The organism is Salibacterium qingdaonense (assembly GCF_900114715.1).
Taxonomy (GTDB): Bacteria; Bacillota; Bacilli; order Bacillales; family Marinococcaceae; genus Salibacterium; species Salibacterium qingdaonense.
Genome location: NZ_FOTY01000023.1, coordinates 1 through 46025, shown reverse-complemented (window position 1 = coordinate 46025; position 46025 = coordinate 1). Strand labels below are relative to the sequence as shown.

Below are 46025 nucleotides of genomic sequence, written 5' to 3'. Positions count from 1 at the left end.
TGCGCCTTTGATGGAGCGAAGCTCCTCAGAGATCGAAGACGATCTCAAGCTCAAGCAGCCTAATGTTCACGTCTGATACGACCTTGTTTCTCGTTCTTCTGTGCCTATAGAACAAACACCAATAGTGCCGAGGCGGCGTTCATTTTATCCATTCGGGCATAGACCCAGCAAAGGAGCTTAGCCGCCCCCCCACCACATGGATACGCCGGACGAAGGAATGTATGGACCTTCAGCCAGTGATATATGGGAGGGTTAGCGACCATGTGCGATGTGGGTGATTTCCAAGAGCACGGTCATATACTAATTTACCAACAAATTCCTGTTCGGACAGGTGGAAGGATTCTGTACTGGTTCAAATTGTTATACATAACAATATATGTTTCCGTGAGGTGGGAACGCATCTAGCTGGTGATCATTGATAGGTTAGAAATTCTGAGAAAACAAGAGCATGTGGAAGAATAATTAATTACAAAGAGGGAGGGGTAATATGAACAAAAGTTATTTGTTTCTGCTGCTACTGGGGGGTGTAATGCTTTTATCTGCTTGTGCTGAACATAACATGGAGTTGGAAATACATAATGATGACAGTGGAGAATTCACCATGGATGTTGAAGTAGATTTAAGTGATGTACCTTTTGGCAAAAGTCAAATACGACAGCAATTGGTAAATGGACAGGAAGAACTGCAGAAGGAGGGGTTTCAAACAACGTTGGAGGATGAAGAAGATCGACTTTATATGGAAGCCTCCCGGTCGTTTGATTCCTTAACGGAAGCTGATACTAATGAGTTGTTGAACGAAGGCACAGACAGTATCCTACTGGAAGAAGTGTCAGAAACGAAAAGAGTTCTCGATGTTCCTTTTGAAGGGGAAGGCGATGAGATGGCCGGTTCTATGATAGAATCTACGTTAACAGTCAATTTTCCAACAACACCGGAGGAACATAATGCTCATAAAGCTGATGGCAGTGAGCTGACCTGGTATATTGATTTGGCAGAGGGAACGGATGTTTATGCGGAATATGAAGTACAACAGGGAAGCACTGTAGGAATCATTGTCGTTACAGGCCTGGTTGTTATTCTGGCAGGGGTTGCAGCTTATTTCGTGTTTCGAAGGAAACGTAACGTCACAAAAACGCCGGATTCACCATCAGGAGAATGAAAATGTTGGATACAAGTTGCAGTATAAAACAAACGTTTGATTAAAAATGAGACTGAGACAATACTAGATAAGTAATGAAGAGTCTGGGACAAAAGTAAAATAGGTGGAGGACAACACGAATGTCTTGCGGCGTTGTTCAACGGTCGAATGGTAGCGGAGCTAAAATGCTTCGACTCCTGCGGGAACAGCACGAGTCTCAAGACCCCGCAGGAAGCGATTTTCTTCCGAGGAGGCTTGAGCCGTGCCCGCGGAAAGCGAAGCATTTTGGCGCAGCGGTTTATCTCAGCAACGAAAAATGCCGAACGATTTTAAAAAATCGTTCGGCATTTTTCTATCTTATAGAGGTTTTGTCCCAGACTCTTTTGTATGGCAAATGATGAAGGCGTTTCAAGCTGCGGTGTCTTGCGCTTTTCTTATGGGTAGCGGGATTGTGAACACTAATTATGCTGCTGAGCGATTTAGTGCCCACAAAGAGCACCTTAGGGGATACTAGGACATTCACGCGGGTGATTAGTGGACACGGGCATCCGCCGGCGTCCATTATCTCCTCGTCTTCGTGCCGTAGTGTCCACCAAACATCAATTGGTGGACACTACTCCTTCATTTCAGGCTGATAGTGGACGCAGCCCCAGCCCCAGCCTCAGGGACCTCAGCGCACAAAAAAGGAGACCAGCTGCCGGACTCCGGCGCGCAGGTCTCCACTGAAAGGAGGCTCTTTCTGTTTTTACGAAAACAAACTTGTGCTGTGCTGCGGCTGTACTTTGGCTTTCGGGTCGATGAGGTGCTTGGCGTTGTTTACCGCAATCGGAGCCTCTCCGAATCCGGTGGCGATCAGTTTCACCTTGCCGTCGTACGTGCAGATGTCACCGGCCGCGTACAGCCCCTCGATGTTGGTTTCCATCCGTGAGTTAACGACGATGGAGTTTTTCTGAAGATCGAGGCCCCATTCTTTGATTGGTCCGATGGAAGAGATGAAGCCGTGGTTGACGATGACAGAATCGACATCGAGGTTTTCCTCTTCTTCACTTTGAATGTCTTTCAGCACGGCTTTTTTGATTTTGCCGTCCTGGCTTTCGAACTTCGAGATTTCCGTCGGTGTTTTTACACTCATGCCGGACTGGAAAAGCTGTTCCACGCTGTGTTCATGGGCGCGGAATTTCTCGCGCCGGTGGGCGACTGTCACATTTTTGGCAATCGGCTCCAGCATCAGGGCCCAGTCCAGCGCGGAATCACCGCCGCCGGAGATCAGGACATTATGTCCGGAGAAGGCCTGCAGGTCATCGATGAAGTAATGCAGGTTTTTCCCTTCGAATTCCCGCGCTTCCTCCATCTTCAGACGGCGCGGTTCGAATGCACCGATGCCGCCTGTGACAACGACTGTCTTGGCATAATGTGTTTTCTCGTTTGTGGAAAGTTCGAAGCGTCCGTCGGCATCTTTATCAATTTCCTGAACGGTTTCTTCGAGAACCACTGTAGGATCAAAGGCATAAGCCTGTTCAGCCAGGTCATCCACGAGTTTCTGCGCTTTCACCCCCGGAAACCCGGCTACATCGTATATATATTTTTCCGGGTAGAGGGTGGACAATTGTCCACCCACCTGCGGCAGACTGTCGATCAACTTGACACTCATTCCGCGCATGCCTGCATAAAACGCAGCAAACAGACCGGTCGGACCAGCGCCGATGATCGCTATATCGTAAAGCTCTTCTTCATTGATCATATAACATCACCCACACTCAATTGTAAACAATTACGTCGTTATTTTCGACTGATACGCTGAAATTTTTCACTTTATATTTTTCATTCACAAGCATCCGGCCTTCATTTTTCACATCGAATTCCCTGCCGTGCCAGGGACAGCGCAGAATGTCGCCGTCTTTTTCGAAATTATATTCCCCGACATTATCGGTAGGGGCGGGGGCGCCGCACAATTTTCCTTTTGACAGGGGAGCGCCCTGGTGAATGCAGCGATTCAAAAAAGCGTAATAATGCCCGTCGGAAGCACGGCAGACAACGATGGAATGTTTGCCGAGGGTGCTTTCCATCATTTCTCCGGGCTGCAGGTCTTCTTTATGGCAGACTTTTTGTTCCATGAACGACACCTCCAAGTAGACTAAAATTTAGGGTAAAAGTTACGTGCGTTTTCGGTGTAGAGTTTTTCTTTGAGATCATCATCCAGGTTTGGCGGAAGCGCGGCATCCGGGGAATCGTAATCCCAGTGCGGATAATCGGTAGAAAACGAAATAATCTCATCCGACCCGAGCTGGTCGATAATCTGCATGAGTTCTTTCTTCTTCATGCTCTCCAGCGGCTGCGTGGTAAACAGCATATTTTCCCGCACAATATCACTTGGCATCCGCTTCACCCACGGCACCTCATGACGGAGATCGGTATACTGCTGATCCATTTTATTCATGAGAAAAGGAACGTACGTAAAGCCGCCTTCGATCATGATCAGCTTCAGATCCGGAAATTTATCGAAAACACCGTTGAATATCATGTTGGTTACGACGTTCATGTGGGACGTCGGGATCAGGGTGTGCCACTCGATAAAGTATTTCGGCCACTGTCCGTAATAAACAGGCGGCTCGTTATGGTGCATGCCGATTGCGAGGTTGTGCCGCTGGGCTGCTTCAAAAATCGGATGATAGTACGGATCGCCCCACAGTTTATCATCGATCGGGAGCAAAACCTGCACCATTTTCGGATGGGAGCCGATGCGTTCAATTTCTTTCACCGCGTTCCATGGTTCCTGGGCTGCGATATGAATGGACCCGTAAAGGCGTTCGTCCTGGTCCAGCCACTTGTCAATCTGCCAGTTATTATATGCTGTGGCCAGAGCCGTCGCCATTTCGTACCAACCGTGCATGGAAGACGGGGAAGGGTCGAGAGCGCCGGTGAGTACCGCTTTTTCGTGGTTATTGGCATCGAGCAGCTGCTGCTGCATAAACGAAAGATCCGTCCCCGCCGGGCGGCCGTCCGGAATACGGGCGTCGGCGCGGTCGACACCGGCCACAGCCGGCTGGGTGTAAGGCATATGCTTTTCCTGGATCCAGTGGCAGTCTTCGATATATCGTTTCCATGGCTGCTCCAGGTAAGGAAGCAGTTCTTCGTACATGACGCGTTCGTGAACATCGGTATCAATTAACATTGTGAATTTCCTCCTCCAGAGTTCCCGCCGCGGGAAGTGCTTTTTTTCTGATCAACTGGGAAACATCGTATCACACCGGTTATTTTCCTCCAACGTTGATGACAGGCCGTCATTGCATATGAGAATACTCAGTGAGCTTCAGTGACATTCAGTGATAAGCAGTGATAAATTTTGAAAAAATATTTTTTACAAAACAAACAGATAAATCGAAAAAAGCTCCCGTTTATCTGCTGGGATAAACGGGAGCGGATGATGCTGTGCCGGTGATATCCAGCGTGTTAGAGCCGGAACTTGTTCGTTAAGCCGTTCAGTTCTTCCGCCATATGGGACAGGGATTCAGCGTTTCCGGCGACTTCCTGCATCGCTGCGTTCTGCTGCTCGGTTGTGCCGGATACCTGCTCAATGCCGGCGGATGTTTCTTCCGAGGTGGAGGCAATCTCCTCACCGGATTCCCTGACTTTGGCGCTGTGAGCAGCGATGCTGGTTAAATTGGAAGCTACCGTCTGGATGCGGTACTGCATGGAGTCGATGGATTCATTGATCACGTCAAAGTAATCCCGGCTCACTTCAATCTGCCGGCTTCCATCTTCCACAGTCTGCTGTCCTTCATCGAGAGATTGCACGACGGCATTTGTTTCGTCCTGTACGCCGTGAATAATACCGGTGATGTCAGAAACAGAGTTTGATACCTGCTCTGCCAGTTTGCGGACTTCTTCGGCCACCACGGCAAACCCTTTCCCGGTTTCTCCCGCTCTGGCGGCTTCAATCGCTGCGTTGAGCGCCAGCAGGTTGGTCTGCTCGGCTATATCTTCGATGACTTCAATCAGTTTGGAAATCTCCCGGGAGCGGCTTTCAAGCCCTTTTACTTTTTCAGACGTATCCTGTACGAGAGACGTGATATTGTGCATCTGATTTACCGACTCAGCCATCTGGGTGCGCCCGTCTCTGGATTTTTGACTCACAACCTGAGAGGACTCCTCCAGCTCGCGGCTTTCTTCATTGGATTCGCGTATTTGTTCATCCAGTTCGGACATGATGCTCGATATCTCACTCGAGGTGCCTGCCTGCTCTTCCGCCCCTGACGACAGTTCTTCCATGGTGGAAGAAATCTGTTGTGCGCCGGAACTTACTTCGCGTGAAGACCGGGTCAGTTCCCCGCTCCGGCTGCTGACCTGCTCGGAAATATCCTGAATTTGGTGAACGGTGCTGCGAAGACTTTCTACCATGGTATTAAAACCTGCCGCAATCTGACCGATTTCATCTTTGCTGTTGTACGATATCGTATCTACATCGAGATTACCGTCTGCGACTTCGTTACTGATCGTGACAACTTTCTTCAGATTCCGGTTAACGAAACGGCTCACCAGCAGTACAATCAAACCGCCCAGCAGCGTTGATGCGATTATGGATATAATTAAAGTCCAAAACGCCACGGAAGCCTGGTGGTGCGCCTCCTGAATCGAAGCCTGTCTTTCTTCATCGATCAGCTGCCGCAGCTGGCCCAACAGGTCGCTTGTGTTACTCCGGTAGTCGATCGTCTGCTCGCGGAACGTATAAAGCCCCTGTGTATCCCCGTCCTGAACCGCCGGCACGATACGCTCGGTAAAGACACGATCAGCTTCCGTGTCATTGCTCTTAATCTGGTTGAAAAGATTCCGCTGTTCTCCGGTGTTAAGCTGTGGCTCGATCGAATTCAGAAGGTCCTGGAATTCGGAACGCTGCGTTTCATATTCTTCGAGAAGCTGCTGATCTTCAGCAATCATATAGTCCGCGATCCGCGCATCTTTAGAGCGGAACAAGGATGCCATTTCTGTAATGTTAATGGAACGCTCTGCCTGTGTTTCCACGGAGCTCATATTACTCTGAACCTGCGTCAGCTGAAAGGAGACGATCACTGTAGAAATAATGAACAGTAGAATGGTCACTGTTAAAGCTGTTCCGAACTTTTTACCTATGTTTAGGTTGTTCCAGCGCCTTTGAAGCATAAAGCCTTTCTCCTCCTTAGTTATGCATTAGTTACTGTTTCCTATTGATTTGCCAAATACATGAAATTTTAATGCACGTACTATTGTGAAGGATTAATATTAAGGTAGTGTAAACAGGAAGTAAATTTTTAAAAAGATAATGGATGGGGTAGGCGCCAATACTATTATGCAAAAAACTTAGTTTATCCGATAGACAAAGAAAACAATACAGTGTACAATGCTGTGTAAGCGGTTTTTTAATAGTGAAGGAGGACTTGTTTTATGGAATATTTCAAAGACATCAGCCGGATTGCATATGAAGGACCGCAGTCCACGAACCCGTTCGCGTTTAAATACTATCATCCAGAGGAAAAAGTACAGGGAAAGACGATGGAGGAGCATCTGCGTTTTTCCGTGGCGTACTGGCATACATTTGTAGAGAATGGGTCGGATCCGTTTGGTGCCGGCACGATGGAGCGGCCGTGGGACGGATACACCGGTATGGACCTGGCCAAAGCGCGCGTGGAGGCGGCATTCGAATTTTTTGAGAAACTCGGTGTTCCGTATTTTTGTTTTCATGATGTTGATATCGCGCCGGAAGGGAATACATTAAGAGAAACAAACAGGAATCTCGATACAATTGTCGGCATGATCAAAGAGTACATGAAAGACAGTAACACGAAGCTGCTTTGGAACACGGCGAACAATTTCACGCATCCCCGCTTTATTCACGGGGCGGCGACGTCCAATAACGCGGATGTGTTCGCGTATACTGCGGCCAAAGTGAAGAAGGGTCTTGAAATCGGCAAAGAACTCGGCGGGGAAAATTATGTGTTCTGGGGCGGACGGGAAGGTTACGAAACGCTCTTGAACACAGATATGAAGCAGGAACTGGATAATCTCGCCCGGTTCTTTCATATGGTGGTGAATTACGCGGAAGAAATCGGCTACGAGGGGCAGTTTCTGATCGAACCGAAGCCGAAAGAACCGATGAAGCACCTGTATGACTTTGATGTAGCAACGGGCTATGCGTTTCTGCAGAATTACGGGCTGACCGATCATTTCAAGTTCAACATTGAAGCCAATCACGCCACACTCGCAGGTCATACGTTTGAGCATGAGCTGCATTACGCCCGGATTCATAACATTCTTGGATCCGTGGATGCCAACCAGGGAGATCTGCTTCTGGGATGGGACACCGACGAGTTTCCATCAGACCTTTATTCTTCCGTGCTGGCCATGTACGAAATTCTGAAAAACGGCGGTCTCGGTAAAGGAGGTCTGAACTTTGACGCGAAAGTACGCAGAGGTTCCTTTAAACCTGAAGATCTCTTCCACGCCCACATTTCCGGTATGGATACGTATGCTGCCGGATTGAAGGTCGCCTCCCGTCTGCTGGATGATGGTGTACTCGAAGACATTACCGCCGAGCGGTACAGCAGCTACGGCGAAGGCATCGGCGCGGATATTGTAAATAACCGTACCGATATTCACAAATTGGAGGAACATATATTGGATACAGGTTCGATTGAGCATCAATCCGGCCGTCTGGAAAAAATCAGATCGATCCTCAATCAATACCTGCTCACCGAATTTTCCCGGTAAAGGAGCATAAGATATGGACTATTTCATTGGAGTGGATCTTGGAACAAGTGCCGTCAAAGCAATGCTGGTAAGTGAACAGGGAGAGGTGTCGGACGAGGTGGCAAAACCACTGTCCCTCATGCAGCCGCAGAACGGGTTCAGTGAACAGAATCCGGAGGAATGGGCCGAGCAGACCACACGTGCCCTGAAGGAACTGATAGAGAGATTCCCCCATGACGCAGCGAGTATCAAGGGTCTCAGTTTTTCGGGGCAGATGCACAGTCTTGTTTTACTCGATAAACAAAATGATGTGCTGCGTAACGCCATTCTCTGGAATGACACGAGAACGACAGCACAGTGCCGGGAGATAGAAGACGTTCTGGGAAAAGAACGTCTTCTGGACATGACAAAAAACCCTGCGGTGGAAGGCGTCACTCTTTCCAAAATGCTTTGGGTGAAAGAGCACGAACCCGAGATATGGGAGCAGGCCGCAACGTTTCTGCTTCCAAAAGATTATGTGCGTTACAAACTAACCGGGCGTATTCATATGGATTACTCCGACGCTGCGGGCACGCTGCTGCTTGATATTGTGGAGCGTACCTGGAGCCGGGATATGTGCGAAGCCTTTGAAATCGATCCCTCGTTCTGCCCGCCGCTGCTCGAAGCCACTGACCCTATCGGCCCTGTGACAGAGGAAATATCCGAGCGTACGGGGGTTTCCCGGGAAACACAGGTCATCGCAGGCGGCGCCGATAACGCATGCGGTGGCGTCGGGTCAGGCATTTTACAGGAAGGTAGAACGTTATGCAGCGTCGGCACGTCAGGAGTGGTGTTGTCGTATGAAGAAGACGGCTCAAAAGATTTTGGAGGCAGCGTGCATTACTTTAATCATGCGGCACCGGATGCGTATTATGCCATGGGTGTAACACTATCTGCCGGCAACAGCCTGCGCTGGTTCCAGGACGTTTTTGCACCCGGAGAATCCATGGATGAAATGGTAGAAGGGGTGGAGGAGATCCCGCCAGGAGCCGGCGGACTGCTTTTCACCCCGTACCTGGACGGGGAGCGCACGCCGCATGCCGACGCCGATATACGCGCCAGTTTTATCGGCATGGACAGTTCGCATGGCAGAAAGGATTTTGTCCGGTCTGTGATGGAAGGCATCACGTTTTCCCTGAAAGAATCAGTGGACATCATCCGCAATCACGGCCGGGAGATATCATCTATCGTTTCCATTGGAGGAGGCGCCAAGAATGAAACCTGGCTGCAGATGCAGGCGGATATATTCGAAGCCGATGTGATCAAACTGAAAAGCGAGCAGGGGCCGGGTGTAGGTGCAGCCATGCTTGCGGCTTACGGAAGCGGAGCGTTTTCCAGTCTGCAGGAATGCTCCGAGGTTTTCCTTCAGGTAGACCGTGTGTTTTATCCAGACGCAGAAAGGCGCGAAACGTACAGAGCATTATACGGCTTGTACCAGAATGTGTACGAACAGACGAAAGAACTGAACAATAGACTGAAAGAATTTCGAACGTAAAAATGACAGGGAAAGACCCGGGAATGCTGGACTCCCGGGTCTTTTCTGTATCAGCAGGGGGTGCCCGGATGTTTTGTTTACCGGACACTAATTCCTATTGTTGATCTGATAGTGGGATCAGAAGAAACTATAAAAAAACTGGAAAAGAATGCTTTCGATTATATATGGGCTGGGTCAGCAGGGATTTTCAATGTTATGGATCTATCTAATGGCTCAGGAGTGAGAAGAACACCTTCTTCCACCTCATGAGAATGGGCATTTCTAACTTCTGAGACCGAATAGACATTGCGGAGAAGCGCGTGCCACGGCTTGGAGCCTGTAAGCATATCGTTGGAAATCGTGATGGTATTGCCGGTTCGTACTGCCTCAGCATGCAATATTCTTTCTCCGTGGACGTTATAAACATCCGTTTCGGCTTCCTGGTTATTACCGAGGGCAAATAAATGAAACGTAACATTCTCTGCATAATCATAATCCGGCTTCTGTTCGTTGACTCCGACAGCAAGAAGTGTATTTTCCCGAACAAAGAGAGGGAGGTGAAAATAATCGTAGGTATCCTTGATCCAGGATCCTCCATAGATTTCTTCATTGGTTATCAAGTTTGTCCATGTGCCTTCGGGCAGGTAAGTGGAAGCAATGCCGTCTTCATTGAAAACAGGAGCCGCCAGGATGGAATCCCCCAGCATATACTGTGTATCGACAAAGGTGCACGAAGGATCTTCCGGGAACTCCATCATCATAGGACGCATGAGTGGAATGCCGGATTTGGAAGTCATGCAGGCGGACGTGAAAATATAAGGCATTAAGCGATGTTTTAGTTTTATGAAAAATCTGGTAACATCGACAGCTTCCTCATCAAAAAGCCATGGAACACGGTAGGAAGAACTGCCGTGCAGACGACTGTGCGATGACAACAAACCAAAGGCGGTCCACCTTTTAAAAAGGTCAGGAGCTGCTGTATTTTCAAAGCCGCCGATATCATGACTCCAATATCCGAATCCGGATGAAGTAAGGGATAAGCCTCCCCGGAGACTTTCCCCCATGGATTCAAAACTGGCAGAACAGTCTCCTCCCCAGTGAACGGGGAATTGCTGTCCGCCGGCCGTTGCGGATCTAGCAAATAAGACTGCTTGATGTGTACCTAATTTCCCGCGTAGAAGATCGAAAACCAACCAGTTGTACATTTGGGTGTAATAATTATGCATTTTATATGGATCGGACCCATCATAGTAGACAACATCTGTTGGTATTCGTTCTCCAAAATCTGTTTTGAAGCTGTCCACTCCCATATCTATAAGTGCCTCGAGTTTTTCTCTGTACCATGCCCTGGCATCCGGATTTGTGAAATCTACAATTCCCTGTCCCGCCTGCCACAGATCCCACTGCCAGACATCACCATTCGGTCTTTTTAATAAATAACCATTATTCATTCCCTCTTCAAATAGTTCTGATTTCTGGGCAATGTATGGATTGATCCAAACGGAAATTTTCAGCCCTCTGTCTTTCAATCGTTTTAACATTTTTTCTGGTTCTGGAAATGTGCTGCGGTTCCATTTGAAATTACACCATTCATACTCCTTCATCCAAAAGCAGTCAAAGTGAAAAACGCTTAACGGGAGATCGCGTTTATGCATCTCGTCTATAAAATGATTCACGGTCCCCTCATCGTAATCCGTGGTAAAAGACGTTGTTAACCACAGGCCGAAAGACCAGGCCGGTGGCAGGGCAGGCTTTCCTGTTAAGTCTGTATAATGTTTCAGTACGTCTTTAGGCGTGGGTCCGTTTATAATATAGTAATCCAGCTTTTCACCTTCCACACTGAATTGGGATTTTGAAACAATCTCAGAACCAACTTCAAAAGAAACAAGTTCAGGATGATTCACAAAAACACCATATCCATTATTGGAGAGATAAAAAGGTATGTTTTTGTATGCCTGTTCGGTGCTGGTGCCTCCATCTTTATTCCATATATCTACGGTCTGTCCGTTTTTCACAAAAGGAGTGAAGCGTTCTCCCAATCCATAAATATTTTCACCTACCCCAAGATTCAATTGTTCTCTCATATAAGTGCTGCCATCTTCAGAGGTAATATAAGCCAGGCTGTTCGGAGAACTATTTGTAAGGTTTTTGTTACGATTCAAGAAGTCTACACTCCATGTATCTTTATGAATACGGGCTTTTAGGCTGCCGCTTTGAAGCAGGGCAAAGCTTTCATTGTCTTCAATGATTGCTTCGGATGCATTTTCTGATAAGTCAAACCAGGGCCCTCGTTCTTTCTGTCCCTTGAAATGCCAAGCCTGCACCCGGATGACATTATTTAAGGGAGATGACACCTTTACGGTCAATAATGGCCCGTCGAGGGTGTCGCCACGGTGATTGATATACTTGCAGGGGGCATAGAAGGTAATGCTGTTATCTCCGCGCTGTACGTCATATACAAGTTTCGGTGTATAAATTTTATAACCAGGCTGTGTCAGCCAATTGCCGTCTGAAAATTTCATTCTTTCCATTCACCTCTCTGTAAATTAATTGTTATTTCACCGCACCGCTTGCAAGACCTTTGACTAAGCGCTTTTGAAGTATTATGAAAATAATTAATACAGGAAGAGCGGAAATAGTAGCAAACGCCATTAATAAGTTCCATTCGATCCCGTATTGTCCAATAGCGTTATAAATGCCTGCAGTCAGGGGCCAGAGTTCCTGGCTTCGGTTAAATGTAATACTGAAGATCAAATCCCCCCATGTGAAGAAAAAGGAAACAGCCCCGCAGACAATAATACTGGGGGTGGCAAGAGGCATGATAATACGTATAAACGCACTCAAAGGATTACATCCGTCAATCCTGGCTGCGTCTTCCAATTCTCTTGGAATACCGAGGAAAAAGGTTCGTAAAATTAATACAGAGAATGGAATCCCTAACGTTGCGCAGGCAAGGATCGGTCCGATGTAAGAGTTTAAAATTCCCGACTGGTCAAACAGAATAAACAGCGGAGTCAAAATAACCGTAGCCGGCAGCATTTGTGTGACCAGGAATAAGAGAATAAATAATTCTTTCCCTTTTATCGAAAAGCGGGCAAGTCCGTACGCAGAAGGTACGGATAGTACCAGTACAATCAGAGTTGTAGAGCTCGCAATTAACAGACTGTTGGCGAAATTACGTATTATCCCCCGTTGAAATATTTCCTGATAACTATTGAACTGCCAATCTGCCGGTAAAAATGTAGGAGGAACTTGAAAGATCTCATTCTGCGTTTTAAGAGATGTTACGATCATCCAGAACACAGGAAATAAAAAGATAAAAACGATCAAAATACCGGCAATGTTCAGCAGCCATTCTTTCTTTCTGTTTTTCATGCTTACATCACCTCATCATTTTTGATCATTTTTAAGTAGACCAAACTTACAACAAATAGAATTAAAAAGAGAATATTCGCGGTTGCAGCTCCCATGCTGAATTCAAAATCGCTGAAAGAGTATTGGTAGGACAAGGTGGAAAGTACTTCTGTAGCATTTACAGGTCCTCCCCCTGTCATCACAAAAATTAAGTCAAATACCTTAAATGTATAAATGAAGCCAAGCATCATGACGACCAGTATAACCGGGCGCAGCAAAGGGACGGTAATGTGGAAAAACTTCTGAATAATACTGGCTCCATCAAGACTCGCACTTTCATAAATATCTTCAGGCAGGTTGCTTAATCCCGTAGAGAGCAGAAGCATATTGAATGGAATGCCCACCCATATATTTGCCAGAACTACACTCCATAGAGCCATCTGCGGACTGGTCAGCCATGGAATCGGATTTTCAATTATCCCTATAGATAATAAGAATTGATTAAATATTCCTCCATCAGCACCCATCATGAAACGAAATAAGAGAGCGGAGATAGTGAGAGGGATGAGCCAGCTCACCATCATAATCCCCCGCAAAAATGAAGCAAGACGAAATTTCATACTGAAAAACAAAGCCAATAGAAATCCGATGACGAACTGAAACACAACGCTTCCAACGGTGTAAAGCAGTGTATTTTTTACAGAAATCCAGAAAACACTGTCTTGAAATAGATTCATATAGTTATCGAAGCCAATGAGACTTGACTCGCCGGTGTTTAATCCCTGCAGGTCAACGTTTTGAAAACTTAAAATCAGGTTGTAGAGTAAAGGATAACCTATGAGAGCCAGCATATAGATAACTGCTGGAAATAAAAACAAATATCCATTCCAACGTCCGGGTAATTTTTTAAGCATGATAAATCTCCTTACACACCCATTTTGTGAACGAACGGTAATAAGGGAACGGGAGACAGATAGTTTTGAGCTATCCGTCTACTCCGAAATATTTGAAACTTCTTCTGCTGCATCTTTCATAGCTTGTTCCGGTGATTTTGAATCAGTTAAAGATTCCTGGAGTGCTAACTGTATAGCTTCCGAAACATTCGGCCATTCAGGAGATGGTCCTCTTGCTTGAGCATATTCCATTATTGGAAGGAAGCTGGAAAGGTGCTTATCTTCACTCCAATGATTGGATTCATTCAATATATCCTGCCGTGGAGGGAAGACTCCGGTTTCTGCTGTATAATCTGTAAGTTGTTCAGGTGATGTAAGCCATTTCATGAAATCCCAGGAAGCTTCGACATTTCCGCCTGCCACACTGGTTAAATTGGCTCCACCAAGGGTAGAAGCATGCTTTTCAGCTTTTGGAATTTCAGCAATATTGAAATGTAAATCAGGATTCTCTGATTTAATTCGTTCAATGTTCCACGTTCCATTAATCATCATCGCCAGATTACCTGTACTGAACTGACGGGCTAGATCATCCTGCGTGGCGTTAATGACACTGGAACTCATGGAACCGTTATCGACCAATTCATTTACCAAGGATAAAGCCTGCGTGGCTCCGTCAGATCCAAGGCTTTTATAGTCAGCTCCAGCGGATAAGAGAAAAGGATAGAATTGGAAGGTGGATTCTTCCGATTTTGCTGCTGACATGCCAAATCCCTGGACTGACCCTTGAGTCAGTTGAGAAGCAGTATCTTTCAAATCCGACCACGTTTCAGGAGGGTTGGAAATGCCGGCTTCTTCAAACATGTCTTCATTATAATAAAGTCCTAACGTGTTGCTTGTAACTGGAAGTCCATAATATTTACCGTCATACATCGTAGAATCTAAAGGGCCTTCAAGGAACTGTTCTGTTTGATCCCAATTTTCAATCTGTTCGGTTAGATCTGTGAGGATTCCTTGTTCAGCAAAAGCCGCATTATCGACGTTGTCCATAAAAACCATGTCGGGAAGATTACTCCCGGCAGATCCGACAGACAACTGTTTCTTAATTTCGTCAAACGGAACATATTCAGTTTTAACAATGACTTCATCTTGAGAATTGTTATATTCCTCTACCAGTTCATAAAACTTCTCCTGCTGCACACCGGTGAAGTAATCCCAAACTAAAATCTCGTCAGCAGAATCACCCTCATTGTTCTCTTCCTCAGAAGATGAGGTACTTCCGTCGTTACTGCCACATGCCCCCAAGACCATGAACGTGATAACCGCGCTGACCAGCCCCAGACTTTTAGCAAACAGCTTCATTTTTACACCCCTTACTTTAAGTTTAGATAGTTTAAATGATGAACAAAGTACAAAGTGATAATGGATGCGTTTTCTAACATAGGATGATGACTTTTAGGATAGAATAAGAGATAGATGTAGACTTATTATACGATTATTTTTATGCTATTATGTTTAATAAATAAACAAACGTTGGAGGATTACGATGAAAACCGGTGATCAGGAGTTAGTGAAAAAAATTAATAAATCCATTGTTCTGCAGACGATACAGGCATCGAGTCCAATATCCAGAGCACAGATCTCGAAGGAATCGGGGTTGAACAAGGCAACGGTATCGGGGCTCGTGAGCGAGTTGATGGAAGAAGACTTTGTGCTTGAAATCGGGACCGGGCTCTCAAGCGGCGGCCGGAAACCGGTTATGCTTTATTTTAACCAGACAGCCGGCTATGCCATTGGTATCGATCTCGGAGTCAACTACATACTGGCTGTGCTGACGGATCTGCAGGGTCAGGTGGTGGAAAAAATAGAGGAGCCGCTGGAGGAAACGTTTCCCGGAGTGGTTCTGCCTATGCTTAAGAATATTATCAACACATTGATGGAAACACAGCCGGCCAGTTCCTACGGAGTAGTCGGCATAGGCGTTGGTGTGCCGGGTATTACGGACAACAACGGGTCCATCCTGTTCGCGCCGAACCTGAACTGGGAACAGGTGAATGTGAAGCAGGATCTGGAGCAGTATTTCGAGCTCCCGGTGGTGATTGAAAACGAAGCAAAAGCCGGTGCCCACGGTGAAAATATTCACGGAGCGGGCAGAAAAAGTTCCGATTTTGTTTACATCAGTCTCGGCATCGGTATTGGAACCGGCATTATTATTGATGACAAATTATACAAAGGTGCCCGCGGAATGTCGGGGGAGATGGGACATATCTCCATCGATGCGAATGGGAAGAAATGCCGCTGCGGGAACAAAGGGTGCTGGGAATTGTACAGTTCGGAGAGTACATTGCTGGAGCAGGCGGCGAAACTGCCTTCGATGGAAGGGAAAGAGCTGAGCCTGAACCAGTTGATACAGGAAGCAGAAGCCGGGAACGGGGAGGTTCTTTCCTTGCTCAGCCGCATCGGGGAATATGTGGGCATCGGACTGACCAATGTCGTGAACACGTTCAACCCGGAACAGATTATTATCGGCAACCGTCTGTCCAAAATCCAGCGCTGGCTCGAGAATCCTATTCACCACGTGCTGGAGCAGCGTCTGCTTCCGCCCTTTTACGAAGGTCTGGAGGTTTCTTTCTCCCAGTTCGGCATTGAATCCTGCGCTCTTGGTTCCGCGGCGTTTTCGGTGGAAGCGTTCTTTTCGGAAAACAAAGTCACCGTTACCTGAAGGGCGGAAAATCCGGCGCGGCGCGGTGTTTTCAGCGGAATTTCTGCTGCTGAAGGCACCGCGCTTTTTTTATGGAACTCTGTAGTGGACACTAAATATTCAAATTGTACCTCCAGTGTCCATGGAGGCGGTTTTGATGGATACTATCTTTCTAAAGTAAGCAACTAGTGTCCATTGCCGTCAGCCCGTAACCACTAATCCATTATTTCAGCAGGGTAGTGTCCCCATAACGCTATTTCGCGGACACTAAGCTTTCGTTATAGATTGTTAGTGTATCTATAGGGGGGATTTTCACCCAGTATGAATTAATTAATTTAATTAATAATTGACTTTCAACGCGATCGCTATTAAACTACTTCTGAAAGCGTTTTCTATCAAACAACGGACATATACATAAAAGCATCTATTGTAGACTCGAAAAAAAAGAGAGGGTTTCACATGATAAACAAACAGCTTCCAAAGATTTGGTTTGGCGGGGATTACAATCCGGAGCAGTGGGACAGGGAGACGTGGGATGAAGACGTGCGGATGTTTAAGCTCGCCGGCATTGATGTGGCGACATTAAATGTGTTTTCCTGGGCGCAGAATCAGCCGGATGAAGACACGTGCCATTTTGAATGGCTCGATGAACAGATTGACCGCCTGTATGAACAGGGGATTTATACGTGCCTGGCTACGAGCACGGCTGCTCATCCGGCGTGGATGGCAAAGAAATATCCCGATGTGTTACGGGTGGATTTCCACGGGCAGCAGCGGAAGTTCGGAGGGAGGCATAATTCCTGCCCCAACAGCCCGACTTACCGGAAGTATTCCGAGAGAATTGCGGAAAAACTGGCAGCGCGTTACAAAGAGCATCCCGGAGTGCTGATCTGGCACGTATCCAATGAATACGGAGGATACTGTTACTGCGGGCACTGCGAAGCAGCGTTCCGGGAGTGGCTGAAAGAAAAATATAAGACACTCGATGAAGTGAACAGAGTATGGAATACCCGTTTCTGGGGCCATACGTTTTACGACTGGGATGAAATCGTCGCCCCGAGTGCTTTAAGTGAGGAGCGCAAAGGGAGTGAGACAGATTTTCAGGGGATCTCCATCGATTACCGCCGGTTTATGTCCGACAGCCTGCTGGAGTGTTTTCAGCTGGAATACAACGCACTCAAAAAACACACCCCCGATACGCCGGTGACGACGAATCTCATGGGCACCTTCCCGATGCTTGATTATTTCAAATGGGGAAAAGAGATGGATGTTGTGTCGTGGGACAACTACCCGGCCATGGATACCCCGGTCAGCTACACCGCCATGACGCATGATTTAATGCGCGGGCTGAAAAGCGGACAGCCCTTTATGCTGATGGAACAGACACCGAGCCAGCAGAACTGGCAGTCTTACAACTCTTTGAAACGGCCGGGCGTGATGAGGTTGTGGAGTTATCAGGCGGTGGCGCGGGGAGCCGATACGGTTCTGTATTTTCAGCTGCGACGTTCCGCCGGGGCCACGGAAAAATTTCACGGTGCCGTTATTGAACACGCGGGTCATGAACATACGAGGGTGTTCAGGGAAACCGCGGAGCTTGGCAGAGAGTTGGACGTGTTGTCGGATGAAGTGCTGGACAGCCGGGTGCAGGCCAGAGCCGCCATCGTTTTTGACTGGGAAAACCGGTGGGCGGTTGACTTGTCGAGCGGTCCGTCCGCGGCGCTTGATTATGTGACGGAAGTGCACAAATATTATGAGGCCTTGTACAAGCAGAATATCCAGGTGGACATGATCGGGGTGGAAGAGGACCTGAGCGGCTATGACCTTGTCATTGCGCCTGTATTATACATGGTGAAACGCGGATACGCGGATAAGCTGAAGACGTTTGTGAATAATGGCGGTACTTTTGTTACCACATTCTTCAGCGGTATCGTCGATGAGCATGATCTTGTCACCCTTGGAGGTTATCCGGGAGAGTTACGAAGTCTGCTCGGCATTTGGGCCGAAGAGATCGATGCGCTGCCGCCGGAGAAGAAAAATCAGATTGTCATGAAAGAACCATGGGAGCACGGGCAAAAAGAATATAACTGCCGGCTGCTGTTTGATCTTATCCACGCGGAAAGCGCTGAGGTGCTGGCGGAGTATGGTTCCGACTTTTACGCGGGCATGCCGGTTGTCACGAAGAACTCCTATGGCAGCGGAAATGCCTTCTATGTTGCGTCGAGTCCGGAAGGGGACTTTCTGAAAGATTTCCTCCGCGACCTTTGTGAAAAGCAGGGGATAGCCCCGCTTGTGACATACGCCGACGACGGGGTGGAAGCCTCGGAACGCCGCAGCAACAGTGGTTCCTATTTGTTTCTCATGAATCACAACGACCGCACGTCCTCGTTTGATATTGGAGAGAGACAGACAGAAGATCTGCTCACAGGAGAAACGGTTACCGGAGCGCATACGCTTGAGCCAAAAGGGGTAATGATTTTAAAGGACTCCCAGTAAGAAAATAAAGCATACCAAAAAAGCTTCCGCCCATCTGTATCGACAGGCGGAAGCTTTGTTATTCTTCTGTCATTTTTGTAATTCTCACTTTTTCAATCCGGTTTTTGTTCATCTTGATAATTTCAAAGTACAGTGAATCATATTCCAGTGTTTCTCCTTCTTTTGGTATCTTTTCCATTTCTTTATATAGAAATCCTGATATTATATCCTCATCCTCCGGAATACTCTCCCGGAACAGATCATTGAGACGGCGGAGACCGAGCTTGCCGTGGCAGACGATATGTTTCTCCGACAGTTCCTCAATCAACTTCTCCTCCCCGTCGTCGGTTTCATCAGCGATTTCCTGGCCGATCATCGCTTCAATAATGTCTTCGTGACTGATAATGCCGCTGGTGCCGCCGTATTCATCCAGCACGATGGCCAGGTGCTTTTTCTCTTTGAGCATCATTTTAAAGACTTTCTCAATATTGGTCGTTTCGACAATGTAGAGCGGATAATTATCGGTGAAATCCGCCAGACTCAGGCTCGGCTCTTGGGCCCATTTAAGGAGCAGCTTAGAGTGAAAAATACCGATGATATGGTCCATATCCCCGTCATACACGGGATAACGGGTATGATTATTCTCGAGCACGATGGCTTCGGCTTCGTCGTACGAGCTTCCGGCCGGGATGCCGGTGATATCGATGCGAGGCGTTTTCAGGGCGTCTTTCACATCTTTATTGTAAAAGTCGATGACCCCTTTGATCCGCTGGGTTTCATCGCTTTCAAACGTTCCTTCCGACGAACCGATGTCGACCATCGTTTTCAGTTCCTCTTTGGAGAAAGAGGACTGCTCTTTTTCCCCTTTTGAAATAACCCGTATAACCGCACCTGTGAAATGCGACAGCAGGTATGTCAGTGGTTTGAAAATAATCATCACGGCCCGTATCACCGGAGCGACCAAGTAGGCAATCCGGTCGGCAAAGGTAGCGGCTGTTGATTTTGGCAGCACTTCAGAGAAGACAATAATGGTAACAGTCAGAGCGGCTGAAGCGATGCCGACGTTAATACCGTAATCGAGCGCCACGATGGTGACCAGCGTAGGGAGGGTAATATTGGATATATTGTTGCCGATCAAGATCGCGGTAATCATCTCATCGGGACGTGAAATCATATGTAATAATTTTTGGGACGCTTTATCTCCGTTATCCGCGCGTGATTTTACTTTCATCTGATTGACGGCGGTGAGAGCCGTTTCGCTGCCTGATAAAAACAGGGATACACAGAGTAAAACGATAATAGCAGCTATCATGTAACCATCCTCCAACGTTTGAACGTGTTCCACACTCCTTACTATACCCTTTCCAAAACAGAAGAAACACGGAATTATTTTGCGAATTGTATGTAAAAAAGAAACGATGCATAGTAAAATCTGTCGTAGAATGTAATGTTTGAGGGGAGAGGTAGATGAAGAACGTGGATAAGCGATTTCGTATTGCACACCGGGAAGCCTGGATCGGGGTCGGCCTGGTGGTATTCAATTTTCTGTGGTGGTTTGGTTTTGCCTATGGACTGGGGTCGGCTGATCCTTCAGCGTACCATTATGTTCTTGGTATGCCGGCCTGGTTTTTCTACAGCTGCGCCCTGGGGTCTATTGTAATGATGGTGCTGGTCAGCGCCGTAGTAAAGCTTTTTTTCAAAGAAGTACCGCTTGACGATGAGGAGGGATCTTCATGAACTGGGGAGTTGTGATCCCTCTGATTGTATTTGTGACGGCGATTTTCGGCATCGGTTTCTGGGCATCGCGGCAGATGGCATCCAAGCGTGACTTCCTGCAGGAGTATTTTCTGGGAAGCCGGGAGCTTGGCGGGCTGATCCTTGCGATGACGATGATTGCAACGTACGGAAGTGCGAGCAGTTTTGTCGGCGGTCCGGGAGTGGCTTACACCCAGGGGCTCGGCTGGGTACTGCTTGCGATGTCCCAGACGGCAACCGGTTACTTCGTACTTATGATTCTTGGGAAAAAATTTGCGGTAAAGGCGCGGCAGTATAAGGCTGTAACGCTTGTTGATTACCTGAAAGGACGTTATCAAAGCAAGGCTGTTGTGCTGCTCAGCGCGGCGAGCATTATTATCTTCCTGTTTTCAGCGATGGCTGCGCAGTGGGTGGGAGGTGCCCGTTTGATTGAGTCACTGACGGGGCTTTCCTACACATCCGCTTTGTTTATCTTCGCCGCCGCGGTGATTGTATACGTGATTATCGGCGGGTTCCGTGCTGTTGTCGTCACGGACACGCTGCAGGGCATTGTGATGTTTTTCGGTACCCTTATTATACTTATTGGAACCATTATAGCAGGCGGCGGTATGGGTAATATTATGTCCGATCTTGCCGCAGAAAACCCGAATCTTGTGACACCGTTTGGTCACGACGGCAGCCTGACACCAAGGTACGTTTCTTCGTTCTGGATTCTCGTCGGTGTAGGTGTCATAGGTCTGCCGCAGGTGGCGGTGCGGGCGATGTCCTATAAAAGCTCCAAAGGGATGCACCGGGCGCTCATTATCGGCACGGTGGTCACGGCGTTTATGATGTTTGGGATGCACCTTGTCGGCGTCATGGCGCGTCCAATTCTGCCCGGCATTGAAACACCGGATTCCGTGATGCCGCGGATCGCGATGGAAGTGCTGCCGGCCTGGCTTGCCGGTATCGTGCTGGCCGCACCGATGGCAGCTATCATGTCCACGGTGGATTCGCTGCTTCTGCTTGTCAGCTCCACTGTGGTGAAAGATGTGTATGTGAACTACATGAAACCCGATGCGTCCCGGCAGCAGGTGAAGCGGGTCAGTTTCGGGGTGACGGCGGTTCTTGGGATCAGCGTGTTTGCGATGTCGCTCAGTCCGCCTGATCTGTTAATCTGGCTGAACCTGTTCGCTTTCGGAGGCCTTGAATCCGCCTTTATCTGGCCGGTCGTGCTCGGTCTGTACTGGTCGAAAGGAAACAAATACGGAGCGCTGGCATCGATTATTATCGGCGTCGCCGCGTACAGCCTGATTCATAATCTGTGGCCGGAACCGTTTGGCATGCATACGGTGACGCTTCCGGTACTGCTGTCATGCGCGGGGTATATTACAGCAACCCTTGTTTCCCGGAGCTTTATGGATACCAGGCTTTCCCGGCAGTAATGTTTACAGACGGATGTACAGAGGGAATTATTGCTTCCAACAAGATCGACAATACAATGGGCGAGGAGGTTAATAGATGAAATATTTATACCGCACCGGACTGCTTCTTTGTGCAGGAGCCGCAGTGATCGGAGGCTCTTTATTCTATGCCGGCGGCGCAGATGCAGCGGAGGCTTTTTCCGATGTTCGTAACAGTCACTGGGCGTCGGCCTCCATTCAGCGCCTCGCGGAAGAAAACATTGTGAACGGATATTCTGACGGCACGTACCACCCCGGGGAAGAGATTAACCGGGGGCAGGTCGCGGAACTGTTGACGACAGCGTTCAGTTTGAACACAGGGAGTACGGCTTCGTCTTTCAGCGACCTCGATCGCGGCAGCTATTATACCCCGTTTGCTGAAGCGGTGAATGAGGCAGGGTATATGACCGGAAACGCCAACAGGTTTGAAGCAGGAGCGGATTTAACCAGGCAGCAGATGGCCACGGTTCTTGTGCGTGCTTTCTCCCTGGAAGATGAGGGGGACGGGGCAGGAATCCGTGACTTAAGCAGCGCGGCTCCCACCCATCGTCCGAACATAGAGATTCTCGCCCAGCACGGCATTACACAGACAAGCAGCGGGATGTTCCGTCCGGATGAAACCGTGACGAGAGATCAATTCGCTGTCTTTTTGGATCGTGCCAGAGCGGCGGCACATACAAGAGATGCAGGAATTCTTGAAGCAGCCTCTTCCGGACGGAATACGATGGATGTCAGTTTTGACCGGCAGCTTTCAGCAATCAGTGTAGATGACTTCTCCTTTCAGCCTCCTGCCGTAGTCTTGAGTGTGGAGTTTGTGGATGCTGAAAATTCTCCGGCCGGAAGCGATGACGCTGTCACTGTAGTCCGCCTGACGACAGGGACACAGGAAGGAAGTCATAGGCTTTATTACAAAGGCGGGCGAACGGAAATTGAACTGTGATAGGTAACATACAGATACCCCGTCTAAGAAGAGAGAGGAGAGAGTATTGTTGTCCAATATTGTAAAATGGACCGCCGGCGCTGCGCTGTTGCTTGCTGCCTTTACGGCGGCATTTCATCTGCAGGCGCCAAAGGCAGAAGCGGCGGCAGCTTTTTCGGATGTGGAAGAGGAGTACTGGGCATCCGGATCGATTCAGCGTCTTTCAGAGAAAGGAATACTGGGCGGCTATTCCGACGGTACCTTCGCTCCCGGTGAAGAGATTAACCGGGGCCAGGCGGCGTCGATGCTCGTACGCGTGTTTGACCTGAATATGGAGGAGCAGCCGGAATCCACGTTTGAAGACCTGAACGCGGGCAGTTATTTCACCCCGGCGGCAGAAGCCGTCAAAGAAGCAGGATTGATGGGAGGAAGGGAAAATAACACACTTTTTTCTCCGGATATGAATTTAAGCCGGGAACAGATGGCTTCGATATTGGTACGGGCTTTTGGATTGCAGGCCCGGGGAGGCGGACAGACGGCGATTGCTGATATCGAGGACGCGTCCCAGACCCACCGGGCGAATATTGACATACTGGCGGGCCATGGTATTACCGCCACACCGGATCAGCGTTTTCATCCCCGGGAACCTGTCACCCGCGCCCAGTTTGCCGTCTTTCTCGAGAGGGCACAGGCTGATGAATATACGAAGGAACAGGGATTGACAGGTGTCAGCATTGTTGATGATGAAACCATTGATGTGCAATTTGAGCAGACGCCGGAGGACATGGAAGCCGGACAATTCTCGTTCGACCCGGCCGTGAACGTATCACAGGCTGAGACAGTGGGAAGGAACACGGTTCGTTTGACGGTCGAGCCCATGGAGCACGACCAGGCTTATTCTCTGTTGTATCAGGGAACGTGGACAGGGATGACTGTGGAAACGGCACCGGAACCGGTTGTCGAAGACGTGATGGCCTCTGATCTGAAGCAGGTCACGGTGCGGTTCAACACGAACGTGAGCGGCATGAACCTAACGGATCCTGAAGCTTACAGACTGGCTACTACGGGAGGCAGTACGATAGCGGTCGAGAGCGTTCAGGCCCAGGGAGATACTGTCACCCTGAACCTGAACGAAGCCCGTCCGCAGGGCGATACCGCTGTTCTGCAGCTGTCCGCCCCGGTTGTGCCGGAATCCGAAACGTACAACCTGGTGTTTTTTGATGAAACGTTGTAGAACGAGGAATGGGATGTAAAAGAGGCTCCCGGTTATCCTGAGCGATAGCCGGGGGCGTTTTTGTGTATATGAGAAAAACAAGTGGTGCTGTCTGCTATGCCCGTCGTGGACACTACGAGTTGAAAATAAGAGATTAGTGTACGCTCACCGCTGGTTGGTGGACACTATTTCGCCGCGCCGGCAGGTTAGTGTCTACGAACATAACTTCCGTGGACACTATGCATGCCGCCGAATGATTTAGTGTCCACACCCGTGAATGCCGTCAAATCATACCGCTTTTCATAGAAGAAAACCATATTGTAAACGCATACAAAATAACATTAATTAAGTTAATTTATATGATATAATGAAAGGGACGACAGGACGGAGGGCACAAGATGGTACAGACCGGAAGCTTTCAGTGGATGAAATCATTAAATAAATCCATCATATTAAATAAAATACGTACGAACGGACCGATTTCACGCGCCCAGATCGCCAAAGACACCAAGCTGACACCGCCGACCGTGAGCAGTATCGTGAAAGAGTGGCTGGACCAGGGTTTTGTGAAAGAAAGCAGTCTCGGAACGTCGCAGGGCGGACGGAAACCGACGATGCTTGAAATGAACAACAGTGAATTTTTTGTGATAGGTATTGATGCAGGACCGAATGAAATGGAAATGATTTTATCGGATTTATCCGGAGAAGTCGTTGATGGTGCCCGGACTCCGATCACCCTGCCGATTCAGGAACATGATTTTATGGAGATGCTGCAGGATGGCATCCGTCGTTTTTTACATAAATATAACCATCTTCGTGACAAAATAATCGGCATTGGTGTTGCCATGCACGGGGTGGTGGATGCCGCATCCGGGATATCACTGTATGCGCCGAACCTGAATCTGCGTGACATGCCGGTAAAAGAGAAACTGGAAGCTGCTTTTCCCTATTCGGTGAAAGTCGAGAATGACGCAAGAGCGATGGCGCTCGGAGAAGCCTGGTTCGGCGAAAGCGGAGAGGCCCACAGCATGATGGCCGTCAATATCGGCCGCGGCATCGGAGCCGGTATGGTGATAGACGGAAAGCTGTATCACGGGGAATTTGATACAGCAGGAGAAGTCGGGCACATGACGATTGATATTCACGGAGAAACGTGTCAGTGCGGCAATACCGGGTGTCTCCAGACGATGGCCTCCGGACCGGCACTTGCCGCCAAAGCAGAGAGACTGGCAGCATCCGGCGAAGCCGCCGCACTGTCTGAAAGAGCTTCCCGCAGCGGCGGCGTCATCACCGGAGAACTGGTGTATGAAACGGCGCTGGCAGGGGATGAGGTATGCCGGAAGCTGCTCGAAGACACCGGCCGTTACATCGGTATCGGCTTCACGAACCTGATTCACGTCATGAACCCCGGCAAAATCGTGATCGGAGGAGGCGTGTCCAACGCAGCATCTTATATCCTCCCCCCGATAAAAGAAGAAATCAAGAAGCGGGCCCTGACGACAAAAGCCAAGCATACCGACGTCGTCGTGTCCGGTCTCGGCGACCAGGCCACCGCACTCGGCGCCGTCTCGCTCGTACTGGTCGAACTGTTTGACCCTGAAGTGATCGTTTCGCAGTGAATACGCTTTGGATGGTATAACAGTCCATTAACGATTTTGACTAGTGAGGGACTGCTGAATGATAAAGCCACCGATATGTGAAAGAATAGGACAGAATGTCAACTGCTTTGTAAATCATGGTAAGATAAACAAAAGGAGCGTGATGAACGTGACGATGGAATCCTTTAAGGTAAACCTGCCCAAAGAATTTCTCCCAGTGATTCAAACGATGGAAGGATCAGATGTGGATGCTAAAGTAAGAGTATCTCTTGCCATCGGACTTTTTGCCGAAAAACAGGTAACTCTGGCCCGTGCGGCAACGTTAGCGGAAATGCCTTTGGCTGCATTCATTGATGTATTACGCTCAAAAAATCTTCCATGGTTGGAATATACGGAAGATCATTTAAAAGAGGACCAGAAAGCAATACATGACATTCTTAAAGAGGAAGAGAAATGACAAAAGTTCTTGTTAACTCTACGCCTATTATTGGCCTTTCCATGATCGGAAAGCTTTCTCTTTTAACAGATTTATTTGATGATGTGCTGGTCCCCGAAGCGGTTTTTTATGAAATCATTCATGACCACACCTCAAAGTCTCATGGAAAACAGGAACTTTTAGAGTTTATAGATAAAGGAACGTTTCAATTGTACCGCGTCGAAAACAGTCCAATGGTCCAAAAGTTGTACGGAAAACTTCATGAGGGTGAACTGGAAGTTATCGTTGGAGCGAAGGAGTTAAATGTGCCATATGTGATTATAGACGAAAAGGCTGCCCGTACTTTATCGAAAACTTTTATGCTTACGCCAATTGGAACCCTCGGTATTTTATTACTCGCTAAGAAAAAAGGAAAAATTGAAGCCCTCAAGCCAATATTAGATGAGTTGAAGGAATGCAACTTTCATGTATCCAAGTCTCTGCACTATAAAGTGCTGCACCAGGCTGGAGAGTTAAGGTAAAAAAGGATAGGGAATCTAGATTGCTTTTGTAATAGTGCGGCCTTGCACATTAACAATCTTATTCCCGATAAGTGTTTAAAATATTGTAGTAAGTGCAGGTATGTGCCTTAGCACATCTTAAAAAATGTAAGAAAATCGGGGAAATCTAAAAAATATTCAAATTACCACGGGAGGGTACCACCCCTCTCTTTTCTTATTTTATACTGGAAATGTAAGTTTTTATGAAAACACGTCGCAGGCAAAAGATGCTGTGTTTATAAAAGAATGGATGAAGGAGCACTTGGACCGGTTTTGGTAATGGTCACGCATTTCGGGTGAAGGAGACTGGATGATGAGAAAACAATTTTTAAGGGTTGTGTCAACTGCTATTCCGTTGCTGCTGCTTGTTTTGATTCTGAACTTTTTTTCAGGATTAATTCCGACAGACAGTATTCAGGGACTGCCCGTTATTCTGCCGATCTTTCTTTGTCCGGTCGGAGCGGTACTAGGTGTGATTTCCTACAGGTTATACAAGGATAGATGGTCTCTTACCGGCATAGTTTTTAATATAGTAATGTTTTTGTTTCCTGTATTTTACCACGTTATCGGAACAGTCATTTTCGGCGTGTAGAGGAGCATCGTTCCCATTATAATATGTAATAAGACTTTTAGTTTTTGGGCTTTTTTGGCCAGTGTACTGGGTGTTGTGTTTTTTATACTCAGCCATGCCGCAGCTCCCAGTGTACCACAAGGCTTCATGGCCATTCTGACAGCCTTTCTCTACATATCGGCTGTCATTTTACTCCTTGTAGGATTGATATGTGCTGTTACAGCTGTTACTCGAAAAGAACCGAAGAAGATCAAGTACGCAGGCGTTGTTATACCTTTTCTCCTCATTCTTTATTATATACTGGTTCCCGTTATCATGGCATTATTGTGGGGAATGAGCGGCAGTCCTTGATAAAGGGAGGAATCCTCTCTTTTTGTGTGAAGGTATGTACCTGGGAATGCAGTGTGTGGCGTGCACCGGCAAATTACGTAATAAGCACTGGAGGCTTTCGAAATGCAGCAACGAATGTTTTTCCTTGTCACGTATTGGATTATGGTTGCCATTGGATTGGCTTCTTTTTACTACACGTTTATAGACTACGGGTTTGGAATTACGGTGTTAATAACAGTCATTACGGGTACATCAGCTGCTCTCCTGGCAAATGCGCTTAGAAGTCGGTTATTGATTATACTGGCTGTGCTGCTGTTTTTCAGTTCCCTGATTTTTATCGGAATCATCAGTATAGATGACTTGGTGGCAGCGTTTATTGTTGAAGGAAAATGACAGCTTCCGCTCCCATGACTGGAACATACCGACTTTGGCAGGGCAGGAAAAAATGAGTCAAGATGATAGTGCTATCAACAAAGACGTGCCGTAAAAACCAACGGGTATTGCCAGCCACATAAATAATGCACCAACCCAGAATTTGTTTGGATGCCGCAGCATAATGAGTAACCCTATGGCCCAGATCACAATAATCGAAAAAATCCCGGTGCCACATATGTGTTGTCATTCGCGAAGTTTTCAGCTGCTGTTCCCGCAGCCAGGAATGTGGAAAAGATCAACACAGGAATCAGAGTTAACAAGGAATGAATATAAAATTTAGGCTTCGACCACACACTCTATACCTCCATTCATCATATTGCCAAAACACAAATACACTTAAAGTACTATTAAGAAAACAGACAGCTGCCACAACAACTTTATATCAATTTTCTTGAAAAAATGAGAGGATTTACATTTTACATTGCGAGGATAGTTCGTTTTGAGCGGCTTAACCAAAGGGTTGAAAAGGATTCCAGTAAATTTAAGGTAAGGAGCATTCCTGTTAGGGGGATAATGCAATGAATAAAACGGAGAGAACGATAGAAGAAACAGAGGATAAAAGAAAAACTTTTCTTTTTGTATATTGGTTGTTTCTTATCCTGGGAGCAGCTTCTTATTTTCTTTTATTCATAGAGTACACATTTATCATTATAGTGCCAGTCACGTTCTTGAGTGGTGTGGTTGCAACTATATTTACATTTGCACTTAGGAATCTTATAGTAAGAAGTCGTTTATTGATAACATTAGGTGTGTTGTTATCTTTTAGTTCTCTTATTGTTGTGGGTATTTTAGCTTTGATTGATATTGTTATATCCGGTCAAAGTTTTTAGGCGTGTTGCGCATATAAAACCCTTGATTTATTTTACGAGTATTATAAAACTGTTGTAGCATAATTTAATTGAAAATACTCCTAGAGTTATAACAAAAAGGTTTCAATTATTTATAAAGAAGGAGTGTTCAAATTGAAAGGAAAAAATTTACACCTCATCTTTTATTGGCTTGTGTACGTTTGTGGACTGGCTTCTTATGTTCTCTTTTTTGAACCTTATGGGATGATAGCAACTGTAATGACAACGTTGTTTAGTGGTCTGGGAACTATTCTCATCGCAAATGCAATGAAAAATCGGCTGCTCATCTTATTAGGTGTTGTTCTAATCTTAAGCCCGCTTATTGTTTATGGAATTTATGTTTTGTTGGCGACAGTATTTGGTATAGATTTTAATATTGATACCAATCTTTAATACAGAAACTCCTACTGTTAATATACATAGAGGATGAAAAAGAGAAATTGACCCCCTCAACCCAACATGTAACTTAGAACTTAGGTTGAAAAAGGGGGGCCTTGTTTTATGAAAAGACCCCTTTTCTTGCAATTTATTGTTGAAGACCACAACTAGCCAATATTTCAGCCCCAAAAATACCAGTGGAGATATAATTGCTACCTATATCCCCTGTGTTTGCCACACAATCTTGTAAATCTTGGTGACATTCACATTCAGGTTTTCGGTTATAAGCCTCTTCGCTCATTATTATTTAAAACCTGCTAGTTTAAAGATAACGAAACTATCCCATACTAGGTAGAAACCTTCGTTTTACCAGGAGGAGTTTTCGTGAAAGATTTGGAATCAGCGTATGACATCTTTGAATCAGGTTTGAACATACAGGCGCCTTGGCATATTTCGTATCGTACATTAACAGAGAAAGAAAAGACGCTGCACATTTATATTGGATATGCCCGCGGATCTCGCTTTCCCTGTCCAGATTGTGGTCATCATCATTGTCCCGTTCATGATATTTTGGATCAAGATCGAACATGGCGCCATCTGGATTTCTGGCAGTATAAAACGATACTGCATGCCAAAATGCCTCGGGTAAACTGTCCATCCTGCCGTAAAATCCGCACCATCAATCGCATGGTATAAACGTAACATGAGATCCTCCAACATTGCCTTTTCTCCTTCGACCACTAAAAAAACGTAAGTATGGAACAGCCATACTTACGTTTTTATTCATTTTTGTTCCTTTTCCGCACGTATGAACGAAGCCATTCTTACTGGATATCGTCTTTATACTGCATGTACACGACATGGGTTTCGAGGTGTTCTTCGAGTCCGTGACGGCCGTCGGCGCCGCCGATGCCGGATTGTTTGCGGCCGGCGTGGAAGCCTTGGATGGCTTCGAAGTTTTCGCGGTTCACGAAGGTTTCGCCGAATTCAAGACCGTTGACGGCTTTCATGATTTCGTGCATGTTTTCGCTGAAGATGGAAGACGACAGGCCGTATTCGGTGTCATTGGATTTTTCGATGACTTCGTCCATCGTCTGGAACGTCACAATCGGAAGAACCGGTCCGAAGATTTCCTGCTGGATGACGTTCATGTCCTGGGTCACATTACTGAGCACGGTCGGTTCGAAGTAATAGCCGTCTGTGTTTTCAGCTGGTGTTCCGCCGGTTTCGACGAAGGCGCCGGCTTTCACCGCTTCGTTCACCATGTCGGTGACGCTGTCGAGCTGTTCCTGCCCGACGAGCGGACCGATATCGGCATCGCTGTCCTGCAGCGGATCGCCGTACGTGGCCTGTTTCATTTTCTCTGTGATACGTTTCGTGAATGCTTCGGCGACATCTTCATGCACGTAGACGCGTTCGGCGTTGGTGCAGGCCTGTCCGTTATTGATCGTGCGGGACTGGTAGATGTTCTCCACCGCGGTATCAAGATCGGCGTGTTTCGTCACAATCGCCGGTGCCTTGCCGCCGAGTTCGAGGTTCACTTTGGTCATTGTCTGAGCGGCTGCTTCCATCACAGCGGTACCGGCCGGTTTGCTTCCGGTCATGGAAACCATGCCGATGTTTTCGTGGCTGGCCAGGGTGCTGCCGACCGAGGAACCTTTGCCGTAAACAATGTTCAGAACTCCCTCCGGCAGGCCGATACTATGAATGAGCTTCATCATTTCCCCGGCTGTGACCGGTGTGGCCTGCGCGGGTTTAATGACGGCGGTGCATCCGGTCAAGAGCGCCGGTGCGACTTTACGGGCGAAAATGAAGATCGGGAAGTTCCATGGAATGATACCGCCAATCACGCCGATTGGCTTTTTCATAACGAATATATTTTCATTCGAACGGTCACTGTTCAGAATTTCACCTTCATATTTTCTGGCCCATCCGGCCATGTACCGGAAGTAGTCAACAGCTGTATCGACTTCGGCTTCGGACAGGGCAAGGACTTTTCCGTTTTCTTCGGTCAAGGTCCGGGCGAGATGGTCTTTATTCTGCTCAAACAGGTCGGCGATACGGCTTAAATACCCGGCGCGTTCGGATGCAGGGGTCTGACTCCAGCTGCCAAAGGCGCTGCGCGCGGCCTGCACCGCCTGCCTGGTTTCCTCCGCCGTGCCGGACGGGGTGGTCGCAATCGTTTCTTTCGTTGCAGGGTTTTCGACGGTAATAGTGTCGTTATGGCTGGATGTCATCCAATTTCCGTTTATATAATGGGTAAAGGTTGTCATTGGTATACCTCCTGAAACGTTTATCATGATAGAATGGGTACACTTTGATAGAAGGCCGGAATAATGCCGGCTCTACCTGTATTCCACTAAAAGTCCACGTAAAAACATAAGGAGGCTTATATGAAACGATGGTTGTGCCTCTCGTTCCTGGCAGCGGCTGTTCTTGCAGGATGTAATCAGGAATCACATCCACCCCCTGAGAACCAGCCTTCCAAAACAGGAACGGAGCAAAACGTTCAGAAAGAAAAGCCTGATCCGGTCGAAAGAAAAGTGAAGAACATGACGATGGAGGAAAAAGTGTCTCAGATGCTCTATATCGGATTGCAGGGGGCCTCGTTATCCACAGATGAAAAATCCATGATCCAGGCGGGAGCGGGTGGTATTTTTCTTCTTGGCGGTAATATCGAAAACGAAACACAACTTGAACAGTACATGGCCGGTATCAAAGAGGCGGATGCGGAGACAGAGATACCTCTTTTTCTTGGAGTGGATGAAGAAGGGGGCAGGGTCAGCCGGATTCCGGATACGATAGAAAACATCCCGGCGGCAGCTGTTGTCGGGCGTTCCGCAGATGAGGAAACGGCCGGTGAAGTCGGGCGGCTGCTGGCGGAAAAAGTGAAACGGTTTGGATTTAATATGGATTTTGCCCCGGTACTTGATGTGAACAGCAACCCTGACAACCCGGTTATAGGGGATCGTTCCTTCGGTTCGTCTCCTGAAACAGTATCCCGTCTGGGGACAGCGGTTATGCAGGGAATGAAGGAAGAAAACATCATCCCGGTCGTGAAGCATTTCCCGGGCCACGGGGATACGTCCACCGATTCGCACGTCCAGCTTCCGGTCGTGGATAAAACCAAAGAGGAAGTGGAGAACATGGAACTTCGTCCATTTCAGCAGGCCGTGGAAGAGGGCGCGGATATGGTCATGACCGGGCACCTTCTGTTTCCGGCGGTGGATGAAGAGTATCCGGCCTCCATGTCTGAAGAGGTGATTACAGGGATGCTGCGCGAAGATATGAATTTTGATGGCGTTGTTGTCACCGATGATATGACGATGGGAGCCATTGCCAACCAATACGGCATGGCGGAAGCAGCTGTTCAGTCGGTAAAGGCCGGCGCGGATATGGTGATGACCGCCGATGCCGGAGGCGGGACGTTTGAAGAGATACAAAACGCTATGCTGCAGGCGGTGGAAAACGGAGAGCTGACCGAAGCCCGGATTAATAAAAGCATGACAAGAATACTCCGTCTGAAAGAGGATGTTTCACTGGACAGCCGAACCCCTGCCACGGTGGATAAGGAAGCGCTCAATACATCGATAAGAAACGTTGTAAACCGTTTAGACTGACAAGGTAAAGGGGTAAAAGCTGTTCAAGGAAGAAAGTTATGATAGCGCTTCCTTTGCTGAAAAGCGAAAGGAGAACCTGTGTATGGATAGGGCACAGTCCAGGTTGCAGGCAATCTGGGAACGAAGCGGCTATGCGGTATATGAAATGGACCTGCATGGTTTTTATTTAGATGCCAATAAAAAAACAGAAGAAATCACGGGATACGCTCGTCATGAGTTCGAAGAGCTGTCGTTTCATGCGGTGGTACTTGTGGATGAAATCAACAAAACGAAACACCATTTCCGGCTGGCGGCCCACGGGGAGACGCAGCATTACGAGGTGGATATTGTAAAAAAAGACGGGACGGCGGCCACGCTGCACGTTTCGAATTTTCCATTAATAGAAAACGACCGGGTTGTCCGGGTCATCGGTATGGCAATAGATATCACCGGCAAAAAACAGGAAACGGCGCGAATGCACCGGATGGCTTTCTATGATGCGATAACGAATCTTCCAAATGAAGCGCTGTTTCTGGACCGGCTTGAACAGACTATCCAGCAGAGCAGATATGAAGAACGGAAACTTCATGTCCTCTGTCTGCACATTGATCAGCTGTCTGACCAAACGGAAACTCTTGGAACGCCGGATGAATACGAACTGTTTCAGGCTGTGATTAATAGGCTGATGACACACCTGCGCCCTGAAGATTCAATGGCCCGCGGGGCAAAAGATCAGTTTTTCTGTCTGCTTCCTGCCGTCTTGGAAGCAGGGGAGATGGAGTACACCGCAGAGGATATATTGAGTATTTTTGATCATTCTTTTCTTGTGTCCGGTACAAGTGTCCGTTTAAAGGGGCGGCTTGGCATCGCCGTTTCCAGCGGCACGGATGGAACAACCGCAGGGGAGCTTCTGGAGCAGGCCCGAACTGCGGCACAGACCTGTGAATTCGGGTATGAAAAAGCCTGGCAGTATTATGAAACAAAGATGGAAGAAACCAGGTACTGGAAGCGGCAACTTGGCTATCATATCACAACGGGATTAACAAAGAATGAATTTTATCTGGAATATCAGCCCATTGTAGAGGCAGCATCGGGTCGCCCGCTGCTGATGGAAGCGTTGATCCGGTGGGAGCATCCAACGCTTGGAAGGGTCTCCCCCGGCCGCTTTATCCCGCTCGCCGAAGAATTGGGGTCCATTGTCGCACTGGGCAGGTGGGTGCTGATGGAATCCTGCAGCATGGCAGCGTCCTGGAAAGAAGCAGGACATCAGAATCTCATTGTTTCGGTGAACGTATCCGTCAAACAGCTGCTGGAAGGCAAAGCGTTTGTCCAGACGGTGAAAGAAGTTCTTGAGGAGACTGGACTTCCACCGTCACTGCTGGAACTTGAAATCACGGAAACGGTGCTGATGAGTAAGGAAGGGGATATTAAAAAAACGCTGGAGCAGTTGGAGAAACTCGGTGTCCGTCTGGCAATCGATGACTTTGGAACCGGCTATTCCTCCCTGACGCATCTGAATACCTTTCCGGTTCATACGTTAAAGATTGATAAATCGTTTATTCAGAATCTCCCTCATCAGGAAAACAACAAGGCCATTGTTTCCTCCCTTGTGACGCTGGCCGGTCAGCTTGACCTCCGCTCCATAGCCGAAGGAGTGGAAACAGCCGAAGAAGCTGCGGTGCTGAAAGAAAAACAATGCCAAGGCCTGCAGGGCTATTACTTCAGCCGTCCGCTGCCGGCATTTGAAGTACCGGCCTATCTTCAGCGGATGAACCCGGGAACTACTTTCCCCTGATACGTCAGAGACGAATCAGGGGTTCAGCTATGTAGACACAGGGTTCGCTATATTCCCTTTTTCACCGATAGAGAGGGAGACGGATCCAGTGAATGTTGATAAAACCCCACTTATTTCCAAGTAAAAAGGTGCTTGCCCAAACCTGTTTCAGGGTATGGGATAGTTAGTTACACATCTTTTATAAGATGCGGTACCATGTAGGAGAAAGGCAGATGCTGTCCCCGGCGGTAGAATCGAATAACGGACTGCCTCAGGCGGACGGATTCGATTAGGAGAAGAGGCGGGATTATGCATAAAAACAAAAGCATCATTGTTGTTGGTGCGGGTGTGGCAGGACTGGCTTCGGCCATCCGCCTGCAGCACGCAGGGTATCAGGTGTCTCTGTATGAGAAGGAGTCCATGCCCGGCGGCAAAATGCACCGCATAGAAAAAGACGGATACCAGTTTGACCTCGGTCCCAGCATTGTAATGATGCCGGAGCTGTACCGGGAAGTATTTGAGCTTGCCGGCAGAGATCCGGATGATTACATTCCGATGGACAAACTGGAACCGATGTACACAGCCTTTTTCGGAGAGAACAAAGAAGACAGCTATAATATGTCATCAGATAACGCGGAACTGATGAAGACATTGGAGTCTTTCGGGGACGAAGATGCTTCCGGCTTTCTGAAGTACCTGCAGACGATTCATGAACGCTTTCTTACCGCGAAACATCATTTCATCCAGCGGCCGTTCCGCAGCCCGTGGGAAGTGCTTCACCCTTCTGTACTGCGCCAGGCCGCGAAACTGCGGACACTCGGGAGCGCGGATACGTTTGTCGGGAAATTCATCAAAAATAAGCGGCTGAAAGAAATGATAAGTTTTCAGACATTGTATATCGGCGTGTCCCCGTATAACGGTCCTTCTCTGTACACGATGATTCCAATGATTGAACATCTGTACGGCGTCTGGTTCATCAAAGGCGGCATGTATACGATGGCGGCTTCGATGGAGCGGCTGTTTCTGGAACTGGGAGGTGACGTCCACTACAACAGTCCGGTGGAAGAGATTCTGATTGAGAACCGGCAGGCGTATGGGATCCGCACCGGCGGTCAGGAGGTTCATGCCGATCATGTGGTATGCAACGCCGATTTTCCCTATGCCATGAAGCATCTGGTGACAGATGAAAAAGCGAAAGGGAAATATACCGACAAAAAAATCGACCGTATGAAATATTCCTGTTCCTGCTTCATTATGTATCTCGGCATGGATAAAAAGTATGAAGGACGCGTGAATGTCCATAACTTTGTATTCGGTAAAGACCTGAAAGAAAACATTGAAGACATTTTCGCCGGCCGGAAACTCGAACATCCGTCGTTCTACGTGCATATCGGTTCGAAAATGGATCCGTCCATGGCACCGGAAGGAAAAGATGGATTGTATATTCTGATGCCGGTATCGGATCTGTCGACCGCGGATTACAAGTGGAATGAAGATACGGTTGCGTACTACCGCTCGCGTGTGTTTGAAGAGCTTGAGAAAATAGAAGGTTTCGAGAACATGGAAGACCATATTGTGTCGGAAACGCATATGACACCTCCCGATTTTGAATCGAAGTTCTACGCTCACAATGGAGCCTGCTTCGGCCTTCGTCCCAACTTGATGCAAAGTAATCATATGAGACCGCAGAGCAAGGCGCCTAAATGTGAAAATCTGTATTTTGCCGGAAGCAGCACGCATCCGGGAGCCGGCGTACCGATTGTTCTGCTGTCGGCCCGGATCGCATCGGAAGAGTTGATCGCAGACGATCAGGCGGATCAAGTTCAGAAGCGGAGGGGTGGTGCACATGCCGGAGAAAAATAAAGTAAGCAGCCTGGAGATGGATTATAAATACTGCGAAGATATTATCAGGCAGCATTCCAACAGTTTTTACTATGCTTTTTCCCAGCTCCCGAAAGAGAAGGCGGAGGCGGTTTATGCGGTATATGCCTTCTGCCGCCGGGCTGATGACTGTATCGATACGGCAGGTTCCCGGTCTGAACAGGTCCGGCAGTTGAAACAGCTGCACCACGAGCTGGTATGGTTTTCGAAAGGAACACCGGTGGACCACCCAATCTGGAATGCGCTTGGGGATGTATTCGAACGCTTTGATATGGAACTGCAGCCTTTTTTTGACCAGTTGTCCGGGCAGCGCATGGATATCGACTTCACAATGCCGGAGACGATGGAGGACGTGGAAGGGTACAGTTATTATGTTGCCGGAACGGTAGGGCTCATGCTTCTGCCCATTCTCGCGGTGGACAATGTCCGCTCCTTGAAAAAAACGGCCATCGACCTTGGCATTGCGATGCAGATTACAAATATTCTGCGGGACGTGGGCGAAGATCTCACGCAGAATAACCGGATTTATCTGCCGCGGCAGGAAATGAAGCGGGTATCGTACGAAACGACCGACCTGGAGCAGGGTGTGATTAATGAGAGTTTCATTGCGCTGTGGGAAACGATGGCCCGGCGTGCGGAAACGCTCTACGACGGGTTTGAACAGTATATTGACTGGTTTGATGAAGACAGCCGGAACCAGGTTCTTCTTTCCGCCGGATTGTACCGGGGGATTCTCGACCGGGTACGCAGCCGGCAGTACAACTGTTTTCAGTGAGGAAGAAAAGAGGTGAACCGGCATGAAGGACGATGGCAAAACGGTTATCGTGACAGGAGGCGGTCTGGGCGGTCTTTCCGCAGCTGTGTCTCTCGCGCAGAGCGGATATAACGTTACCCTTTATGAACAGAATGACCATCTCGGCGGCAAACTGAACCGCCTGGAACAGGACGGGTTCGGGTTTGACCTCGGACCGTCCCTTTTGACGATGCCCCGTATCTTTGAAGCATTATTTACCGGCAGTAACCGCCGGATGGAAGACTATATCCAGACGGTTCGGCTCGAGCGGGAATGGCGGTCGTTTTTCCCGGACGGCACAGTACTTGATCTGTACGGCGATTTGACGAGAATGCTGGAAGAAAATGAGGCACTGGGAGAAAAGGATATCGAAGAATACAGAACCTTTCTTTCCTACGCCCGGACCATTTATGATGTGACGGAAAAAGGGTATCTCGGCCGCGGCCTGGACACGCTGCCGGAGATTCTCCGTTTTCACGGGTTGAAGGAATCGTGGCACGGGTTTGATTTCTTCTCCACCATGCATGAGGCCATTGCAAAACGCATCAGCCATCCGAAGCTGCGCGATATGGTTTCTTACTTTATCAAGTACGTCGGCTCTTCGCCGTACGACGCCCCGGCTGTGCTCAATATGATGGTATACATGCAGCACGCCGAAGGGGCATGGTACGTGCCCGGCGGCATGCACAAAATCGCACAGGGCATCACAGCACTTGCCAAAGAAATCGGCGTGGAGATTCACACCGGGACCGGCGTACGGCGTTTTGTGAAAGAAGAAGGCGGCCGGATTGCGGCGGTCGAACTGGAAGACGGCACCCAGCGCCGCGCCGACTATTTTATTTCGAACCGGGAAGTCATTCCTACCTATGAAATGCTGCTTGGAGAGGACACGTCTTATCTTAGAAAACTGGAGAAAAAATATGAACCGTCGAGCTCCGGTCTCGTGCTTCACCTCGGGGTGGATAAGTTGTATCCTCAGCTGTCGCATCATAATTTTTTCTTCTCCAATGATCTAAAGGCGCAGATGAATAAAGTGTTCCACCGGCACGAGCTGCCGGATGATCCGACGATTTATCTTGTGAATGTGAACAAAACCGATCCCTCCCAGGCCCCTGAGGGTCATGAAAATATCAAGGTGCTGCCCCACATCCCGTATATTCAGGATGAGCCTTTTTCGGACCGGGATTACGAATGGTTCCGCGGGCGCGTGCTGAATAAGCTGGAGAATATGGGGCTCGAGGGTCTCCGGGATCACATTGTCACCGAAGACCGCTGGACGCCGCATGACATCGAGCGCATGTACGGGTCGCACCGCGGATCGATTTACGGTACGTTATCGGATAAGAAGAAAAATAAAGGATTTAAGCACCCAAAGCAGAGTGAGCGCTATGACAATCTGTATTTTGCCGGCGGCACAGTGAATCCGGGCGGCGGCATGCCGATGGTGACCAAAAGCGGCCAGCAGGTCCGTGATTTGATTGTGGAACGGGACCACGGAGGAAGGAGCAGATAATGCTTACATTTCTTTTTGGAGCGGCAGTGGTGCTCGCTGCAGCAGGTGTGGCAGCCGGCGCATGGATGCTTTGGCGGATACCGGTTCCGGCAGAGACGGGCGGCACCCCGGAGAAAGGTGTGGCGGATGTCACTGTTATTATTCCGGCACGCAACGAAGCACGCCGGATCCGGCCGCTGCTGGAATCGATGCGGCGGCAGACGGTACAGCCGCTTGAGATTCTTGTTGTGGATGATGCGTCCAACGACGATACAGCGGCAATTGCGGCTTCGTGCGGAGCGGAGGTGCTGCCGAATAAAGAACTCGAAGAAGGCTGGACCGGGAAATCGGCCGCGTGCTGGCTCGGGGCGCAGCGGGCCGCCGGGGACAGGCTGCTGTTTCTCGATGCGGATACCGTTCTAAGAGAGAAAGACAGCCTGCACCGGATCCGGTCGGCATTTGATGAAAACGGCGGCCGCGGTCTTCTGTCCGTACAGCCGTATCACGTCATGCATGAGGGCTATGAGTATTTGTCCGCCTGGTTTAACGTGATTGTGATGGCGGGCATGAACGTATTCACGCCGCGCGGGACTGCGCTCCGTGAAGCCGGGTCTTTCGGGCCGTGTATTATGTGTTTGGGAAGCGACTACTTCGCCGCCGGCGGGCACAAAGGCGTGCGCGAAGCGGTCATGGATGATTTGGAGCTTGGCGCCGCGTTCCGCCGTTCCGGGTTCCCCGTTTTCTGTTACGGGGGACGGGGCATTATTGATTTTCGGATGTATCCCGAAGGTTTTCGTTCCCTCGTCGAAGGATGGACGAAGAACTTCGGCACCGCCTCGCAGGCGACGCATCCTTTTGTGACCGTGCTTATCAGCCTGTGGATCAGCGGAGGTATGGCGGGGATGCTTCTCCCTCCCGCTGCGCTTCTTTTTCCGCTTCCGGGATGGACCGCCTTCGCAGCAGCCGCCGCTTACGGCGTGTATGTAATGCACACGGCCTGGCTGGCGCGGCGCACCGGAACGTTCCCGCGCTGGATTTTTCTATTCTTCCCGGTGCTGCTTCTCTTTTTCCTCGGATTGTTTCTCTGGTCGCTGTATCTGACGAATGTCCGCGGCACCGTCACATGGCGCGGACGTAAAATTAACGTGTAAGGAAGGGCTCCTGCTATGCCGCTTGTTGAGCTTCCGCTGTACTGGGTTGTCATCCTCGATATCGCCGCCTGGGGCGTGTTCCATATGGCCGCATCAGCCGCATGTTACTACATGCCCGCGCGCTGGTTCAGTGCGCCTGCCGGTCTGTACCGCATCCGGAACTGGGAGCGCGGCGGCCGCTTCTGGCAGAAATACCTGCGGGTGAAGAGCTGGAAGCATCTTGTACCGGACGGCGCCGCCATGTTCCAGAACGGCTTCGCCAAGAAACAGCTCCAGCAGCAGGATGCCGGTTATCTCGGCGTATTTGTGCTGGAGTCGCGCCGAGCTGAATTGACCCACTGGCTCACCATCCTGCCCGGTGCTTTGTTTTTTCTATGGAACCCGCTCTGGGCCGCATGGATCAACGTCTTCTACGCGCTGGCGTTGAATATTCCCATCATCATCCTGCAGCGCACCAACCGCGCCCGCCTCGAACGAGTCACCGCACGGCGGAAACCAGACCGCTAACCTTCAAAATGGATCGGTGTCTGCCGGATTGTGCACGTTAGAATCGAGCTAAGCGTCCCTTTTTCCTGATCGGGCAGCTATTTTAAATGTTAGACGCAGGCTAAGCGTCACAATCCCCACCGCTCGGCGCAATTGTGTACGTTAGAGAGCCCCGCACCGCTCTGTATCCAAACCCCACACCTAATCCATACCAAAGGGTTCGGTTTTTTTACAATAGGAGCATTCAAAGTATTATAGTGAATAAATTCATGTAGAAATAACCGGGGTATGGTAAACTACAGTAAAATAAATGGTAAATATGTGGGAGGAAGGACGACGTACTATGAAAAGTGGGAAATCACATCGCCGGGTTTAAGTATCTCCCCAACGGCAGATCAGCATTCCGAAAGACTTCGTCGAAGCTTTGCCATTAGAAGATGAAGTGTTCCTTGAGTTTACAGGGAAAGAAATCATCATTCGACCAGCCGATCCAGAATCGGTGGATTTTTCTGAAGATATTCTAAAAGATCTCATCAGCAGAGGGTATGAAGGAGAACAATTGATTGAGGCGTTTTTAAAAGCTAAATCGGACATACTTGAAGCTTTGGACGCTCTCAAACAGGAAGCTTTGCAGCAGCCATCCGTTACTGAATTGCTCGATGAGTATCTGAACGAGTTCGAAGATGACTGACAATCGGTTTCGCTGATAGAGTCGTGTTAATATATATTAAAAAGGCTTTTTTAGACCATGTACTTTTTTTTCACGTAACATAATAAATATTTCTTTCTTCCATTCCGACGATACATATTTGCTGTTCAAAATAGCATAATAACTATCACGAAGAACATTATACATTTTGGGGTTATTTGGAACATACCATACTTTTGATATTTTATTATGATAAAACCAAGCATCTTCATCATATAACGTGTCATATGTATCTTTGTCCAAAACATATTGTGCGGTTTTCTTAATTTTTATATAGCAAGTGATTTGAATAATAATGAGCACAAAAACGATTAGAAAGAAAATTGGAAAAATGACTGCCATCTTATATTCACCTCATTACATAAGAAAAGTATCACGCCTGTTGATTTACCATATAAAGGAATAGGAAAGGGTTCTATGAGGAGGGTGCATCTGTGATCAAAGCATGTATCCCCCTTTCTTTTTCGTTGGATGGAGCCGTCTGCTCAGGCTCCAGCGGGAGCAGCGTCAGCCGAAGATCACCGGAGGCTCATACGAGGTGAGTCAGATCGGCGCCCGGCAGGACGTGCCGAACTTAGCCGATCTTCCTTCCGGTATGCAGCTGAGGCGATGCCCTGCGGCTAAGGAGACACTGGGAGAACGACCGAAGGGAGTTCGAGCAGATGTCGCTCTTGTGTCCGGAGGGTGAAAGCGGACAGGAAAGGTGGAGTCCAACGAAACGCTTCCTATATTTGGATAATAAACAGCCGTGAAAAAGTACAATATTTTTATTATTATAGGTAATTATCACATGCCATTCATGTGATTGGGAGGGTGGTTATGGTCCGGCATGCCATGATTATGATCTGGCATATTATGTTCCGGGTTAGCGATCCCCAGTCCATGATCGATGCCGAAATGAGATTCATCTTTTATCATATCTTCCCCAAGTCGCGGCCCATGATGATTCGGGTCTCCGGTACCCATTCCATGGTTCATACCATGCATTTCATTTCGCATCTTATTATGGTTCTTCATAGAAAAAAAGTCATCAAAATCCTGAAAAAGAATACCTGTTTCGGATGCAGCTGCACCATTAGGAGAAACTGTGAAGGCTGCCCCATTCATCTGCAATGACCTAAGCTTATTGATTTTTTCTGTATCAGAAGAAGATGACTTTAGGATTTTATTCATTTCATTAAATTCTTTTCTTTCATTTCGTCGTTTTTTCACCAATGTGAAAAATAAAATAGAACCGGCGATGTACAACACAATATCCATATAAGCTCCTCCCTTTCTCTAAAGTAATTAAGCCGTTTCTGTTATGTCATTATCATTAAATGATACATCTAAAATGGGAAGATGAAGGTTTCGGCACTTGATTCGAACGTTTCTGTCTATTGCAAACATTTTTATGCGCTCATCTTTATTTTCAGTGTTTAAATAAGTTCCAATAATTTTGTCGTCATTATCACGTGGATTTAATTCCTGCTCTTCGAGAAACTTGTTGTCGGGTACTTTTTTTATGGTTACCGAAGTTGAAGTTTGTAATTTCTCGATACGGTCAAATGCTCTGTGAGCTAATTTCCGAGTTTGGCTTTCATTGTTTTTTTTAAGTCCATCGAGCTCGTTGAGGACTGTTCTACTGATGACCACTTTTCCTTGAGCGAGAGTATCAATTACTTGATCTTCTTCATGCATGAGCACATTCGTATCTAATCCAATCGCAAACCCCTGCTGAAAATCAGTCTTTATATTGTTAATCACTGCATCGATGTAAGCCCTGTTTTGGGTCTTTGCCAGTAGCTCTTTTATGTGTCTTTTCTTTTTCAGTAATTTCTTCGTAGTATTTGTGAATATAAGACCATCAACAATGACAGCTGCGAATATAAAAAGGATTATGGCACCTAATACATTATCCGAATTATCTCCTGTATTATCAGTTGATGAATTGCTTGGTATGTAGTTGTCTATTATCATTGATACTAACAAAGTTGATAAAATAATAAATCCTTTTATATATTGACTGTTGTAAATCTGCCCCAAACCAGGAAATGCGACAGATAATACAAAATTTAAAAAACGTGATGTTTTTTTGCGGAAGGGAATAATAACGATAAGCATCATTGAAATGAAAATGATTGAAATTAAAGTAAGGGTATTAGTAATATAAGCAAGCATGAATCTACTCTCCCAAAAAGTTTTCACTTATGTCATAAGAATTAAGTAATAGTATACTGGAAATAGTGGAAAATTTCCATAAGGATTTCTGTTTTTTAATACTTATTTTAAAAATGATGGTGTGTGAAAGTGCTCAACTTCATTGATTAAAATAGGAGGTTAGACCTTGGTTTAGTTAGGTGAACTAAATCTTTACATACTGTTTCTTATTAATTCAGTCAACAGTTGTATAAATATTAAATTCAGTTCACCTAACATAAACTTGAATTCATATGTCTTATTTCGATATTAACCTTGGTATTTCAATAGTTTGGAGTCTTACTACCTAGATAACAAGTAATATTTTACTACGTATACCAGTTGAATAACCTTGTAACACATAAGAAATTTGTGCCGACTAATCAGACAGATAAAAAGGCACTTCACACGTAAGGGGGATTCGATGAAACGGTCGGGATGGCTGCGGACCTTGCTATTTATTGGAGGCGCCGGGCTGCTTGTGCTGGTGGTCGAACTTTTCGGAAGTCCGATCAGACAGGCTGCGTTTGCTCAGGTGGACATGGAGGAACGATTTGATACGTTTCTTCAGAAAAACGATTTTACGGAAGAAGATATCTCCGAATACCACGGGGAAGATGGCAGCATACAAATGAACATAACAGATGATTTACACCTAAAACAGACGACAGAACGAATGTTGTTGGACAGAGAAAATACCCCGCTGCGCACGCAGTTTTCCGGTCCGGCAGATCTACAATGGCTGGAAGAATACGTAGCGCTGCTGAAGTATTCCATGGAATCGCCGGAAGAGACCGGATTTGCGTTTGAAGACATCGTGAGAGATATTATCGAACAAGAGAATCCTGTCAGTGAATATTATTTTGTTGGTGATATTCGAATATTAGTTCAGCATTATCAAAATTCAAACCATGAAAATGGCATTATCGATGTAGCAGTGCAGCATCGCTTGTTGGATGACAGGTTTTATTTTGGGGGCGTCACTGAACTAGAAGAGGCAGGCATGGAAAAGCGGTTACAGCCTCATCCGAGATTTTTGGAGATTACGGGGAACAACGGCACGGTCTCAGAAAAAGTGGACCAGCTTATAAGGCGCGGCAACATAAGAATGAATGGCTATATAGAGTACGGGGATAGGGAAGATTTATCTTACTACAATCATTTGGACAAGACACTGCAAAGTTTACTTCCCCGTACAGAACGCGCTCTGAAAGTCGTGGAGGATAAAACGCTCAAAAAAGATCTGAAAGAAGTGCAAAAGCTGATGCAGGGGCTTAAAGGTGAAGCGGCAGCTATGGAAAACTACGCGCAGAACGAATCCATACTGAGACTGGCGGAAATATTCCGTGACCTTAACTATTACGTCAGAGGAGAAATCACCTCAGAGCGGTCAAACACCACACACTTTGCAGAAAAGGTAAAGGAAAACCTCAACAACGGAGAATGGAATAGATAAATTTTACGAAGCGCGGATGAATCCGCGCTTTACTTGTATGTTGTGCTAAGAAAAAGATCTTTTTCATAATGACGAAGTGCCTGCTTCCATTTTTTGATTTTTCTCGGTTGTTTATTAGTACGATGTTTTACTTCTTCTTTAGAAAGAATATCGTCAATTTATTTTTTTGGTTGTTTAAGGCGCTGCTTATAACACTTTTAGATGTAGGCGGCATTGATTCCGTCAAATAAAACAAAAGGAGTTGATTTTTGATGAGCCACACTTATGAAGAAAAAAATGTTACGTCAGGCGGGGTTTATCATGTAATTACTACCCATCCTTCGAACATTAGAATGAGAGAGATTTTTAAGCCAATGAAAGAAACAAGTCAGACAGGTATTAACGGAGCAATCTTCAATAATGATTCAGGTAGTGATGCTTATTTAGACCCGTATGCACTACTTCATTATCAATATAACGAGGTAGGAGAAGGAACGTACAATCAAGGAAGTCAACAAAAAACGTTTTAAACTTACGAAATTAACGGTCTAATGTATGTAGACATTCACAATGGTTCCGATAACGAAAACGCAAGTATTAACGCCATTAGAAATATAGCACCTTCGGGTTCAAATGTAACAAATGCAATCGGAGGAAACAGTTTTGGGTCAGCCGACTACCAAGGTGATTACGGTCAGTACGAACAATGTTCAATGATTGGAAAAGATGGTAACTTTGTAGTTATGATTGTTACTAATGTACTTGACCCAAGAACAATACCGCAAACGTTAGAAGACCTAGACGCAATGGGTTATGACCCTTCTTATTTCGTTCATTTAGATGGCGGAGGTTCTGCCACTCTTAAGGACGGATTTTACTGCTGTGGCGGAAATGGAAGAAGAAGAATTTCAAACATGGTAGCCATAATGGACGCATAGGAATATTGAAAGACGGAGCTGTATCAAAAGGTGCAGCTCCTTTTCTGTAATATAGAAAATTCACCCCAGGCAGAAGCGGAAGGCGGCGACGCCATTTCAGCAGTTCGCCGGCTAAAACCGGTGACGTCCTGTGACCATCGCCGGCACTAGAACATCCTGTTCGTCGAAGCAGCAGCCGAAGATCCCATCAAACGGAGGCTCACACGATGTGAGTCAGATCGGCGTAGGCACAGGACGTGCCGAACTTAGCCGATCCTCCTTTACCACCATGTAGCTGAGGCGCTGCCCGCGGCAAAGAAGACACGGTGAGCCCCGGCGAACCGATGTCGCCCTTGTG

The 46025-nt window shown here is 47.6% G+C and carries 43 protein-coding genes and 2 pseudogenes; 32 read left to right on the top strand and 13 right to left on the bottom strand.

Going from position 1 to position 46025, the window contains the following annotated elements; genetic code table 11:
* Window positions 1–487: 487 nt before the first annotated feature.
* A complete protein-coding gene (locus BM058_RS14230) occupies window positions 488–1159 on the top strand; it encodes a hypothetical protein (protein WP_090927721.1) in 672 nt (223 codons plus the stop codon).
* 241 nt (window positions 1160–1400) lie between these two features.
* Window positions 1401–1652: a hypothetical protein gene (locus BM058_RS14225; protein WP_090927720.1), complete on the top strand. Its 252-nt coding sequence runs from the start codon at window positions 1401–1403 to the stop codon at window positions 1650–1652.
* A 231-nt stretch (window positions 1653–1883) separates the two neighbouring features.
* On the opposite strand, the gene BM058_RS14220 is transcribed toward BM058_RS14225, so the two are convergent.
* The 4 genes from BM058_RS14220 to BM058_RS14205 form a co-directional block, all read right to left on the bottom strand.
* Window positions 1884–2879: an NAD(P)/FAD-dependent oxidoreductase gene (locus BM058_RS14220; protein WP_090927719.1), complete on the bottom strand. Its 996-nt coding sequence runs from the start codon at window positions 2877–2879 to the stop codon at window positions 1884–1886.
* 16 nt (window positions 2880–2895) lie between these two features.
* Complete coding sequence (locus BM058_RS14215) at window positions 2896–3252, bottom strand: Rieske (2Fe-2S) protein (RefSeq protein ID WP_090927718.1); 357 nt, start codon at window positions 3250–3252, stop codon at window positions 2896–2898.
* A gap of 20 nt (window positions 3253–3272) precedes the next feature.
* On the bottom strand, window positions 3273–4310 hold the full coding sequence (locus BM058_RS14210) for an amidohydrolase family protein (protein WP_090927717.1): 1038 nt from the start codon (window positions 4308–4310) through the stop codon (window positions 3273–3275).
* A 278-nt stretch (window positions 4311–4588) separates the two neighbouring features.
* Complete coding sequence (locus tag BM058_RS14205; protein WP_090927716.1) at window positions 4589–6295, bottom strand: methyl-accepting chemotaxis protein; 1707 nt, start codon at window positions 6293–6295, stop codon at window positions 4589–4591.
* 261 nt (window positions 6296–6556) lie between these two features.
* Between BM058_RS14205 and xylA the strand changes: the two genes are divergently transcribed.
* A complete protein-coding gene (gene xylA / locus BM058_RS14200; protein WP_090927715.1) occupies window positions 6557–7879 on the top strand; it encodes a xylose isomerase in 1323 nt (440 codons plus the stop codon).
* A 13-nt stretch (window positions 7880–7892) separates the two neighbouring features.
* A complete protein-coding gene (xylB, locus tag BM058_RS14195) occupies window positions 7893–9392 on the top strand; it encodes a xylulokinase (protein ID WP_090927714.1) in 1500 nt (499 codons plus the stop codon).
* Window positions 9393–9550: 158 nt separating this feature from the next.
* Here xylB and yicI read toward each other — a convergent pair whose 3' ends face one another.
* The 4 genes from yicI to BM058_RS14175 form a co-directional block, all read right to left on the bottom strand.
* Entirely contained in the window at window positions 9551–11893 is a 2343-nt protein-coding gene (gene yicI, locus BM058_RS14190; RefSeq protein WP_090927713.1) for an alpha-xylosidase, read from the bottom strand.
* 31 nt (window positions 11894–11924) lie between these two features.
* A complete protein-coding gene (locus BM058_RS14185) occupies window positions 11925–12746 on the bottom strand; it encodes a carbohydrate ABC transporter permease (protein ID WP_090927712.1) in 822 nt (273 codons plus the stop codon).
* Between the two features lie 2 nt (window positions 12747–12748).
* Window positions 12749–13639 carry a carbohydrate ABC transporter permease gene (locus BM058_RS14180; RefSeq protein ID WP_090927711.1) on the bottom strand — a complete coding sequence of 297 codons (891 nt, stop codon included), beginning with the start codon at window positions 13637–13639 and terminating at the stop codon, window positions 12749–12751.
* A gap of 78 nt (window positions 13640–13717) precedes the next feature.
* Complete coding sequence (locus tag BM058_RS14175) at window positions 13718–14977, bottom strand: ABC transporter substrate-binding protein (RefSeq protein ID WP_090927710.1); 1260 nt, start codon at window positions 14975–14977, stop codon at window positions 13718–13720.
* Window positions 14978–15161: 184 nt separating this feature from the next.
* Between BM058_RS14175 and BM058_RS14170 the strand changes: the two genes are divergently transcribed.
* Window positions 15162–16337 carry an ROK family transcriptional regulator gene (locus BM058_RS14170; RefSeq protein WP_090927709.1) on the top strand — a complete coding sequence of 392 codons (1176 nt, stop codon included), beginning with the start codon at window positions 15162–15164 and terminating at the stop codon, window positions 16335–16337.
* Between the two features lie 438 nt (window positions 16338–16775).
* Window positions 16776–18809 carry a beta-galactosidase gene (locus tag BM058_RS14165; RefSeq protein WP_090927708.1) on the top strand — a complete coding sequence of 678 codons (2034 nt, stop codon included), beginning with the start codon at window positions 16776–16778 and terminating at the stop codon, window positions 18807–18809.
* Between the two features lie 58 nt (window positions 18810–18867).
* On the opposite strand, the gene BM058_RS14160 is transcribed toward BM058_RS14165, so the two are convergent.
* A complete protein-coding gene (locus BM058_RS14160) occupies window positions 18868–20100 on the bottom strand; it encodes a hemolysin family protein (protein ID WP_090927707.1) in 1233 nt (410 codons plus the stop codon).
* A gap of 155 nt (window positions 20101–20255) precedes the next feature.
* Between BM058_RS14160 and BM058_RS14155 the strand changes: the two genes are divergently transcribed.
* From BM058_RS14155 to BM058_RS14100, 14 genes and pseudogenes are all read left to right on the top strand, one after another.
* Window positions 20256–20525 carry a YhdT family protein gene (locus tag BM058_RS14155; RefSeq protein WP_090927706.1) on the top strand — a complete coding sequence of 90 codons (270 nt, stop codon included), beginning with the start codon at window positions 20256–20258 and terminating at the stop codon, window positions 20523–20525.
* Complete coding sequence (panF, locus tag BM058_RS14150) at window positions 20522–21967, top strand: sodium/pantothenate symporter (protein WP_090927705.1); 1446 nt, start codon at window positions 20522–20524, stop codon at window positions 21965–21967. The genes BM058_RS14155 and panF overlap by 4 nt, the downstream gene beginning before the upstream one ends.
* A gap of 76 nt (window positions 21968–22043) precedes the next feature.
* A pseudogene (locus BM058_RS18915) lies at window positions 22044–22259 on the top strand (S-layer homology domain-containing protein); the annotation flags it as partial.
* Window positions 22260–22277: 18 nt separating this feature from the next.
* Window positions 22278–22436 (top strand): annotated as a pseudogene (locus tag BM058_RS18910) (hypothetical protein); the annotation flags it as partial.
* A gap of 6 nt (window positions 22437–22442) precedes the next feature.
* Window positions 22443–22925, top strand: a complete 483-nt coding sequence (locus tag BM058_RS18905) for an S-layer homology domain-containing protein (RefSeq protein ID WP_407690189.1) — start codon at window positions 22443–22445, stop codon at window positions 22923–22925.
* Window positions 22926–22974: 49 nt separating this feature from the next.
* Window positions 22975–24138 carry an S-layer homology domain-containing protein gene (locus BM058_RS14140; protein ID WP_177195575.1) on the top strand — a complete coding sequence of 388 codons (1164 nt, stop codon included), beginning with the start codon at window positions 22975–22977 and terminating at the stop codon, window positions 24136–24138.
* Window positions 24139–24515: 377 nt separating this feature from the next.
* Window positions 24516–25736, top strand: coding sequence for an ROK family transcriptional regulator (locus BM058_RS14135; RefSeq protein ID WP_090927702.1), 1221 nt, complete (start codon window positions 24516–24518; stop codon window positions 25734–25736).
* A 154-nt stretch (window positions 25737–25890) separates the two neighbouring features.
* The gene (locus BM058_RS14130; RefSeq protein WP_090927722.1) at window positions 25891–26172 is read left to right on the top strand and encodes a UPF0175 family protein; all 282 of its coding nucleotides are present in this window, start codon (window positions 25891–25893) and stop codon (window positions 26170–26172) included.
* Window positions 26169–26672, top strand: coding sequence for a DUF3368 domain-containing protein (locus BM058_RS14125; RefSeq protein WP_090927701.1), 504 nt, complete (start codon window positions 26169–26171; stop codon window positions 26670–26672). Before BM058_RS14130 ends, BM058_RS14125 begins: the two co-directional genes overlap by 4 nt.
* Before the next feature lie 328 nt (window positions 26673–27000).
* Window positions 27001–27282, top strand: coding sequence for a hypothetical protein (locus BM058_RS14120; protein WP_090927700.1), 282 nt, complete (start codon window positions 27001–27003; stop codon window positions 27280–27282).
* 432 nt (window positions 27283–27714) lie between these two features.
* A complete protein-coding gene (locus BM058_RS14115; RefSeq protein WP_090927699.1) occupies window positions 27715–27984 on the top strand; it encodes a hypothetical protein in 270 nt (89 codons plus the stop codon).
* Window positions 27985–28544: 560 nt separating this feature from the next.
* The gene (locus BM058_RS14110) at window positions 28545–28856 is read left to right on the top strand and encodes a hypothetical protein (protein ID WP_090927698.1); all 312 of its coding nucleotides are present in this window, start codon (window positions 28545–28547) and stop codon (window positions 28854–28856) included.
* A gap of 132 nt (window positions 28857–28988) precedes the next feature.
* Complete coding sequence (locus BM058_RS14105) at window positions 28989–29267, top strand: hypothetical protein (RefSeq protein ID WP_090927697.1); 279 nt, start codon at window positions 28989–28991, stop codon at window positions 29265–29267.
* Window positions 29268–29636: 369 nt separating this feature from the next.
* A complete protein-coding gene (locus BM058_RS14100) occupies window positions 29637–29948 on the top strand; it encodes a transposase family protein (RefSeq protein ID WP_090927696.1) in 312 nt (103 codons plus the stop codon).
* Window positions 29949–30076: 128 nt separating this feature from the next.
* Here the strand turns inward: BM058_RS14100 and aldA are convergent, their stop codons facing one another.
* On the bottom strand, window positions 30077–31525 hold the full coding sequence (aldA, locus tag BM058_RS14095) for an aldehyde dehydrogenase (protein ID WP_090927695.1): 1449 nt from the start codon (window positions 31523–31525) through the stop codon (window positions 30077–30079).
* 120 nt (window positions 31526–31645) lie between these two features.
* Between aldA and nagZ the strand changes: the two genes are divergently transcribed.
* The 8 genes from nagZ to BM058_RS14055 all read left to right on the top strand — a co-directional run bounded on the left by nagZ (window position 31646) and on the right by BM058_RS14055 (window position 41119).
* On the top strand, window positions 31646–32872 hold the full coding sequence (gene nagZ / locus BM058_RS14090) for a beta-N-acetylhexosaminidase (protein ID WP_090927694.1): 1227 nt from the start codon (window positions 31646–31648) through the stop codon (window positions 32870–32872).
* 82 nt (window positions 32873–32954) lie between these two features.
* A complete protein-coding gene (locus BM058_RS14085) occupies window positions 32955–34646 on the top strand; it encodes a putative bifunctional diguanylate cyclase/phosphodiesterase (protein WP_090927693.1) in 1692 nt (563 codons plus the stop codon).
* 288 nt (window positions 34647–34934) lie between these two features.
* Window positions 34935–36488, top strand: coding sequence for a phytoene desaturase family protein (locus BM058_RS14080; RefSeq protein ID WP_090927692.1), 1554 nt, complete (start codon window positions 34935–34937; stop codon window positions 36486–36488).
* Window positions 36472–37281, top strand: a complete 810-nt coding sequence (locus tag BM058_RS14075; RefSeq protein ID WP_090927691.1) for a phytoene/squalene synthase family protein — start codon at window positions 36472–36474, stop codon at window positions 37279–37281. The genes BM058_RS14080 and BM058_RS14075 overlap by 17 nt, the downstream gene beginning before the upstream one ends.
* 22 nt (window positions 37282–37303) lie before the next feature.
* Complete coding sequence (locus tag BM058_RS14070; RefSeq protein WP_090927690.1) at window positions 37304–38812, top strand: phytoene desaturase family protein; 1509 nt, start codon at window positions 37304–37306, stop codon at window positions 38810–38812.
* Entirely contained in the window at window positions 38812–39942 is a 1131-nt protein-coding gene (locus BM058_RS14065; RefSeq protein ID WP_090927689.1) for a glycosyltransferase family 2 protein, read from the top strand. Before BM058_RS14070 ends, BM058_RS14065 begins: the two co-directional genes overlap by 1 nt.
* 15 nt (window positions 39943–39957) lie before the next feature.
* A complete protein-coding gene (locus tag BM058_RS14060; RefSeq protein WP_090927688.1) occupies window positions 39958–40449 on the top strand; it encodes a glycosyl-4,4'-diaponeurosporenoate acyltransferase CrtO family protein in 492 nt (163 codons plus the stop codon).
* A gap of 403 nt (window positions 40450–40852) precedes the next feature.
* Entirely contained in the window at window positions 40853–41119 is a 267-nt protein-coding gene (locus BM058_RS14055) for a hypothetical protein (RefSeq protein ID WP_143083036.1), read from the top strand.
* A gap of 36 nt (window positions 41120–41155) precedes the next feature.
* Here the strand turns inward: BM058_RS14055 and BM058_RS14050 are convergent, their stop codons facing one another.
* Window positions 41156–41479: a hypothetical protein gene (locus tag BM058_RS14050; RefSeq protein ID WP_090927686.1), complete on the bottom strand. Its 324-nt coding sequence runs from the start codon at window positions 41477–41479 to the stop codon at window positions 41156–41158.
* A 196-nt stretch (window positions 41480–41675) separates the two neighbouring features.
* On the opposite strand from BM058_RS14050, the gene BM058_RS18350 reads away from it, so the two are divergent.
* Entirely contained in the window at window positions 41676–41825 is a 150-nt protein-coding gene (locus BM058_RS18350; RefSeq protein WP_177195574.1) for a hypothetical protein, read from the top strand.
* Window positions 41826–41923: 98 nt separating this feature from the next.
* Here the strand turns inward: BM058_RS18350 and BM058_RS14040 are convergent, their stop codons facing one another.
* Entirely contained in the window at window positions 41924–42397 is a 474-nt protein-coding gene (locus BM058_RS14040) for a hypothetical protein (RefSeq protein WP_090927684.1), read from the bottom strand.
* A 27-nt stretch (window positions 42398–42424) separates the two neighbouring features.
* Window positions 42425–43297: a PIN domain-containing protein gene (locus tag BM058_RS14035; protein WP_090927683.1), complete on the bottom strand. Its 873-nt coding sequence runs from the start codon at window positions 43295–43297 to the stop codon at window positions 42425–42427.
* A gap of 442 nt (window positions 43298–43739) precedes the next feature.
* On the opposite strand from BM058_RS14035, the gene BM058_RS14030 reads away from it, so the two are divergent.
* The 3 genes from BM058_RS14030 (at window position 43740) to BM058_RS14020 (ending at window position 45688) form a co-directional block, all read left to right on the top strand.
* Window positions 43740–44771 (top strand): hypothetical protein, encoded by a 1032-nt coding sequence (locus tag BM058_RS14030; RefSeq protein ID WP_090927682.1) that lies wholly within the window; start codon window positions 43740–43742, stop codon window positions 44769–44771.
* A gap of 251 nt (window positions 44772–45022) precedes the next feature.
* Complete coding sequence (locus BM058_RS14025; protein ID WP_090927681.1) at window positions 45023–45280, top strand: hypothetical protein; 258 nt, start codon at window positions 45023–45025, stop codon at window positions 45278–45280.
* Between the two features lie 21 nt (window positions 45281–45301).
* Entirely contained in the window at window positions 45302–45688 is a 387-nt protein-coding gene (locus tag BM058_RS14020; protein WP_090927680.1) for a hypothetical protein, read from the top strand.
* Window positions 45689–46025 lie beyond the last annotated feature (337 nt).

Bases quoted from the DNA above. Each gene is read 5' to 3' on its own strand.
- BM058_RS14025 (WP_090927681.1), top strand. From the start codon at position 45,023: ATGAGCCACACTTATGAAGAAAAAAATGTTACGTCAGGCGGGGTTTAT.
- BM058_RS14115 (WP_090927699.1), top strand. From the start codon at position 27,715: ATGCAGCAACGAATGTTTTTCCTTGTCACGTATTGGATTATGGTTGCC.
- BM058_RS14185 (WP_090927712.1), bottom strand. From the start codon at position 12,746: ATGAAAAACAGAAAGAAAGAATGGCTGCTGAACATTGCCGGTATTTTG.
- BM058_RS14065 (WP_090927689.1), top strand. From the start codon at position 38,812: ATGCTTACATTTCTTTTTGGAGCGGCAGTGGTGCTCGCTGCAGCAGGT.
- BM058_RS14075 (WP_090927691.1), top strand. From the start codon at position 36,472: ATGCCGGAGAAAAATAAAGTAAGCAGCCTGGAGATGGATTATAAATAC.
- BM058_RS14035 (WP_090927683.1), bottom strand. From the start codon at position 43,297: ATGCTTGCTTATATTACTAATACCCTTACTTTAATTTCAATCATTTTC.
- BM058_RS14215 (WP_090927718.1), bottom strand. From the start codon at position 3,252: ATGGAACAAAAAGTCTGCCATAAAGAAGACCTGCAGCCCGGAGAAATG.
- BM058_RS14155 (WP_090927706.1), top strand. From the start codon at position 20,256: ATGAAGAACGTGGATAAGCGATTTCGTATTGCACACCGGGAAGCCTGG.
- BM058_RS14110 (WP_090927698.1), top strand. From the start codon at position 28,545: ATGAATAAAACGGAGAGAACGATAGAAGAAACAGAGGATAAAAGAAAA.
- aldA (WP_090927695.1), bottom strand. From the start codon at position 31,525: ATGACAACCTTTACCCATTATATAAACGGAAATTGGATGACATCCAGC.
- BM058_RS18905 (WP_407690189.1), top strand. From the start codon at position 22,443: ATGGCCACGGTTCTTGTGCGTGCTTTCTCCCTGGAAGATGAGGGGGAC.
- BM058_RS14080 (WP_090927692.1), top strand. From the start codon at position 34,935: ATGCATAAAAACAAAAGCATCATTGTTGTTGGTGCGGGTGTGGCAGGA.
- BM058_RS14230 (WP_090927721.1), top strand. From the start codon at position 488: ATGAACAAAAGTTATTTGTTTCTGCTGCTACTGGGGGGTGTAATGCTT.
- BM058_RS14210 (WP_090927717.1), bottom strand. From the start codon at position 4,310: ATGTTAATTGATACCGATGTTCACGAACGCGTCATGTACGAAGAACTG.
- BM058_RS14060 (WP_090927688.1), top strand. From the start codon at position 39,958: ATGCCGCTTGTTGAGCTTCCGCTGTACTGGGTTGTCATCCTCGATATC.
- BM058_RS14030 (WP_090927682.1), top strand. From the start codon at position 43,740: ATGAAACGGTCGGGATGGCTGCGGACCTTGCTATTTATTGGAGGCGCC.
- BM058_RS14135 (WP_090927702.1), top strand. From the start codon at position 24,516: ATGGTACAGACCGGAAGCTTTCAGTGGATGAAATCATTAAATAAATCC.
- xylA (WP_090927715.1), top strand. From the start codon at position 6,557: ATGGAATATTTCAAAGACATCAGCCGGATTGCATATGAAGGACCGCAG.
- BM058_RS14205 (WP_090927716.1), bottom strand. From the start codon at position 6,295: ATGCTTCAAAGGCGCTGGAACAACCTAAACATAGGTAAAAAGTTCGGA.
- yicI (WP_090927713.1), bottom strand. From the start codon at position 11,893: ATGAAATTTTCAGACGGCAATTGGCTGACACAGCCTGGTTATAAAATT.
- BM058_RS14040 (WP_090927684.1), bottom strand. From the start codon at position 42,397: ATGGATATTGTGTTGTACATCGCCGGTTCTATTTTATTTTTCACATTG.
- BM058_RS14160 (WP_090927707.1), bottom strand. From the start codon at position 20,100: ATGATAGCTGCTATTATCGTTTTACTCTGTGTATCCCTGTTTTTATCA.
- BM058_RS14125 (WP_090927701.1), top strand. From the start codon at position 26,169: ATGACAAAAGTTCTTGTTAACTCTACGCCTATTATTGGCCTTTCCATG.
- BM058_RS14070 (WP_090927690.1), top strand. From the start codon at position 37,304: ATGAAGGACGATGGCAAAACGGTTATCGTGACAGGAGGCGGTCTGGGC.
- BM058_RS14170 (WP_090927709.1), top strand. From the start codon at position 15,162: ATGAAAACCGGTGATCAGGAGTTAGTGAAAAAAATTAATAAATCCATT.
- xylB (WP_090927714.1), top strand. From the start codon at position 7,893: ATGGACTATTTCATTGGAGTGGATCTTGGAACAAGTGCCGTCAAAGCA.
- BM058_RS14165 (WP_090927708.1), top strand. From the start codon at position 16,776: ATGATAAACAAACAGCTTCCAAAGATTTGGTTTGGCGGGGATTACAAT.
- BM058_RS14220 (WP_090927719.1), bottom strand. From the start codon at position 2,879: ATGATCAATGAAGAAGAGCTTTACGATATAGCGATCATCGGCGCTGGT.
- BM058_RS14050 (WP_090927686.1), bottom strand. From the start codon at position 41,479: ATGGCAGTCATTTTTCCAATTTTCTTTCTAATCGTTTTTGTGCTCATT.
- BM058_RS14130 (WP_090927722.1), top strand. From the start codon at position 25,891: ATGGAATCCTTTAAGGTAAACCTGCCCAAAGAATTTCTCCCAGTGATT.
- BM058_RS14085 (WP_090927693.1), top strand. From the start codon at position 32,955: ATGGATAGGGCACAGTCCAGGTTGCAGGCAATCTGGGAACGAAGCGGC.
- BM058_RS14020 (WP_090927680.1), top strand. From the start codon at position 45,302: ATGTATGTAGACATTCACAATGGTTCCGATAACGAAAACGCAAGTATT.
- BM058_RS14120 (WP_090927700.1), top strand. From the start codon at position 27,001: ATGATGAGAAAACAATTTTTAAGGGTTGTGTCAACTGCTATTCCGTTG.
- nagZ (WP_090927694.1), top strand. From the start codon at position 31,646: ATGAAACGATGGTTGTGCCTCTCGTTCCTGGCAGCGGCTGTTCTTGCA.
- BM058_RS14180 (WP_090927711.1), bottom strand. From the start codon at position 13,639: ATGCTTAAAAAATTACCCGGACGTTGGAATGGATATTTGTTTTTATTT.
- BM058_RS14175 (WP_090927710.1), bottom strand. From the start codon at position 14,977: ATGAAGCTGTTTGCTAAAAGTCTGGGGCTGGTCAGCGCGGTTATCACG.
- panF (WP_090927705.1), top strand. From the start codon at position 20,522: ATGAACTGGGGAGTTGTGATCCCTCTGATTGTATTTGTGACGGCGATT.